The organism is Geodermatophilus sp. SYSU D00697 (assembly GCF_054050175.1).
The window spans coordinates 1-56,680 of sequence record NZ_JBJGYV010000009.1; the positions used below are offsets into that span (position 1 = coordinate 1).

At 75.2% G+C, this 56,680-nt stretch carries 53 protein-coding genes and 1 pseudogene (1 of these 54 cut by a window edge); 23 read left to right on the forward strand and 31 right to left on the reverse strand.

All coding sequences use genetic code 11. The features are described from left to right. Window positions 1-37: 37 nt before the first annotated feature. The 4 genes from ACI79C_RS09825 to ACI79C_RS09840 all read right to left on the reverse strand — a co-directional run bounded on the left by ACI79C_RS09825 (window position 38) and on the right by ACI79C_RS09840 (window position 3,971). Complete coding sequence (locus ACI79C_RS09825) at window positions 38-247, reverse strand: hypothetical protein (RefSeq protein WP_456945460.1); 210 nt, start codon at window positions 245-247, stop codon at window positions 38-40. Window positions 248-351: 104 nt separating this feature from the next. Continuing rightward, a complete protein-coding gene (locus tag ACI79C_RS09830) occupies window positions 352-1,587 on the reverse strand; it encodes a cytochrome P450 (RefSeq protein WP_456945461.1) in 1,236 nt (411 codons plus the stop codon). Between the two features lie 67 nt (window positions 1,588-1,654). Further along, window positions 1,655-3,280 (reverse strand): SIR2 family protein, encoded by a 1,626-nt coding sequence (locus ACI79C_RS09835; RefSeq protein ID WP_456945462.1) that lies wholly within the window; start codon window positions 3,278-3,280, stop codon window positions 1,655-1,657. A gap of 64 nt (window positions 3,281-3,344) precedes the next feature. Continuing rightward, window positions 3,345-3,971, reverse strand: coding sequence for a hypothetical protein (locus tag ACI79C_RS09840; RefSeq protein ID WP_456945463.1), 627 nt, complete (start codon window positions 3,969-3,971; stop codon window positions 3,345-3,347). Between the two features lie 96 nt (window positions 3,972-4,067). On the opposite strand from ACI79C_RS09840, the gene ACI79C_RS09845 reads away from it, so the two are divergent. After that, window positions 4,068-4,931 (forward strand): DUF1206 domain-containing protein, encoded by an 864-nt coding sequence (locus tag ACI79C_RS09845; RefSeq protein WP_456945464.1) that lies wholly within the window; start codon window positions 4,068-4,070, stop codon window positions 4,929-4,931. Between the two features lie 196 nt (window positions 4,932-5,127). On the opposite strand, the gene ACI79C_RS09850 is transcribed toward ACI79C_RS09845, so the two are convergent. After that, window positions 5,128-6,144, reverse strand: coding sequence for an NAD(P)/FAD-dependent oxidoreductase (locus ACI79C_RS09850; RefSeq protein WP_456945465.1), 1,017 nt, complete (start codon window positions 6,142-6,144; stop codon window positions 5,128-5,130). An 81-nt stretch (window positions 6,145-6,225) separates the two neighbouring features. On the opposite strand from ACI79C_RS09850, the gene ACI79C_RS09855 reads away from it, so the two are divergent. The 3 genes from ACI79C_RS09855 to ACI79C_RS09865 all read left to right on the forward strand — a co-directional run bounded on the left by ACI79C_RS09855 (window position 6,226) and on the right by ACI79C_RS09865 (window position 8,635). Further along, on the forward strand, window positions 6,226-6,810 hold the full coding sequence (locus ACI79C_RS09855; RefSeq protein ID WP_456945466.1) for a helix-turn-helix domain-containing protein: 585 nt from the start codon (window positions 6,226-6,228) through the stop codon (window positions 6,808-6,810). 83 nt (window positions 6,811-6,893) lie between these two features. Beyond that, window positions 6,894-7,745, forward strand: coding sequence for a DUF1206 domain-containing protein (locus ACI79C_RS09860; protein ID WP_456945467.1), 852 nt, complete (start codon window positions 6,894-6,896; stop codon window positions 7,743-7,745). 23 nt (window positions 7,746-7,768) lie between these two features. Then, entirely contained in the window at window positions 7,769-8,635 is an 867-nt protein-coding gene (locus ACI79C_RS09865; RefSeq protein WP_456945468.1) for a DUF1206 domain-containing protein, read from the forward strand. A 69-nt stretch (window positions 8,636-8,704) separates the two neighbouring features. Here the strand turns inward: ACI79C_RS09865 and fabG are convergent, their stop codons facing one another. Beyond that, window positions 8,705-9,466: a 3-oxoacyl-ACP reductase FabG gene (gene fabG, locus ACI79C_RS09870; RefSeq protein ID WP_456945469.1), complete on the reverse strand. Its 762-nt coding sequence runs from the start codon at window positions 9,464-9,466 to the stop codon at window positions 8,705-8,707. Window positions 9,467-9,551: 85 nt separating this feature from the next. Next, window positions 9,552-10,763 carry an acetyl-CoA C-acetyltransferase gene (locus ACI79C_RS09875; protein WP_456945470.1) on the reverse strand — a complete coding sequence of 404 codons (1,212 nt, stop codon included), beginning with the start codon at window positions 10,761-10,763 and terminating at the stop codon, window positions 9,552-9,554. Between the two features lie 190 nt (window positions 10,764-10,953). On the opposite strand from ACI79C_RS09875, the gene ACI79C_RS09880 reads away from it, so the two are divergent. Beyond that, on the forward strand, window positions 10,954-12,108 hold the full coding sequence (locus ACI79C_RS09880) for an MFS transporter (protein ID WP_456945471.1): 1,155 nt from the start codon (window positions 10,954-10,956) through the stop codon (window positions 12,106-12,108). Between the two features lie 79 nt (window positions 12,109-12,187). Here ACI79C_RS09880 and ACI79C_RS09885 read toward each other — a convergent pair whose 3' ends face one another. From ACI79C_RS09885 to ACI79C_RS09910, 6 genes are all read right to left on the reverse strand, one after another. Continuing rightward, window positions 12,188-13,435: an ABC transporter substrate-binding protein gene (locus ACI79C_RS09885; RefSeq protein WP_456945472.1), complete on the reverse strand. Its 1,248-nt coding sequence runs from the start codon at window positions 13,433-13,435 to the stop codon at window positions 12,188-12,190. After that, window positions 13,432-14,664, reverse strand: a complete 1,233-nt coding sequence (locus tag ACI79C_RS09890; RefSeq protein WP_456945473.1) for a branched-chain amino acid ABC transporter permease — start codon at window positions 14,662-14,664, stop codon at window positions 13,432-13,434. Before ACI79C_RS09890 ends, ACI79C_RS09885 begins: the two co-directional genes overlap by 4 nt. Next, on the reverse strand, window positions 14,657-15,547 hold the full coding sequence (locus ACI79C_RS09895; protein ID WP_456945474.1) for a branched-chain amino acid ABC transporter permease: 891 nt from the start codon (window positions 15,545-15,547) through the stop codon (window positions 14,657-14,659). The genes ACI79C_RS09890 and ACI79C_RS09895 overlap by 8 nt, the downstream gene beginning before the upstream one ends. Continuing rightward, entirely contained in the window at window positions 15,544-16,419 is an 876-nt protein-coding gene (locus tag ACI79C_RS09900; RefSeq protein WP_456945475.1) for an ABC transporter ATP-binding protein, read from the reverse strand. The genes ACI79C_RS09895 and ACI79C_RS09900 overlap by 4 nt, the downstream gene beginning before the upstream one ends. Beyond that, the gene (locus ACI79C_RS09905; RefSeq protein WP_456945476.1) at window positions 16,407-17,198 is read right to left on the reverse strand and encodes an ABC transporter ATP-binding protein; all 792 of its coding nucleotides are present in this window, start codon (window positions 17,196-17,198) and stop codon (window positions 16,407-16,409) included. The genes ACI79C_RS09900 and ACI79C_RS09905 overlap by 13 nt, the downstream gene beginning before the upstream one ends. 249 nt (window positions 17,199-17,447) lie before the next feature. Next, window positions 17,448-17,816, reverse strand: a complete 369-nt coding sequence (locus ACI79C_RS09910; RefSeq protein WP_456945477.1) for an STAS domain-containing protein — start codon at window positions 17,814-17,816, stop codon at window positions 17,448-17,450. 208 nt (window positions 17,817-18,024) lie between these two features. On the opposite strand from ACI79C_RS09910, the gene ACI79C_RS09915 reads away from it, so the two are divergent. Beyond that, window positions 18,025-18,315 (forward strand): hypothetical protein, encoded by a 291-nt coding sequence (locus ACI79C_RS09915; protein WP_456945478.1) that lies wholly within the window; start codon window positions 18,025-18,027, stop codon window positions 18,313-18,315. Window positions 18,316-18,531: 216 nt separating this feature from the next. Further along, the gene (locus ACI79C_RS09920) at window positions 18,532-18,897 is read left to right on the forward strand and encodes a hypothetical protein (RefSeq protein ID WP_456945479.1); all 366 of its coding nucleotides are present in this window, start codon (window positions 18,532-18,534) and stop codon (window positions 18,895-18,897) included. Between the two features lie 59 nt (window positions 18,898-18,956). Here the strand turns inward: ACI79C_RS09920 and ACI79C_RS09925 are convergent, their stop codons facing one another. Further along, window positions 18,957-21,947 carry a sacsin N-terminal ATP-binding-like domain-containing protein gene (locus ACI79C_RS09925; protein WP_456945480.1) on the reverse strand — a complete coding sequence of 997 codons (2,991 nt, stop codon included), beginning with the start codon at window positions 21,945-21,947 and terminating at the stop codon, window positions 18,957-18,959. Between the two features lie 58 nt (window positions 21,948-22,005). Between ACI79C_RS09925 and ppk2 the strand changes: the two genes are divergently transcribed. The 4 genes and pseudogenes from ppk2 to ACI79C_RS09945 all read left to right on the forward strand — a co-directional run bounded on the left by ppk2 (window position 22,006) and on the right by ACI79C_RS09945 (window position 25,772). Continuing rightward, window positions 22,006-22,938 carry a polyphosphate kinase 2 gene (gene ppk2 / locus ACI79C_RS09930; protein ID WP_456945481.1) on the forward strand — a complete coding sequence of 311 codons (933 nt, stop codon included), beginning with the start codon at window positions 22,006-22,008 and terminating at the stop codon, window positions 22,936-22,938. 175 nt (window positions 22,939-23,113) lie between these two features. Beyond that, window positions 23,114-24,085 carry an ABC transporter substrate-binding protein gene (locus ACI79C_RS09935; RefSeq protein WP_456945482.1) on the forward strand — a complete coding sequence of 324 codons (972 nt, stop codon included), beginning with the start codon at window positions 23,114-23,116 and terminating at the stop codon, window positions 24,083-24,085. Then, window positions 24,082-25,101, forward strand: a pseudogene (locus tag ACI79C_RS09940) (FAD-dependent monooxygenase); the annotation flags it as partial. The gene ACI79C_RS09935 and the pseudogene ACI79C_RS09940, both read left to right, overlap by 4 nt. Before the next feature lie 572 nt (window positions 25,102-25,673). Beyond that, a complete protein-coding gene (locus tag ACI79C_RS09945) occupies window positions 25,674-25,772 on the forward strand; it encodes an aromatic-ring hydroxylase C-terminal domain-containing protein (RefSeq protein ID WP_456945612.1) in 99 nt (32 codons plus the stop codon). Between the two features lie 73 nt (window positions 25,773-25,845). On the opposite strand, the gene ACI79C_RS09950 is transcribed toward ACI79C_RS09945, so the two are convergent. The 5 genes from ACI79C_RS09950 to ACI79C_RS09970 all read right to left on the reverse strand — a co-directional run bounded on the left by ACI79C_RS09950 (window position 25,846) and on the right by ACI79C_RS09970 (window position 30,859). Beyond that, the gene (locus tag ACI79C_RS09950) at window positions 25,846-26,313 is read right to left on the reverse strand and encodes a MaoC family dehydratase (protein WP_456945483.1); all 468 of its coding nucleotides are present in this window, start codon (window positions 26,311-26,313) and stop codon (window positions 25,846-25,848) included. A 59-nt stretch (window positions 26,314-26,372) separates the two neighbouring features. Further along, window positions 26,373-28,016, reverse strand: coding sequence for an AMP-binding protein (locus ACI79C_RS09955; RefSeq protein ID WP_456945484.1), 1,644 nt, complete (start codon window positions 28,014-28,016; stop codon window positions 26,373-26,375). Next, on the reverse strand, window positions 28,013-28,906 hold the full coding sequence (locus ACI79C_RS09960) for an amidohydrolase family protein (protein ID WP_456945485.1): 894 nt from the start codon (window positions 28,904-28,906) through the stop codon (window positions 28,013-28,015). The genes ACI79C_RS09955 and ACI79C_RS09960 overlap by 4 nt, the downstream gene beginning before the upstream one ends. After that, a complete protein-coding gene (locus ACI79C_RS09965; RefSeq protein WP_456945486.1) occupies window positions 28,903-29,814 on the reverse strand; it encodes an SDR family NAD(P)-dependent oxidoreductase in 912 nt (303 codons plus the stop codon). The genes ACI79C_RS09960 and ACI79C_RS09965 overlap by 4 nt, the downstream gene beginning before the upstream one ends. A 142-nt stretch (window positions 29,815-29,956) precedes the next feature. Then, entirely contained in the window at window positions 29,957-30,859 is a 903-nt protein-coding gene (locus ACI79C_RS09970; protein WP_456945487.1) for a PaaX family transcriptional regulator, read from the reverse strand. A 218-nt stretch (window positions 30,860-31,077) separates the two neighbouring features. On the opposite strand from ACI79C_RS09970, the gene ACI79C_RS09975 reads away from it, so the two are divergent. The 5 genes from ACI79C_RS09975 (at window position 31,078) to ACI79C_RS09995 (ending at window position 36,245) form a co-directional block, all read left to right on the forward strand. After that, window positions 31,078-32,595, forward strand: coding sequence for an aldehyde dehydrogenase family protein (locus ACI79C_RS09975; RefSeq protein WP_456945488.1), 1,518 nt, complete (start codon window positions 31,078-31,080; stop codon window positions 32,593-32,595). Further along, on the forward strand, window positions 32,592-34,214 hold the full coding sequence (locus ACI79C_RS09980) for a GMC family oxidoreductase (protein ID WP_456945489.1): 1,623 nt from the start codon (window positions 32,592-32,594) through the stop codon (window positions 34,212-34,214). Before ACI79C_RS09975 ends, ACI79C_RS09980 begins: the two co-directional genes overlap by 4 nt. Window positions 34,215-34,386: 172 nt before the next feature. Further along, window positions 34,387-35,028 carry a DUF1326 domain-containing protein gene (locus tag ACI79C_RS09985; RefSeq protein WP_456945490.1) on the forward strand — a complete coding sequence of 214 codons (642 nt, stop codon included), beginning with the start codon at window positions 34,387-34,389 and terminating at the stop codon, window positions 35,026-35,028. Window positions 35,029-35,037: 9 nt separating this feature from the next. After that, the gene (locus tag ACI79C_RS09990) at window positions 35,038-35,883 is read left to right on the forward strand and encodes a DUF2182 domain-containing protein (RefSeq protein WP_456945491.1); all 846 of its coding nucleotides are present in this window, start codon (window positions 35,038-35,040) and stop codon (window positions 35,881-35,883) included. Between the two features lie 17 nt (window positions 35,884-35,900). Next, complete coding sequence (locus ACI79C_RS09995) at window positions 35,901-36,245, forward strand: nuclear transport factor 2 family protein (protein ID WP_456945492.1); 345 nt, start codon at window positions 35,901-35,903, stop codon at window positions 36,243-36,245. A 124-nt stretch (window positions 36,246-36,369) separates the two neighbouring features. Here ACI79C_RS09995 and ACI79C_RS10000 read toward each other — a convergent pair whose 3' ends face one another. Then, a complete protein-coding gene (locus ACI79C_RS10000) occupies window positions 36,370-37,695 on the reverse strand; it encodes an MFS transporter (RefSeq protein ID WP_456945493.1) in 1,326 nt (441 codons plus the stop codon). A 71-nt stretch (window positions 37,696-37,766) separates the two neighbouring features. Between ACI79C_RS10000 and ACI79C_RS10005 the strand changes: the two genes are divergently transcribed. The 3 genes from ACI79C_RS10005 to ACI79C_RS10015 all read left to right on the forward strand — a co-directional run bounded on the left by ACI79C_RS10005 (window position 37,767) and on the right by ACI79C_RS10015 (window position 41,213). Beyond that, the gene (locus ACI79C_RS10005) at window positions 37,767-38,771 is read left to right on the forward strand and encodes a GlxA family transcriptional regulator (protein ID WP_456945494.1); all 1,005 of its coding nucleotides are present in this window, start codon (window positions 37,767-37,769) and stop codon (window positions 38,769-38,771) included. 328 nt (window positions 38,772-39,099) lie between these two features. After that, the gene (locus tag ACI79C_RS10010; protein ID WP_456945495.1) at window positions 39,100-40,602 is read left to right on the forward strand and encodes a DEAD/DEAH box helicase; all 1,503 of its coding nucleotides are present in this window, start codon (window positions 39,100-39,102) and stop codon (window positions 40,600-40,602) included. A 107-nt stretch (window positions 40,603-40,709) separates the two neighbouring features. Beyond that, on the forward strand, window positions 40,710-41,213 hold the full coding sequence (locus ACI79C_RS10015; protein ID WP_456945496.1) for a hypothetical protein: 504 nt from the start codon (window positions 40,710-40,712) through the stop codon (window positions 41,211-41,213). A gap of 75 nt (window positions 41,214-41,288) precedes the next feature. On the opposite strand, the gene ACI79C_RS10020 is transcribed toward ACI79C_RS10015, so the two are convergent. After that, the gene (locus ACI79C_RS10020) at window positions 41,289-41,819 is read right to left on the reverse strand and encodes a helix-turn-helix domain-containing protein (protein ID WP_456945497.1); all 531 of its coding nucleotides are present in this window, start codon (window positions 41,817-41,819) and stop codon (window positions 41,289-41,291) included. 15 nt (window positions 41,820-41,834) lie between these two features. Between ACI79C_RS10020 and ACI79C_RS10025 the strand changes: the two genes are divergently transcribed. From ACI79C_RS10025 to ACI79C_RS10035, 3 genes are all read left to right on the forward strand, one after another. Beyond that, complete coding sequence (locus ACI79C_RS10025) at window positions 41,835-42,221, forward strand: hypothetical protein (protein ID WP_456945498.1); 387 nt, start codon at window positions 41,835-41,837, stop codon at window positions 42,219-42,221. Next, the gene (locus ACI79C_RS10030; protein ID WP_456945499.1) at window positions 42,218-43,156 is read left to right on the forward strand and encodes an alpha/beta hydrolase family protein; all 939 of its coding nucleotides are present in this window, start codon (window positions 42,218-42,220) and stop codon (window positions 43,154-43,156) included. Before ACI79C_RS10025 ends, ACI79C_RS10030 begins: the two co-directional genes overlap by 4 nt. Before the next feature lie 161 nt (window positions 43,157-43,317). After that, the gene (locus ACI79C_RS10035; protein WP_456945500.1) at window positions 43,318-43,818 is read left to right on the forward strand and encodes a cupredoxin domain-containing protein; all 501 of its coding nucleotides are present in this window, start codon (window positions 43,318-43,320) and stop codon (window positions 43,816-43,818) included. Window positions 43,819-43,961: 143 nt separating this feature from the next. Here ACI79C_RS10035 and ACI79C_RS10040 read toward each other — a convergent pair whose 3' ends face one another. The 7 genes from ACI79C_RS10040 to ACI79C_RS10070 form a co-directional block, all read right to left on the reverse strand. Next, window positions 43,962-44,969 (reverse strand): sugar phosphate isomerase/epimerase family protein, encoded by a 1,008-nt coding sequence (locus ACI79C_RS10040; protein ID WP_456945501.1) that lies wholly within the window; start codon window positions 44,967-44,969, stop codon window positions 43,962-43,964. A 73-nt stretch (window positions 44,970-45,042) separates the two neighbouring features. Next, window positions 45,043-46,212, reverse strand: a complete 1,170-nt coding sequence (locus ACI79C_RS10045) for a Gfo/Idh/MocA family protein (protein WP_456945502.1) — start codon at window positions 46,210-46,212, stop codon at window positions 45,043-45,045. A 65-nt stretch (window positions 46,213-46,277) separates the two neighbouring features. Beyond that, window positions 46,278-47,330, reverse strand: coding sequence for a substrate-binding domain-containing protein (locus ACI79C_RS10050; protein ID WP_456945503.1), 1,053 nt, complete (start codon window positions 47,328-47,330; stop codon window positions 46,278-46,280). A gap of 117 nt (window positions 47,331-47,447) precedes the next feature. Continuing rightward, window positions 47,448-48,635, reverse strand: a complete 1,188-nt coding sequence (locus tag ACI79C_RS10055) for an ABC transporter permease (RefSeq protein ID WP_456945504.1) — start codon at window positions 48,633-48,635, stop codon at window positions 47,448-47,450. After that, window positions 48,632-50,188 (reverse strand): sugar ABC transporter ATP-binding protein, encoded by a 1,557-nt coding sequence (locus ACI79C_RS10060; protein WP_456945505.1) that lies wholly within the window; start codon window positions 50,186-50,188, stop codon window positions 48,632-48,634. Before ACI79C_RS10060 ends, ACI79C_RS10055 begins: the two co-directional genes overlap by 4 nt. 275 nt (window positions 50,189-50,463) lie before the next feature. After that, window positions 50,464-51,630 (reverse strand): ROK family protein, encoded by a 1,167-nt coding sequence (locus ACI79C_RS10065; RefSeq protein ID WP_456945506.1) that lies wholly within the window; start codon window positions 51,628-51,630, stop codon window positions 50,464-50,466. Window positions 51,631-51,665: 35 nt separating this feature from the next. Further along, complete coding sequence (locus tag ACI79C_RS10070; RefSeq protein ID WP_456945507.1) at window positions 51,666-52,349, reverse strand: alpha/beta fold hydrolase; 684 nt, start codon at window positions 52,347-52,349, stop codon at window positions 51,666-51,668. Between the two features lie 120 nt (window positions 52,350-52,469). On the opposite strand from ACI79C_RS10070, the gene ACI79C_RS10075 reads away from it, so the two are divergent. Beyond that, a complete protein-coding gene (locus tag ACI79C_RS10075) occupies window positions 52,470-53,894 on the forward strand; it encodes an NAD(P)/FAD-dependent oxidoreductase (RefSeq protein ID WP_456945508.1) in 1,425 nt (474 codons plus the stop codon). 86 nt (window positions 53,895-53,980) lie between these two features. Here the strand turns inward: ACI79C_RS10075 and ACI79C_RS10080 are convergent, their stop codons facing one another. The 3 genes in view from ACI79C_RS10080 to ACI79C_RS10090 are tightly spaced (at most 4 nt apart) and all read right to left on the reverse strand, a layout consistent with a single transcriptional unit that may run on beyond the window. After that, window positions 53,981-54,661 carry an alpha/beta hydrolase gene (locus ACI79C_RS10080; RefSeq protein ID WP_456945509.1) on the reverse strand — a complete coding sequence of 227 codons (681 nt, stop codon included), beginning with the start codon at window positions 54,659-54,661 and terminating at the stop codon, window positions 53,981-53,983. After that, window positions 54,661-55,944, reverse strand: coding sequence for an erythromycin esterase family protein (locus tag ACI79C_RS10085; protein WP_456945510.1), 1,284 nt, complete (start codon window positions 55,942-55,944; stop codon window positions 54,661-54,663). The genes ACI79C_RS10080 and ACI79C_RS10085 overlap by 1 nt, the downstream gene beginning before the upstream one ends. A 4-nt stretch (window positions 55,945-55,948) precedes the next feature. Continuing rightward, window positions 55,949-56,680, reverse strand: partial view of an SDR family NAD(P)-dependent oxidoreductase gene (locus ACI79C_RS10090; RefSeq protein ID WP_456945511.1) — the 3' portion only. The gene runs 60 nt beyond the window's last position; the window shows 732 of its 792 coding nt (coding positions 61-792); its start codon lies off the right edge, out of view — the gene reads right to left on this strand; its stop codon occupies window positions 55,949-55,951.

Below are 56,680 nucleotides of genomic sequence, written 5' to 3' on the forward strand. Positions count from 1 at the left end.
CAGCCGGATCGGCTGCCGGGCCCGCGGTCGGGTCAGCTCAGGGGTGGCCGGCGTGGCGGTGCCGGGAGAGCACGTCGAGGCCCTCCCGGACGCCGCACAGCGTGGCCGCGGCGACCAGCAGCAGCGCACCGATCCCGACCAGCGCCGGGCCGCCCATGGAGGCCATGTCCAGCTCGGCCCAGAGCACGCCACCGACCAGGGTCACCAGCCCGACGACGCCCACCGCTGCTGCCCACACCCTGCACATCCGCGCCTCCCCCAGCCCGACCCGGCCCTGATCTGACCACGGGCTCCTGACCCCCGGCACCGCCCGCGGCGTGCCCGCTGCGGAGCGCGACCACCCGGCTGCGGTCACGGCGTCCCCCGGACCCGGAGCACGACGCCCGAGGCGGGGATCGCCGGGATCCGGCGCAGCGAGATGGTGAGGTCCTGCTCGGGGACGTCGACCTGCAGCCGCGCCAGCCGGACCGCCAGCGCCGCCAGCACGGCGACGGTGACCTGCTCGCCGGGGCAGCGGTGGTTGGTGCGCGGGTCCCCCGCCCCCTGGGGCACCAGCTCGAAGGCGCCGATCTCCCGGCCGAGGAAGCGCTCGGGCCGGAAGACGTAGGGGTCGCCCCACAGGTCGGCGTCGTGGTCCTGCCCGTAGAGGTCGAGCAGCACCATCGCGTTGCGCGGGATCCGCTCGCCGTCCCACTCCACCTCGCGCGGGGCCCGGCCGCCGATGAACGGCGCGAAGGGGTAGAAGCGGCGGACCTCGTGCGCCCACGCCTCCGCGAACGCCGGGTCGCCGGAGGCCAGCCGCTCCCGGTACTGCGGCCACCGGACCAGGGCGTGCCCGGAGAAGGCCAGGAACCAGCTGATGGCGACGGTGGGGCGGATGACGTTGAGCAGCTCGACGGCGGCCACGTGCGCATCCAGCTGCTCGCCGTCGGCGTCCCGGTGGCTCGCGACGACGTCGACCACCGAGCCCGTGGGCACCGTCGTCCCGCCGCGGCGCACCTGCTCCACGAGCCGACCGAGCCGGGCCTCCTGCCGCCCGCGGGACCGCCGGGCGCGCCAGTGCCGCGGCCCCCCGGTGGCGAAGCCGTCGACCATGGCGGTGAGGTCGCGGGCCACGCCGGGCACCTCGTCGTCGGCCAGCGGGACGCCGGCCCAGTCGCAGACGGCGCGGGTCAGCACTCCCCGCGCCTCGTCGAAGAGCACGACGGAGTCCTGCCCGGTCCAGCGCGGCACCGCGGCGTCCCAGGCCGCGGTGGCCCGGTCGACGAGCGCGGCGACGCGGTCGCGGTTCATCAGCAGGGCGACGAACATCGCCTTGCGCACCCGGTGCTGGTGCCCGTCGAGGGTGTGTACCGCGCCCTTGCCGAACAGGGTGGCCTGCACCGGCTCCGGGATGGCGTGTGCGCGGCGGACGTGGTCCTCGTCGTAGAGGAACCGGGCCGCCTCGGGGCCCTCGATGCCGAACGCGGGCAGCCCCCCGAGCCGGCTGGGCACCGTGCGCCGGCCCAGCGCCCGCCGCTTGTCGGGCAGCCAGGCGTAGCCCTTGGCCAGGAGGAGGACGCCGTTCTCGAAGCGGGGCCGGTGCATGTCCTGCGCGTGCCCAGCCCGGCTCCGGCTCACACGGCCCGGCCGGCCCCTGCAGCGGGGCCCTCCGTCAGCCGGGGCGCTGCTCCTGGACCCGGTCGTCCCGCTGGTCGGTGGCCTCGTCGGCGGGCGGCGCGGCCTCACCGGTCGCGCCGGCCCGGGAACCCAGCCGGCGCAGCAGCGCACTCACCTCCCCGGCGGCCGAGCTGCTGGGCTCCTCGGGCATCACCCGCTCGACGTGCGCGAGGGCCTCGGCCAGCGCCTGCTCCTCCTCGTCGAGCATCCCGCGGTAGGCCGGGTCGAGCAGGTAGCCGGTGGGCGGCGTGGACAGACAGCCGAGCAGGTCGAGCACGACCTCCAGCAGGCGGGCCGCCTCGGCGGGCGGGCTGTCGGCCGGTGACATCGCGACGGTCTCGACGTCCCGCTCCCACAGCCGGGCCCGCGCCGGGTCCTCGCGGAGGGCGAGCACCGTGCCGCTGCGCTGGCGCGCGGTCGCCCCGGGGGCCTGGACCGCGCTGCGCACCTGGTGGGCGATGCGGATCAGGTCGTCGTCCTGCATCGAGGTCCCGACGAAGAGCACGTGCCGGGTCAGCAGCAGCGAGTGCAGCACCCCGGCCAGCGCGGCCCGCGAGTCGCCGAACTGCAGGTACTCCTCGCGGGTCAGCACCACGCTCTCGGGGTGGGCGGCGTCGCCGTGCAGCTTGAGCAACCAGGGCCGGCCGGGGCGGGCGTCGTCGAAGGGCAGCACCGACAGCTCCCGGCCGATGTCCCCGGCGGCGGTCTCGACCAGCGGGTCGTAGTTGGTGGTGACGAACTCCTGCACGGGCAGGTCGGCGATGAGCGCGTGGGCGAGCGCGTAGTGGCCCGGCCCGAACCGCTCCTTGACGAAGCCCTCCAGTTGCGCGCGGCCCAGCTCCCGGGCCAGCAGCGCGGCGCTGTCCTGGGCCGGCAGCTGGGCCAGCCCCGCGCGCAGCGCGTCGTCCAGCCCGGAGCGCTCGGCCAGCTCGTCGAGCAGCTGCTCCCAGGTCGGCAGGCCGGCCGCGGCGCTGACCCCGGCGCCGATGAAGGCGGCCAGCTGCCCGCGGCGGGCCCGCTCGCCCAGGCCCTCGGCCAGCTCGCGCAGGTGGTCGGGGAGGTCCCAGCCGCCGTCCTCGCCCCTCCGCACCCGCTGTGCGGCAGCGAGGTCGCTGGGCCCGCGCAGCACCAGCGCGACGTCGAAGCCGTGCTCGGTGGCCGCCTCGTGCAGCACGGGCAGCAGCTGCTGGAGCAGCTCGCCGCGGCGTCCGGCGGCACCCCCCCACCCGGTGCCCAGGGGCGGCAGCGCCACCAGCCGGCGGGCCCGGCCGTGCACCGGCTCGGCGACCTCCCGGCGGGCGACGGCGGCCAGTGCCTCCCGGGCGCCGTCGAGCAGCCACGGCAGGGTGTCGTCGTTGTCGGCCGCGCGGTCGGCGCCGTCGACGGTGTCGACCAGCCACAACCGCCGGTCCGCGGCGCCGGGCACCTCGAGCACCCGCTCGTCGCCGTCCCACCGCAGGTCCAGGCAGACGCCCTCCCCGTCCTCGGCGGTGACCAGCTCCGCGGGCAGCAGCTCACGCCACTCCGCGGTCACGCGCAGCGACCGGTCGGTCGGCACGAGGACGTCGTCGCAGACCAGACGGCGCAGGTCGGCGCCCACGACGAAGACGTGTCCGCTCACGCAACGGGGGTTCCCGTCCCGAGCGCCCGGTAACCGGAACGGGTCCGGGCTGTCGCCCCCGACGTCAGCCGAGCGCGCCGCAGCCGCCGGCGCCGCAGGCACAGCCGGCGCAGGCCGCGGGCCGGACCGGTGCCGGCGGACGGGAGGCGAGGGTGCGCAGGTTGGCCGCGCCGACGAGCAGGAACACGCCCAGCAGGCCGACCGCGAGAGCGGCCACGACGGTGGCGCCGTCGGCCGCCCGGCTCCACCCCGTGACCACCCCGGTGACCACCAGGAGGCCGGTCACCAGGACCCACCACACCAGCGCCGCCTGGCCGCTGCGCCGCACCGCGCCGCCGCGGCGCAGCAGCGCCAGCGCGCCGGCCAGCAGCCCGGTCGGGACGCCGACCAGCAGCACCCAGCCGGCAGCGGACGGCGACACCAGCGCCACTGCCGGCGCCGCGAGTCCGCCGGCGACCGCGACGGCGGCCGGTCCGCGCGACCGGCTGCGGGCGAGCAGCGCTCCGCCGCGGACGGCGGCCAGCACCCCGGCCACGGCGAGCAGCAACCGCGCCCCGGCGGCGTCCCAGAAGACCGCGACGACGGCCACGGCGAGCAGGGCCAGCCCACCGGCGAGCCACCGCGGCCAGGAGCGGCGGGCCTCCCCGGGGGTCGTTCGCTCCGCCGTCAGTACCGATGCGCCGTTCGCCACGGTGCCAGTGTCCCTCACCGGCCGCGGGCGACCGCGGCGTCCCGGCAGCAGCGCGCGAACCGTGTCACGCTGCGGAGTCGACGGGACGGGGGCGGCGTGGCGGTCGAGGCAGGGCAGGCGGACGGGGACGCCGTCCCGGTGGTGCACCGGGCGGCGCGCAGCACCGTCCTCGATCAGGTCGCCCGGGTGGGCCTGGTGGGCTACGCGGTGGTCCACCTGCTCGTCGCCTGGCTGGCGCTGCAGCTGGCCTGGCACGCCGGGCACTCGCGCGGCAGGGGGGACGCCGTCGACCAGAACGGCGCGCTGGCCCTGCTCGCCCAGACACCGGCCGGGCGGGTGCTGCTGTGGACCCTCGCCGCCGGCCTGGCGGGGCTGTGCGCGTGGCAGGCCGTGGAGGTGCTGCGGCACCACCGCACAGCGCCGCCCCCGGGCCCGGAACGCAGGGCAGTCCTGGCCCAGCTCGGCAAGACCCTGGGCACGGCGGTCGTGTACGGCTTCCTCGCCGTCTCGGCGGCCCGCACGGCGCTCGGGGACGGGCAACGACCGGCGGAGGGCGCCAGGGTGGTGCGCGGCGTCCTCTCGTGGCCCGGCGGTCAGCCCCTCGTCGTCGCCGTCGGCCTGGTCGTCATCGGGATCGGCGTCTACCAGGTCCGCAAGGGACTGCGCTCGGACTTCCTCGGCGAGATCGACCTCACCACCGTCTCCCCCGCCCTCTGCACGCTCACGCACCGGTTCAGCCAGGCCGGCTTCGTGCTCAAGGGGGTGGCGTTCGTGCTGGTCGGCGCGGTGGTCGGCTGGGCGGCGGCCACCTTCGACCCGCAGCGGGCCACCGGCCTCGACGGCGCCCTGCGCACCGTCGCCGCCGAGCCGTACGGCGCCTGGGTGCTGACGGTCCTGGCGGTCGGGCTGGCCTCGTTCGCGGTGTACTGCCTGGCCCGCGCCCGGCACCCGGTCGGCTGACAGCCCCCAGGGCATCGCAGCGAGGAACGAGCGAGGAGCGGACCGGGGGCGCGGAAGCCGGCCCATGGACACCGTCGGCTGACAGCCCCCAGGGCAACGCAGCGAGGAACGAGCGAGGGGCGGACCGGGGGCGCGGAAGCCGGCCCATGGACACCGTCGGCTGACAGCCCCGGAGCCGGGCGCGGCCGCGCCGTCCTCAGAGGCCGTGGCGCCGGTCGCCGCCCACCAGCGCGCAGAGCCGGGCCTCGGACGCGGCCGAGAACGGGTCCCGACGGGCAGCGACCGCCTCCCGGGTCTCCTCGGCGACCAGGTCGGCGTTGATCTGGGCGGCGGCCGCCGCGCCCGCCGCGGCGGCAGCGCCGACTTGGGCGGACAGGTCGGTGACGTTGCCCGCCGCCCACACCCCGGGCACCGCGGTGCGGCCGGTCGCGTCGACGGGGACGTGCTCGCCCATCCCCGACGGGTGCCCCTCCGCCCGCAGCCCCAGTTCGGCCAGGAAGCCGACGCGCGCCCGCATCCGCGGCCCGACCACCACCGCGTCCCGGCCGACCACCCGCCCGTCGACCAGCCGCACTCCGACGAGACGGTCCTCGACGACCTCGAGAGCCGCCACCTCGCCGTCCACCACGGGGATCCCGCGGGCTGCGAGCTGCTCGGCCTGCTCGTCGGTCGGGGGCAGTGCGGCGCTGAAGTAGGTGACGTCGGCGCTCCACTGCCGGAACAGCAGCGCCTGGTGCACCGACATCGGCCCCGACGCGAGGACGCCGATGGCGCGGTCCCGGACCTCCCAGCCGTGGCAGTAGGGGCAGTGCAACACGTCGCGGCCCCACCGTTCCCGCACGCCGGGCACGTCCGGCAGCTCGTCGACCAGCCCGGTGGCCAGCAGCAGCCGGCGGGCGCGGAAGGCCCGCCCGTCGGCCAGCGTCACCGCGAAGCCGCCGTCCCCGCGGGCCACGGTGGCGACCTCGCCGCTCACCACGGACCCGCCGTAGCCCCGGACCTCCGCCCGGCCCCGTTCCAGCAGCTCGGCCGGCGGGACGCCGTCCCGCGCCAGCAGCCCGTGCACGCCGTCGGCCGGCGCGTTGCGCGGCGCGCCCGCGTCGACCACCACCACCGCCCGGCGCGCCCGCGCCAGCACCAGCGCCGCGTTCAACCCCGCGGCCCCGCCGCCCACCACCACCACGTCGCAGGTCTGCTCCACCTGACCGGTCACCTCGACCACCTCCTGCGGACGACTGTGCGAGCCGATCGACCAATCTGGCAAACGTCCTTGCCGAAATGGCAAACTGATGGTGTGGACGACGACCTCGACCAGGCCCTCGACTCGGTCGGCCCCCGGCTGCGGGCGCTGCGCCGGCAGCGGGAGACGACGCTGACCGACCTGTCGGCAGCGACCGGCATCTCGGTGAGCACCCTGTCCCGGCTGGAGTCCGGCGCCCGCCGCCCGACCCTCGAGCTGCTGCTCCCCCTGGCCCGCGCGCACGGCGTCACCCTCGACGAACTCGTCGACGCCCCGCCCACCGGAGACCCGCGCGTCCACCTGCGCCCGGTCACCCGCGACGGCATGACGATGCTGCCGCTGAGCCGCCGGGCCGGTGGCATCCAGGCGTACAAGCTGGTGGTCCCACCCGGCCGCAACCAACCCGACCTCAAGACCCACGAGGGCTACGAGTGGCTCTACGTCCTCGACGGCCGGCTGCGGGTCGTCCTCGGCGAGCACGACCTGGTGCTCGCACCGGGCGAGGCCGCCGAGTTCGACACCCGCGTCCCCCACTGGTTCGGCGCCGCCGGCCCCGAGCCGGTGGAGTTCCTCAGCCTCTTCGGCCGGCAGGGTGAGCGGGCCCATCTCCGTGCCCGCCCGCGGGCTCCGGAGGCCTGACCTGCGTCCTCGACCGGCGGTACGGCTCCACCTGTGCCACGCTGGTCGTTCCCACACCGTGGGACGACGGGAGGGAGCCGACGATGAACAGCGGACGCGGGACCGTCGGCTCGGCCGCGGGTGCGGCAGACCGGGCCGGCAACAGCGAGGCACTGGAGCACCTGGCCCGGGTCGGGCTGATCGCCTACGGCGTGGTCCACCTCCTGCTCGCCTGGCTGGCGCTGCAGCTGGCCTGGGGCGGGGGCGGCCAGCAGGCCGACCAGTCCGGCGCCCTGACCACCGTCGCGGAGTCACCCGTCGGCAAGCCGCTGCTGTGGATCATCGCCCTGGGGATGATCGCGCTGGCGGTGTGGCAGGCCGCGGAGGTGCTGCGCTGGCGCAGCGGACTCTCCGGCTCCGGGGACGCCCGGAAGAAGGCGGTGCAGAAGACCGTCAAGTCGGTCGCCAAGGCGGTCGTCTACCTGGCCCTGGCGGTGCTGGCGCTGCGCTTCGCCACCGGCGGCGGGCAGTCCAGCTCCGCGCAGCAACAGCAGCAGACCGCCGGCGTCTTCGGCTGGCCCGGTGGCCGGTGGCTGGTCGGCATCGTCGGGCTGGTGGTCATCGGCGTCGGCGCCTACCACGTCTACAAGGGCGTCTCCAAGCGCTTCCTCAAGCAGATCGACCTCGGCCAGGCCCCACCGAAGACCCGGTCGCTGGTCGAGAAGCTGGGCCTGGTCGGCTTCCCGGCCAAGGGGGTGGCTCTGGGCCTGGTGGGCGCACTGCTGGTCTACGCGGCGGTCACCTTCGACCCGTCGAAGGCCAGCGGGCTCGACGGCGCCCTGCGGACCGTCCTCGACGCACCCTTCGGCCAGTGGCTGCTCACGCTGGTGGCGGTCGGCATCGCCGCCTTCGGGGCGTTCTGCCTCGTCCGCGCCCGCTATCCCGAGCGCACCTGAGCCGCGTCCCCCACGATCGAGCGGTGCCCGCCGCCCGCTCGCTCCTCGACCGCGTGCACCGGGCGGTGGAGTCCGCCCGCGGGGTCACCGACCACCCCGTGCTGGAGGCGGTGGCCCGGGCGGGGCTCGTCGCCTACGGCGCGGTGCACCTGCTCATCGGCTGGCTGGCGGTGCAGCTGGCCCGCGGCGCCGGGCGCACCGACGCCGACCAGACCGGCGCGCTGCAGACCGTCGCCGGCACCCCGGGCGGGCTGGTGCTGCTCTGGCTCATCGGCCTGGGTCTGGTCGCCCTGGCGCTGTGGCAGGCCGGCGAGGTGCTGCTGTGGTGGCGCGGACTGCTCGACGCCGGTGCCCGCCGGCGGACGGCCGTGGTGTGCGCGAAGTGCCTGGCCAAGGCCGCGGTCTACGCCGTCCTCGGGGGCACCGCGGTGCTGTTCGCGGTCGGCGCGGGCTACGAGGCCGACGAGCGGCTGCGCGAGCTCACCGACGAGGCGCTGGACGTCCCCGGCGGCGTGACCCTGGTCCACGTCGCCGCCGCCGGCGTGGTCGCCGTCGGGCTCTACACCGTCACCCGCGGCCTGACCGGCGGCTTCATGAAGGACGTCGACCTGCCCGCGGCCCCCGACCGCTGGGAACCGTGGATCGAGGCCGCCGGCCGGGTCGGCTACGTCGCCAAGGGGATCGCCTTCGGCCTGGCGGGGGTCCTGCTGTGGCGGGCGGCGACCTCGCAGGACGTCTCCTCCGCCACCGGCCTGGACGGCGCCATGACCGCGATCGTCTCGGTCCGCGGTGGCCCGTGGCTGCTCGCCGGCGTGGCGGCGGGGTTCGCCCTGTTCGGCGTCTACGCCCTCGCCCGCGCCCGCTATCCCGACCGCGACCCGTCGCAGTGACGTGCGGGTACGGCCCTCGTGCAGGGTCCCCCGCGGAGCGTGCGCGGCGCGGGGGCACGAGGCCCGCCCTCAGGCGCGCGGGCCGCCCGCGACGTAGAGGACCTGCCCGGAGACGAAACCGGCGCCCTCGCTGACGAGGAACGACACGGTGTGCGCGATGTCCTCGGGCCGGCCCGCACGGTTGACCGGGATCGCGGCGGCCCGCTCGGCCACGTAGGACTCCCACTCCGCACCGAGGCGGGCGGCGGTCGCCCGCGTCATGTCGGTGACGATGAACCCGGGCGCGACGGCGTTCGCGGTGACGCCGAACTTCCCGAGCTCGATGGCGAGGGTCTTGGTGAAGCCCTGCAGCCCGGCCTTGGCCGTCGAGTAGTTGGCCTGCCCCCGGTTGCCCAGGGCCGACGTGCTCGACAGGTTGACGATCCGACCCCAGCGGGCCTCGACCATGTACTGCTGCACCGCGCGGGTCATGAGGAACGACCCGCGCAGGTGCACGTGCACGACCACGTCCCAGTCGGCGTCGGTCATCCTGAACAGCAGGTTGTCGCGGGTCACGCCGGCGTTGTTGACCAGGACGACCGGTGGCCCCAGCTCGGCGGCGACGCGGTCGACCGCCGCCCGCACCTGCTCGGCGTCACCGACGTCGGCGCCCACCGCCAGCGCCCGGCCACCCGCGGACTCGATCTCCGCCACGGTGCCGCGCGCGTCCTCCTCGCGGAGGTCGAGGACAGCGACCGCGAAGCCGTCAGTGGCCAGCCGGCGCGCGGTGGCGGCGCCGATCCCGCGGGCGGCACCGGTGACGATCGCGACGCGGGCGGAGGACTCGGGCATGCAGCAGCTCCTGTGGAACGTGGGCGGCCCCCCCTGCAGGGTCCCGCCGCGAGCCTGCGAGCGGCGGGGGGCAGGGGGGCCTCTCTCAGACGCGCTCGAAGAGGGCGGCCAGGCCCTGCCCGCCGCCGATGCACATGGTCTCCAGGCCGTACCGGGCGTCCCGGCGGGCCATCTCGCGGGTGAGGGTGGCCAGGATCCGGCCACCGGTGGCACCCACCGGGTGGCCGAGCGAGATGCCCGAACCGTTGACGTTCATCCGCTCGAAGTCGCTGGGCGTGAAGCCCCACTCGCGGGTCACCGCGAGCACCTGGCTGGCGAAGGCCTCGTTGAGCTCGATCAGATCGACGTCCTTGAGCGCGACCCCGGCCAGGTCCAGCGCCTTGGCCGTCGCCGGCACCGGGCCGATGCCCATCGTCTTGGGCGGCACGCCGCCCACGCCCCAGGAGACCAGCCGGGCCAGCGGGCGCAGGCCGAGCTCGTCGGCCTTCTCCGGCGAGGTCACCACGCAGATCGCGGCACCGTCGTTCTGGCCGCTCGCGTTCCCGGCGGTGACGGTGGCCTCGGGGTCGTCCTTGCCGAGGATCGGCCGCAGCTTGGCGAGGGTCTCGACGGAGGAGTCCGGGCGGATGTGCTCGTCGCGGTCGACGACGGTCTCGCCCTTCCGCTGCTTCACGGTCACCGGGACGATCTCGTCGGCGAACCGGCCCTCGTCGGTGGCGGCCGCGGCGCGCTGGTGGCTGCGGACGGCGTACTCGTCCTGCTCCTCCCGGCCGATCCGGTACTCCCGGCGGAGGTTCTCCGCCGTCTCGAGCATGCCGCCGGGCACCGGGTGGTTCTGGCCGCCGGCGGTCACCCGGCCGCGGGCCAGGCCGTCCTGCAGCATCACACCAGGCCCGGCCTTGACGCCCCAGCGCATGGCGGTGGTGTAGAAGGGGGCGTTGCTCATCGACTCCGCGCCACCGGCCAGGACGACCTCGGAGGTACCGGACTGCACCTGCATGGCGGCGTAGACGACCGCCTGCAGGCCCGATCCGCAGCGGCGGTCGATCTGCAGCCCGGAGGCGGTCACCGGGAGGCCGGCGTCCAGCGCCGCCACCCGGCCGAGCGCGGGGGCGTCCATCGTCGGGTAGCAGTGGCCCAGCAGGACGTCGTCCACCGACTCCGGCGGCAGCCCGGTGCGCTCCATGACGGCGCGGATCACCGTCGCGGCCAGCTCCTGCACGGGTACGTCGCGCAGCGAGCCGCCGAAGCCGCCCACCGGGGTCCGCAGGGGCTCGCAGATGACCGCATCTCGCACGGGGGTCCTCCTCGTCAGTCCGGGTCCACGGGACCTGCTCGGCACCCCGGTCCGCAGCCCGCTGCGATCTCCGGGGTGGCCGTCAGGCCACGTCAGCGCCCCTGAGTCTGCCCCTGCCGGGCGCTGCCCGGCGCAGCGGCCTCCTCCGGAGGCCAGGCCGTGCGGCGCGTGGAGTCCCTAGGGTGCCCCCGTGCCCTGGAGGCGAGCGGTCTTCACCTTGTTCGCGGTCGCCGCGGGCACGAACGTCCCGACCCCGCTGCTGCTCGTCTACCAGGAACGGCTCGGCCTCTCGGCGGAGGTGCTGACCGCGCTGTTCGGCAGCTACGCCGCTGGTCTGGTGCCCGCGCTGTTCCTCGCCGGCCCGCTCTCCGACCGGCTGGGTCGGCGCCGGGTCGCCGTCCCCGGGGTGGCGCTCTCGGGGCTGGCGTCGCTGGCCTTCGCCGCGGCGGGCGAGTCGCTCGCGCTGCTGTTCGCCGCCCGCTTCGCGCAGGGCGTGGTCAGCGGGGCGGTGTTCAGCGTGGGCAGCGCGTGGGTCGCGGAGCTGTCCGCGGCCTCCGGTGAGGCGGCGGGTGGACGTCGGGCGGCGGTCGCGATGACGGCCGGCTTCTCCCTGGGGCCGCTCACCAGCGGGCTGCTCGGCGCGTTCGGCCCGGCGCCGACCGTGCTGCCCTACCTCGTCCACGCGGTGCTCGTGGCCGGGGGGCTGGTGCTGGCCGTGCGGCTGCCCGAGACGGTCGACGTCGGCCGGGCCGTGGACCGGGCCGCCGGGGGCCCGGCCGCGCCACTGCTGCCCCCGGGCAGCGTCCCGCTCGCCGTCACCGTGGTCGCACCGGTGGCCGTCTGCGTCTACGCCTTCCCGTCGTCGCTGATCTCGGCCGTCCCGCTGCTCGGGGAGCTGCCCGCCGGAGGCGTCGCGGTCACCGGGGTCCTCGCCGGCGTCACGCTCGGCGCAGGGACGCTGGTCGCAGGCCTGCAGCGCCGCCTCGGCCCGTGGACCGCCGTCACCGGCGCGGGCCTCGGCGCGGCAGGCTTCGGCGCGGCCGCGCTCTTCGTCGCCACGGACCGGTGGGAGTGGCTGGTCGCCGCGGCACCGCTGCTGGGGTCCGGCGGCGGCCTCTGCCTCGCGGCCGGGCTCACCGTGACCGGCCGCCTGGCCGCACCCACCCGACGGGGCGAGCTCACGTCGGTCTTCCTCGCCTGCGCCTACCTGGGGTTCGCTGCCCCCTTCCTCATGGCGACGGCCGCCCGGTCGGCACCCCCCGAGGTGCCGCTGGAGGTCGCCGCGCTGCTCACCGGGCTCCTCGCCGTCCGGCTGGTCCCCGTCGCCCGGCGCGGCGTCCTGTAGCCCCACACGCACGACGGCGCCCCCTCCCGGGGAGGAGGGGGCGCCGGGTGTGCGGGGTCAGGGCACGGTCAGGGCACGGTCAGCCGGCGAGTTCGGTGGCGAGCTCGCCCTCGAAGGCCTCCTGCACGACCTGGGCCCCGCCGGGGACGTCGGCCGGCCGGAGGATGAAGCTCTGCGTGCTCGGTGACACCCCCGTCTCGAAGCCCTGGATCGGCACGATCAGGCCCTCGGTGTCGATCGAGGTGAGGTCACCGAAGGCGGCCAGCACGCCCTCGCGGGTCAGGTCGCCGCTCTCGCACGCGGCGTCGAGCACCTGGTTCATCACGTCGCCCATGGCGTACCCGAAGATCGCGCCCAGGCTGGGCGTGGTGTTCGGGTAGGCCTGCTGGTACTGCTGCAGCAGCTCCGGCTGGGCGTCCCAGGCGGTGATCGGCGAGGCGACGTACAGGTTGTCCCGCAGCGCCTGGGCCGAGGGGCCCTGCAGGAGGCCCGGCGCGAAGACCGGGTTGCTGCCCAGGATCGGCACGTTGAGCCCCTGGGCCGAGGCCACCGCCGCCGCCGAGGCGGTCTGCGCGGGCGCGACGGTCAGCACGATCGCGTCGACACCCGCCGCGGCGAACTGGGTGATCTGCGCGGACATGTCCTGGTCGGTGGACTTGATCTGCGCGGGGATCACCGTGAGGTTGCGCGCCTCGGCCACCGCCTCGCTGCCGGCGAGACCGTTCTCCCCGTACTCGCCCTCGAAGTAGATGTGCCCGACGGTGGCGCCGTCCTGCAGCAGGCCCTGGTCGAACAGGTACTGGTAGCCGTTGGCGATCTCGACGTCGTAGGTCGCACCGAGGACCCCGGTCCCGGGGATCTCGGTGAGCGTCCTGGCCCACGCCGACGGGAAGTTGACGATCTGGTCGGCCTCGTACTCCGGCGCAAGCGCGGTGTTGATCGGCGAGCCGATCGTCTGCTGCATGGCGAGGACGTCGTCCTTCATCCCGCTGTACAGCTGCACTCCGGTCTGGGGCACGTACCCGGTGTCCTGGACGTCGAGCTCCACGCTGTAGGTGCCGCAGACCTGGTTGTCCTGCCAGTACAGGGTGTTGCCGTTGGTGATGTCCTGGCCCAGCGCGGCGAAGACGCCGGTCAGGTCGGTGAGGACGCCCAGCCGGATGGTGGTGCCCTCGATGCCGACGTCCGTGGTGACCTCGCCCCCGCCCCCGCCCCCGCCCCCGCCGCCGCTGCCGCCGCTGTCCGGGGCCTTGGTGCTGCAACCGGCGGCGACGACCACCGCGGTGGCCAGGACGGCGGCCCCGCGCAGACGCGTACCTGCTCTCATGTGCTTCTGCTCCCTGGTGGGTCGGGTGGAAGGGGGGTGGGACTCCCGGCCGAGCGCGGGGAGGGGCTCGCGGTCCGGCCGCCGGGGTCGCGACCCCGGCGGCGGAAGCGGTGGGCGAGCCCGGCCAGGCCGCCGGGCTCGAAGAGGATGACGAGGACGATCGCCGCGCCGTAGAGGAAGCGGGCGGCGACGCCGGCCGCGATCCCGCCCTGGCCCGGGGCGCTGACCAGGGGCAGGACGTCGGCGAACTGCTGGAAGACCAGGGGCAGCGCGGTCACGAAGGCCGCGCCCAGGGCCGCGCCGCCGACCGAGCCGAGCCCGCCGAGCACGATCATGGCCAGGTACTGGATGGACACCAGCAGGCCGAAGGACTCCGGGGCGATGCTGCCGATCGACAACGCGTACATCACGCCGGACAACCCGGCGTACATCGAGCTGACGAGGAAGACCCGCGCCTTGTAGGCCTGGACGTTGACACCCATCACCGACGCGGCCACCTCGCTGTCGCGCAGCGTCTGCAGCGCCCGGCCGGGCCGGCTGCGCAGCAGGTTGCGGGCGAACACGTAGGCGGCCAGTGCCAGGACCAGCCCCAGGTACCACAGCCGCTCGGCCTCCCGGAACGGGACGCCGAGCACGAACAGCTGCGGGTCGTCGTTGCCGAAGCTGAAGCCGAACAGCGAGAACTCCGGGACCGAGCGCCCGTTGAAGCCGCCGGTGACCGGCGTCCAGGTGTTGAGCACGTGGACGCCGATGAAGACCAACCCGAGCGAGGCCACCCCCAGGTAGATCCCGCGCAGCCGCGCGGCCACCGGGCTGAACAGCAGTCCGGCCAGGCCGGCGAGCAGGACCCCCACCACCATGCCCACGACCGGCGGCAGCTCCAGCCCGCGCAGGGCGGCGCGGGTGCCCAGGCCGCCGGACTCCCCGGAGACGTAGGTGTAGCTGACCGCCCCCACGGCGAGGAAGAACGCGTGCGCCAGGGACAGCTGCCCGCTGGTGCCGACCAGCAGGTTCAGCCCGATCGCCCCCACGATCGCCCCGAAGACCGCGAAGCCGGTGCGCAGCCAGAACTCCTCCACGTACAGCGGCAGCGCCAGGAGCACGACGAGCAGCGCGACCACCAGCAGCGGCCGCAGCCACGGGCGCGGGGAGCGCCCCGGACGGGTCCCGGCCGGCCCCGCCGGACCGCGGCGCGTCCCGGGCGGGGCGGAGATGGTCCGTTCAGACACGGGTCAGCTCCTTGGTCCCGAACAGCCCGGACGGGCGGACCAGCAGGACGATGATCATCACGACGTAGGGCACGACCTCGCCGAAGCCACGGCCCAGGAACGACAGCTGCTCCTGGTAGCCGGCGGCGAGGGCCTCGGCGATGCCGATGAGCAGCCCGCCGACGAGGGCGCCGCCGGTCGAGTCCAGGCCGCCGAGGATCGCGGCCGGGAAGGCGCGGAGCGCCACGGTGTAGACCGCCGCGCTGACCCCCGGGGTGGGCGCACCGACCAGGAAGAGCGCGGCCACCGCGGCCAGCACGCCGGCGACGATCCACGCCAGCGCCGAGACCCGGCCCTGCCGGATGCCCATCAGCGCGGCAGCCTCGCCGTCCTCCGCCGAGGCCCGCATCGCCACGCCCCAGCTCGAGTACTTGAAGGCGACGAAGAAGACGACGATCAGCACCCCGGCGACGACCATGGCGATCAGCCGGTTCAGGCTGATGCCGACGCCGCCGATCCGGACCGACTCGCCACCCCACGGGTGCGGGACGTTGAGGATGTCCGGGCCGATCCGGCGGATCAGCTCGGTCAGCAGGATGATGTCGACGCCGATCGTGACGATGGCGAGGCTGATCACCGGGGCACCGCGGAGCCGGTTGATGACCAGCCGCTCGATGAGGAACGCGGCCAGCGCCGTCACCAGGATCCCGGCGAGGGCGGCGAGGAGGAAGCCGAAGGGCTCGGCCAGCCGGGCGATCGTGTAGGCGCCGAGCAGCAGCAGCGACCCCTGCGTGAAGCTGACCACCTCGCTGGCCTTGAAGATGATCACGAAGCCGAGCGCGATGAGCGCGTAGATCGCGCCCAGCGAGATGCCGTTGAGCAGCAGGGACAGGAACTGGGTCACGACGGGCTCCCCGGGGCCTCGTGCGGGTGGTGGGCGACCGCCTCGGAGGGGCTGTCCTCGTCGCCGGACCCCAGGTACGCGCGGATGACCTCGCGGTCGCGCTGCACCTCGGCCGGCGTGCCGTCGGCGATGAGGCGGCCGAAGTCGAGCACGGTGACCCGGTCGGCCAGCGACATGACCATCCCCATGTCGTGCTCGACGAGGACCACCGAGATGCCCAGGGCCGACCGGATCTCCCGGATCGCCTCGGCCATCCGGGCGGTCTCCTCGGCGTTCATGCCGGCGACCGGCTCGTCGAGGAGGAGCAACCGCGGCTCGATGCAGAGGGCCCGGGCGACCTCGACCCGCTTCTGGTCGCCGTAGGACAACACCCCGACCGGGGTCTCGAGTTTGTCGCCGAGGTCGAGGAACTCCGCGATCTCCCGGATCCGCGCCCCGTGCAGCCGTCCCTCGCGGGTCGCGCGGGGCAGGCGCAGCCCCGAGGCGAGGAACCCGGCCCTCGTCAGGTGGTGCCGGCCGAGCATGAGGTTCTCGGCGACGGTCTGCGCACCGGAGAGGGCGATGTTCTGGAAGGCGCGGGCCACACCGACACCGGCGATCTGGAACGGACGCATCCGGTCCAGCCGCGCGTCGCCGAACCGGACCTCACCCTCGGCGGCCCGGTACACCCCGGACAGCACGTTGAACAACGTCGACTTGCCGGCGCCGTTGGGGCCGATGACGGCGTGGACGGCGCCGGGCACGACGGTGAAGGACACCTCGTGGAGCGCGCGGATGGCCCCGAAGCGGACGCTGACCCCCTCCACCTCCAGGGGCGGGACGTCGGACCGGGTCGCGGCCCCCTCGACGCCGGCCGCGGTCACGCCGTCCACCGCGAGAGGGTGCGCCGCGGCGCCCTGCGGGCCCGCTGCTCGGGGGCCTCCTCGCCGCCGGAGCCGAGGTAGAGCCGCTGCACCTCGTCGGTGCGGGCGAGCTCGGCGGCCGCGCCGGAGAGGGAGACCTTCCCGACGTCGAGCACGTAGGCCCGGTCGGCCACGCCGAGCGCCATCGTGGCGTTCTGCTCGACCAGGAGGACCGACGTCCCCTGCCGGTTGATCTCGGCGATCACCTCGCCGATCTGGCCGATGACGCGGGGCGCGAGCCCGAGCGACGGCTCGTCGAGGAGCAGCAGCTTCGGGCTGGCCATGAGCGCTCGGCCGATGGCCAGCATCTGCTGCTCACCGCCGGAGAGCAGGCCCGCCCGCTGGGCGCTGCGCTCCTGGAGGACGGGGAACAGGTCCCGCACGCGGGCCAGGGCCGCGGCCTTGGCCGCACGGTCCCGGTTCCCCATCCCGCCGGCCCGCAGGTTCTCCTCGACGGTGAGCCGGCCGAAGATCCGCCGCCCCTCGGGCACCTGGACCACGCCCCGGCGCACGATCTGCCCGGGGTCGCGGTTGGCCAGGTCGGCTCCCTCGAAGCGGACCGTGCCGGTGTCGACCCGGCCCCGGTGCAGGCGCAGGGTGCCGGAGATGGTCCGCAGCAGGGTGCTCTTCCCGGCCCCGTTGCTGCCGAGGACCGCGACCACGGCGCCGTCGGGCACCTCCATGGACACACCCCGCACGGCTTGCACGGCGCCGCCGTACGTGACCCGCAGCGACTCGACGGTCAGCACGCCGGCCCCGGACGCCCGGGCCTCCCCGGGACGGCTCGGCCGATCGGCGACGCCGGACGAGCGAGCCGCCGGACGACGCCCGCGAAGTGTGACCTGGACCACATGGCGGGTCACTGTAGGGGGACCACGGGTCGCGACGCCCCGTTGCGGCCGCGACCGTGATCTAGAGGTGATGTGGCGACGCCCGTCCGGGTGTCATGTCGCCGTCGGGGGGGTGCGGACGGCCGGGAGGCAACCGGCCAGAACGCCTCAGGCGGCGCTGCCCGCTCCGGGCTCGACCTGCTCGACGGCCAGCAGCTCCCACAGGCCGGTGATCTGCAGCGGGCGCATGACGGCCCGGTTCGAGGCCAGCACGCGCAGCCGGACGCCGGCCTCGTCGGCGCGGCGGTGGGCGCCGGCGAGCACGCACAGGCCGGCGGAGTCCAGGAAGGTCACGGCGTCGAGGTCGATGGTGATCTCGTGGGCGCCCGCGGCGAAGGCCTCGTCGACGGACGCGCGCAGGGACGGAGCGGAGGAGGAGTCGACCTCACCGGCGACGGTGACGCGGACGGCGGAGGTGGTGGTGGCCACCTCGATCGACACGAGCTGGTCGCCTGGCGGGAGTTGGGTAGCGGTCACGGTACGCCTCTCGAAGAGAGCGAACCCGAACGAGGCCCCCGGCGGTCCGGGGTGCGGCGCGGAGTCCGGCACTGATGCGACGGCTGACTGTTGAACCGCTTGCCTCTGACGGTAGGGACCCAGCCGCCGGGAAGCAAGGCCCCACCGACCCGGCGGCCACGTTCTGCTCGCGACCGCACACGTTCAGCGACCTGGGGATACTGGGGACGTGTCCATGCGGCTGATGGTGTGGGGCGGGGTCTGGCTGGCCGTCACGATCGCGGCCTTCCTGCTGCTGGATCCGATCCTCGCCGCCTTCATCGGGATCCTCGGCCTGTGCGTGTGGGGCGTGGCCCTGCTGGCCTCCGACTGGGACCGGCACCCCTCCTTCGAACAGCGGGAGCTGGCCCGTTCCCGCCGCCGTGCCGCCCACTGGGAGAAGACCAAGGACGCGCGGGCCCGTGACCGCGCCCGCTGGGAGGCCCACCAGCAGCGCAAGGCCGGGCGCCGGGAGAGCTGAGGTCCAGCCCCCCGGCCGGCGTCCCGGAAAACCGGTCGACGCGGCGGGACGCCGTGCCTACGGTCGTCCCCATGCGGTCCTGAGTGCGCCTGTCGAGCGATCCCTCCCGCGGGTCGAGCTCCTGCTCCCCGCCGTCCGCGCCCCGGCACCGACCGGGCGCCCCCGTGCCCTCTCTCCCGGCTGCCCGCAGCCCTGCCCTCCTCCTGGAGGTCGGCCATGTCACGCCCACACCGCCCGCTCGACGGCGCACCGGCCGCCGCCCGCGCCGCCCTGCCCGAGACCGAGGCGGGCGCCTTCGACCGCCTGGCGCACGCCGTCCTCGCCAAGCCCACCGCGGCGCTCGGCGCGGTGCTGCGCTCGCAGCTGCCCGGCACCGAGGGGGTCCGCTGGCTGCGCTCGGCGGGCCTGCCGGCCACCGCCCGTGCGGTCGACCTCACCGCCGACCAGTGGTCGTCGCTGTACCGCTGCTGGGCCGGCGCCGCCGCCGTCCGGACGACCGGCGTCCCGGGAGGCCGCACCGGGCGACCGTCGACGCACGGCCACGCCCCCGGCGCACTGGCGATCCCGCGCTGGGGCAGCTGAGCAGGACCCGCTACCGAGGGAGGCGCTGTCGGCCCAGGGGCCGACAGCGTCCTCGGCGGCTAGGGGCCGAGAGCGTCCTCGGCGGCGAGCTCGCCGGCCCGGCCGGGGCCGGCGAACGCCTCGGCCAGCGCCTGGCGCAGCGGCCAGGCCCCCGCCCGCCAGGCCAGCGCACGGCCGAGCGCCGCGGGCGTGCCGTCGACGTGGTCGACGTCGTCCCCCGGCCACCAGGGCACCGGCCGCCCGCCGGCCCTCAGCGGCTCGTGGACGGCCACCTCCCCCTCCAGCCCCGCGACGCCGAGCCGGGCCGCGGCCAGCGCCGCTCCCGGGACCTCCGCCCACCGCAGCCGGCGCACCGGGCGGGTGCCCACGCGCACCCGCACCACCTCGGTGGCCAGCGGCAGGTCGAGCAGGTCGGCCACCGGTCCCGGCGCGCCGCCGGCCGGGACGAGGGCGCGGTCGACCAGGGGCAGCAACCAGGGGGCGTCGAGGACGACGGCCTCGTCGGCGGCCACCACGCGGTCCGGCGCGACCCGCACCCGGTCCGGCGGGTCGACGTCCACCCCGTCCAGCGCCCGGGCGAGCCGGGCGTGGACGGTGCGCAGCACCGCCGGCGCGACGGTGCGCCGCGGGTCGCCGAGCCGGTCGAGGAGGTCGAGCGCGCCGTCGACGTCGGCCAGCACGTCGGCCACGGTCGCCGGGGGCCGCAGCAGGTCGACCAGGGCCGGCTCGGCCCGCGCCGCTTCGTACAGTCCCTGGAGCTCGACGCTGCCGGGGTGCCGCAACCGGTCGGGCCGGGAACCGTCGAGCACCGGGTGCGTGGCCAGCCACCAGCGCAGGTGACCCGGCACCGCCACCCCGTCGAGCAGCACGTCCGCCCACGTCGCCGCGGGCAGCGCGGCCAGCAGCCGCAGCGCTCCCGGCCAGTCGACGACCAGCTCGAGGTCGCGGACGGCGGTCAGCGGAGGCCACCGCGGGGGCGGTCCGCCCGGCGGCAGCCGGTCCAGCACCGCGTCGGCCCACTCCTCGGCGCCGTCGACGTCGAGGTCGTCGGGGTCCTCGGCGGTGGTCAGCGCGAAGCCGTCCAGGACGCCGACGGCCCGCAGGACGGCGGGGTCGTGCGCGGCGGCGGTGGCGGCGTCGAGCGTGCCCAGTGAGCCCGCGGCGAGGACGGCGGCGAAGGGCGAGCCCGGCAGCACCAGTTCCCCGGCCGGCGCCCAGCCGCCGTCGGCGTCGGGCAGGGCCAGCTCGGCCAGCCACGGCAGCTCCCCCGGCGCGGTCCCGGCGGCCGCGACGAGGGCGAGCACCGCCGCCGCCAGGTCCTCGGGGTCGGCGCCGTCGTCCCAGCCGTCCTCCACCGCGTCCATCGACCCCTCGACCGCGGCGCGCACCTCCGGGTCGGCGAGCACGCCCGCCGCCGTCGCGGGCCGGGCACCGAGGCGCTCGAGCAGCCGCCGGGCCGCGGCGGGGGCGACGGCCGCGGGCTCGGCCACCCGCAGGCCGAGCGCTCCCAGCCGCTGCACCGGGAGGCCTTCGTCGGGCAGCAGCACCCCGGCCGGGCCGTGGGCGGTCCGGCCGTCGGTCAGCGGCACGGGCAGCGCGGCGAGCTCCTCGCGGTCTGCGCCCTCCAGGGCGGCGTAGAGCCGCGCCCACCAGTACGCCGGGCGGTCGACACCGCGCACCGCCTCCACCGCCTCGGCGGTGCCCACCCGCCGCACGCCCAGGGCGGCGAGGGCCGGGGCGTCGCCGCGCCGGGACCACCCCGCCGGCAGCAGGCCGGGCACCACGTCGGTGAGCGCCGCGACCCGCTCCTCGGTCGCCTCGGCCAGCACCCCGGCCCGGGCGGGCGGCTGGCGGTCGGCCTCGTGCCCGGCGACCGGCAGCCACGCGGTCGCGCGCAGCCGGTCCAGCGCGGCGGTGCCCAGCGCGGCGTCGAGCTCGGCCCCGGCGAGCCCGACGCGGGGCACCAGCGCGAGCACCGAGGCGTCGGCCGGGAGCGCCGTCAGCAGGCCCGCGTAGGCGTCGGCGGCGACGTCGACCAGCGCGTCGGTGACCGGGCCGGGCAGCACGTGCCGGCGGTCGGGGCCCAGCGGGAACGGCGCGAGCAGCCGGGCGGGCAGGGTGAGCGGCTCGTCGCTCGGGGTGGGTGCGTGCACGCGCTGCGGCAGGGGCAGCGGCACCGGGCGGCCGTCGTCGTCCAGCGGCACCGCCCAGGTCACGGTGTAGCCGCGCCGTGAGCGCGCCTCCACCGGCCGCTCGGCGAACAGCCCGGCGGGGAGCTCCCCGCTGCGCCGCTCCAGTCGCCAGGTCGTCGTCCGCGCGCCGTCGGTGAGGTCGGCCTCCGCGTCGCGGTGCGCGACGACGAGCGACCGGACCGCGCCGTCGAGGACCACGTCGACGGCCGCCAGCCCGGGCAGCGCCAGCAGCAGCTCGGCCTCGAGCTCCTCCAGGGCGGTGCGGACGGCGGTCCGCGTCCCCGCGCGCAGCGGCAGGACGACCTCGGTCGCGTACCCCTCCGGTGGGCCGCCCTCGGCCGGCCACGGCAGCCGCAGCACCGGCACCCCGCCCTCGCGGCGGGTCAGCTCGTCGGCCAGCGCGGGGACGGCGGCGACCTCGGCGCGGGTGCGCGCCGCGCTGAACCGGACCCCGCCGGTGGTGGAGAGCAGCGCCGGCTCGTCGCTGACCGCGAGGACCGCCGCGAAGCCGACCCCGTAGCGGCCGACGGTCGCCGCGTCGTCGCGCTTGGCCGAGGCGCGCAGCGAGGCGAGCCCCTGCACACCGGCGGCGTCCAGCGGCGCGCCGGTGTTGGCCCCCCGCAGGACCTCCGCCCCGGAGCGGTCGACGTCGAGCTCGAGCCGCAGCCGTCCCGGCACGCCGGCCCGGAGCGCCGCGTCGGCGGCGTTCTGGGCCAGCTCGACCAGCAGCCGGTCGCGGTACCCGCCGCGGACGAGGTCCTCCTCGGCGTTGGCGTCCTCCCGGAACCGGGCCGGTGAGTCGGTCCAGGCGGCGAGCACCCGTCGCCGCAGCTCCGCGGTCTCGAAGGGGTCGGACACGCCGGTCAGCATGGCAGCGGGGCATGGGACCGGCCTGCCGCTGGGTACCGCACCGGCCGTGAGCGAGATCGACGTCTCCCGGTATCGGTTGCAGGCACTCCCCGACGAGGACTCCGACGAGGACTGGGACGACGACGGCGAGCTCTTCGGCCCCGACGGGGAGCGGGTGGAGACCTGGCGCGAGGGCTACCCGTACGGCGAGAAGCTCCCGCGGCGGGAGTACGAGCGGGAGAAGCGCCGCCTGCAGATCCAGCTGCTGCGACTGCAGGGCTGGGTCAAGGACACCGGGCAGAAGCTCGTCGTCGTCTTCGAGGGCCGGGACGCCGCGGGCAAGGGCGGCACCATCAAGCGGTTCACCGAGCACCTCAACCCGCGCGGCGCGTCGGTGGTCGCGCTGGACAAGCCCTCGGAGCGCGAGCAGACCCAGTGGTACTTCCAGCGCTACATCCAGTACCTGCCGGCGGCCGGCGAGATCGTGCTGTTCGACCGCTCCTGGTACAACCGCGCCGGCGTCGAGCGGGTGATGGGCTACGCCAGCCAGCAGCAGTACGAGCAGTTCATGCGCCAGTGCCCGGAGTTCGAGCGGATGCTCGTCGACAGCGGCGTCCACCTGGTCAAGTTCTGGTTCTCGGTGTCCCGGCGCGAGCAGCGCACCCGGTTCATCGTCCGCGCCATCGACCCGGTGCGGCAGTGGAAGCTCTCCCCCACCGACCTCGCCTCGCTGGACAAGTGGGACGACTACACCTCCGCCAAGGAGGCGATGTTCGCCGCCACCGACACCGACGTCGCGCCGTGGACGGTCATCAAGAGCAACGACAAGAAGCGCGCGCGACTGGAGGCCATGCGGCACGTGCTGTCCCGGTTGGACTACGAGGGCAAGGACGCGTCCGTGGTCGGCACCCCCGACCCGAACATCGTCGTGGCGGCGGCCGACGTCCTGGAGTCCGACCGGGAGGCGCTGCGCCGCGAGGACCTCGTCCCGGCGCCGTGAGCCGGCCACGGGGAGGAACGCGAGGGCGCTGACCCGACCGGGCCGCGCCACCCAACGTTCGATCCTGCGAAACTTTCCCGCGCTTCTGGTTCGCAGCACGGAACGACAGCTACCGTCTCGCTCAGTTCCGGCGGCGCCTCCTCCAACGCGCCGCCACACCGCGAGAGGAGACGTCGTGCCCGCCCGGTTCCGTTCCGTCGCCGCGCTCAGCGCAGCGGCACTGCTCCTCGCCTCCTGCGGAGGGGACGACGAGTCCCCCTCCGCCTCCGGCGGCGAGGGCGGCCTCACCACGATCACCGTCGCCGACACCGCCGGCGCGCCGCTGAACTTCCTCACCTACGGCCAGCAGCAGGGCTACTTCGAGGACGCCGGCCTGGAGCTGGAGGTCTCTGCCTCCGCCGGCGGGGCCACCGTGATCCCGCAGCTGCTCGGCGGGGACCTGGACGTCGCCGGCTCCAACATCGTCTCCGTCCTCGTGGCGGCCGAGCAGGGGCTGCCGGTGCGCATGGTCGCCGGTGGCACCAGCACCTCGGAGGACCCGGAGCAGGACTTCTCCGCGCTCATGGTCGCGCCCGACAGCCCGGTCACCGACATCTCCCAGCTGGAGGGGCAGCGGATCGCGGTCAACACGCTGCGCAACATCAACGACGTCGTGGTCGGCGCGATGCTGGAGGACGCCGGGCTCGCCTCCGACAGCGTCGAGTTCGTCGAGCTGCCCTTCCCCGACATGGCCCCGGCCGTGCTCGGTGGTGACGTCGCCGCCGCCGTGGTCATCGAGCCCTTCGTCACCGCGGCCGAGCAGCAGGGCATGAAGATCGTCGGCCACCCGTACTCCGAGCTGCGACCCGGCCTGCAGATCGGCACCTACGTGATGAGCGCCCAGGCGGTGCAGGAGGACCCCGAGGTGGCCGAGGCCTTCCTCCAGGGCGTGCAGGCCACCGCTGACGCCATCCGGGAGGACCCGGAGTCGTTCCGCGCGGCGCTGCCGGAGATCAGCGACATCTCCCCCGAGCTGGCCTCCCAGGTGCGGATCAACACCTGGCAGGGCGGCACCGACCGGGAGTCGGTGGAGCTCATCCAGGACCGCATGGTCAGCTACGGCCTGATCGAGGCGCCGGTCGACCTGGACGAGGTCGTCGTCGGATGACCGAGCAGACCGTGCAGGACGTGCAGACCGTCCGGACGCAGGTCGCCGTCGTCGGCGGCGGGCCGGTCGGTACGGGGCTGGCCATCGCCCTCGGCCAGCGCGGGATCCGGTGCGCGGTCATCGAGCGCCGCCCGGAACCGCAGCCGGTGCCCAAGGGCCAGAACCTGACCCAGCGGACGATGGAGCACATGCGGGCCTGGGGGGTCGAGGACCGCGTCCGCGCGGGCCGGCGCATCCCCACCGAGTACGGCATCGGCGGCATGACCGCCTACGGCTCGCTGCTCGGCCCGTACGCCTACGACTGGCACCGCCGGGCGGCGGTCCGCCGGTTCTACGCGGCCGACAACGAGCGCCTCCCCCAGTACGCCACCGAGCGCGCGCTGCGCGAGCGCGTGGCCGAGGTGCCGGCCGTCTCCGTGCACTACGGCTACAAGGCCGAGGAGGTCACCCAGGACGCCGGGGCCGTCCGGGTCCGCGCCCGCGACGGGTCGGGGGCGGTGCTGGAGGTCGCGGCCGACTACGCGGTCGGCTGCGACGGCGCCCGGTCGCTGGTCCGCGAGGCGGCCGGCATCCCCCAGACCCGCAGCGACCACGACCAGCTCATGGTCCTGCTCGTCTTCCGCTCCCAGCAGCTCGACGGCCTGCTGGAGCGGTACCGGGGCCGGTCGTACTTCAACGTGCTCAACCCGGAGCTCGAGGGCTACTGGCAGTTTCTCGGGCGGGTCGACGCCCAGGAGACGTGGTTCTTCCACGCACCGGTCGACCGCGACGTCGTCGACGCCTCGACCGACTTCCGGCCCCTGCTGTACCGGACGGTCGGCACGGAGTTCGACGTCGAGTTCCAGCACGTCGGGTTCTGGGACCTGCGGTTCGCGCTGGCCGACTCCTACCGCGCGGGGCGGCTGTTCATCGCCGGCGACGCCGCGCACAGCCACCCGCCCTACGGCGGCTTCGGCATCAACACCGGGTTCGAGGACGCCGCCAATCTCGCCTGGAAGCTCGGCGCCACGCTGGAGGGCTGGGCGGGAGAGCGCCTGCTGGACTCCTACGACGCCGAGCGGCGGCCGGTCTTCGCCTCGACCCGGGACGACTTCATCGCCAAGTCCATCGAGGTCGACCGGGACTTCCTGGCCGCCCACGACCCCGCCAAGGACCTCGAGGACTTCGAGGCTGCCTGGAACGAGCGGGCGTCGGGCTCCCCCGAGGAGGTCGACGCGTTCGAGCCCCACTACGAGGGCTCGCCCGTCGTCGCCGGGGACGGTGGGGGGACCCCCAGCGCCCTGGGCCGGCACGAGACCCGGGCCCGTCCGGGGCACCACCTCGCCGCCCAGCCCGAGGGTGCCGACGTCGACCTGTTCGACCACCTGACCGGGAGCGGGTTCGTGCTCCTGCGCGCCGGCACGGGCGGCGACGAGCTGGTCGCGGCCGCGGAGCGCGCGGCGGTCCCGCTGCGGGTCGTGGGGGGTGGGGGGGCGGGGGGGGGGGCGGGGGGGGGGGGGGGGGGGGGGGGGGGGGGCGGGGGGGGGGGCGCGGGGGGCGGGGGGGGGCCGGCGGCGCCCCCCCCCGGGCCGCGTACGGGGCCGACCTGGTGCTGGTCCGTCCCGACCAGTACGTCGCCTGGGCCGGGGACCGGGTCGGGGACGCGGACGGCGTCCTGGCCACGGTCACCGGGCGCACCGCCGGCTGACCGGCATCGCGTCGAGCGACGAGAGGCCCCTGACCTGCCGGTCAGGGGCCTCTCTCGTGGCGCGGACGGGCGGTCAGACGAAGTGGCGCAGGACGATCGTCGCGACGCAGGCCGGCTTGGCCGCCCCCTCGACCTCGAAGGTGGCGGTCTGCAGCGTCTGGATGACGCCCTCGGCGACGTCGGTCACCGAGTCGATGGTCGCCTTGGCCCGCAGCTTGGCGCCGACCGGCACCGGCGAGGGGAAGCGGACCTTCTCGGTGCCGTAGTTCACGGTCAGCTTGAAGCCGGTGTACTCCATCAGCTCCGGCGCGAAGCGCGGCCACAGCGACAGGGTCAGGTAGCCGTGGGCGATCGGGCCGCCGAAGGGGCTCTCGGTCTTCGCCCGCTCGACGTCGACGTGGATCCACTGGTGGTCGCCGGTGGCGTCGGCGAACTGGTTGACCATCTCCTGGGTGATCTCCACCCAGTCGGTGGGGCCGAGCTCCTTGCCGACCAGGCTCTTGACGCCCTCGACGCCGTCGACGGTGATGGGGGTGGCCATGGGGTTCTCCTCTTCTCCGGAATACTCGTGGTTCTCCGGACTACTCGTGGTTCTCCGGACTAGTGGTGGGACTCGGCCACGTGCCGGGCCCAGGACAGGTCTGCCTTGCCCGAGGGGCTGCGCTTCAACTCGTCGACGACGACCAGCTCGCGCGGCCGCTTGTGGTCGGCCAGCTGCGCGCCCACGAAGTCCCGGGCCTCCTCGTCGGTGAGGTGCGCGCCGGGCTGCAGGGCGACGACGGCGACGATCCGCGACCCCCACCGGGGATCGGGCGCGCCGACCACCATGGCGTCGCGGACGGCCGGGTGGGTGAGCAGCAACTGCTCGACCTCCTCGGCGAACACCTTCTCGCCGCCGGTGTTGATCACCCGGCTGCCGCGGCCGTGGAAGACGACGGTGCCGTCGGCCTCCAGGCTGGCCATGTCGCCGGGGACGACCCACCGCGTCCCGCCGATCTCGCGGAAGGTCCCCGCGGTGGCCGCGTCGTCCCCCTGGTAGCGGATGTGCTCGTCGACCGGTGCGGCCAGCATCCCGATCTCCCCGGATCCCGGTTCGACCGGCCGGCCCGCGTCGTCGATGACCCGCGCACCCGGGAACAGCCGGAAGCGCGCGGTCTCGGCGGGGTCGCCGCGGCGGGTCTCCTGCACGGCGTAGGGCCCGCCCTCCGAGGAGGCCACCAGGTCCCGGCACACCATGTCGGCGTGCCGCAACAGCCGCTGCTTGACGTCCGCGCTCCAGGTCACGCCGACGCTGATCATCCGCTCGAGGCTGGACAGGTCGTAGGGGCGGCCGGCCGCCTCGGCGGCGTCCAGCGCGTCGGCCAGCGGCCGGGCGAAGACGTCGCCGACGATCGACACGGTGTCCACCCGCTCCCGCTGCACCGTGGCCGCCAGCTCGTCCGGGTCGTAGGACCGCGACGGGAGGTAGACCACGCGGCCGCCGGCCAGCAGCGCGCCGAAGGTGGTGTACATGCCGGTCGCGTGCATCAGCGGCGGCGCCGGCAGGCAGACCATCGCGTCGCGGTCCAGGCCCAGGCGCTCCAGCGTGGCCCGCAGCTCGTCGAGCGTCGTCGGGAACGGCTCCCCGAGCAGCAGGAACCCGTTGGCGCTGCAGGTGGTGAACAGCCCCGAGTGCCGGGAGAGCACGCCCTTGGGCCGTCCGGTCGTGCCGCCGGTGTACATCAGCCACAGGTCGTTGCCGCGCTCGGTGCGGGGCGCGGGCTCGGCGTCGGCCACCGCCCGCTCGTAGTCGGCAGCCCACTCCGGCACGTCGTCCGGCCCGCCGACCTGCGCCCCGCCCACCTGCACCCCGCCCACCTGCACGAGGGCCCGCAGCCGCGGCAGTGCCGGTCGGGCCTCGCCGAACCGCTCGGCCAGGGAGGCGTCGAAGAGCACCGCCTCGGCCTGCGCGTCCTCCAGCAGGGCGACGATCTCGTTGCGCCGGTACCGGTAGTTCACGTTCAGCGGCACGGCACGGAGCTTGAGGATCGCGTAGACGCTCTCCAGGTACTCGATGCCGTTGTAGAGCGCGACGGCGACCCGGGACTCCGGGCCGATCCCCTGGGCGGCGAGGTGTCCGGCGAGGCGGGCGGCCCGCTCGTCGAGCTCGGCCCAGGTGCGGGTGCGCTCCCCGTGACTGACCGCCAGCCGGTCGCGGCGGAGGTCCCCGACCGCCTCCAGGACGGTCGCGAAGCTCTCGTTCACGCCCCGGACCCGCTCAGGCCGAACAGCCGCGCGGCGTTGTCCTTGAGGATCTTCGGCCGCACCTCGTCCTTGATCGCGATGCCGTCGAAGTCCTTCATCCACCGGTCGGGGGTGATGACCGGGAAGTCCGACCCGAAGAGCACCTTGTCCTTCAGCAGCGAGTTGGCGTACTGCACCAGCTGCGGCGGGAAGTACTTCGGCGACCAGCCCGACAGGTCGATGTGGACCTGGGGCTTGTGCGTGGCCACCGACAGGGCCTCGTCCTGCCAGGGGAAGGACGGGTGGGCCAGGATGATCTTCATGTCGGGGAAGTCCACGGCGACGTCGTCGACGTGCATCGGGTTGGAGTACTTGAGCCGGATGCCGCCACCGGCCCGCTGACCGGCGCCCACGCCGGTCTGGCCGGTGTGGAACAGCGCGACCAGGCCGTGCTCGGCGATGACCTCGTAGAGCGGGTAGGCCAGCCGGTCGTTCGGGAAGAACGCCTGGGTGTTCGGGTGGAACTTGAAGCCCTGCACCCCGTACTCGGTCACCAGCTTCCGGGCCGCCCGGACGCCGGCCGCGCCGCGGGCCGGGTCGATGCTGGCGAACGGGATGACCACGTCGCTGTGCTCGGCGGCGAGCTCGGCGACCTCCTCGTTGGTGGGTACCGGGTCCTCGCCGGTCTGCGAGACGCTGTCGACGCCGAAGACGACCGCGGCCATCCTGCGCTCGCGGTAGTACTCGGCCACCTCCGGCAGCGAGTACTGCGGCATCGTGCCGATGCCGAAGTACTGCCCCATGTCCTCGGCGTCGGAGGTGTACGCGGCGCCGTGGACCGACTTGTGCACGTGGGTGTGCACGTCGATGGCGACGACCTCGTCGAAGTTGATGGCCACGCCGGCGGTCACTTCCCCTCGGGGACGCCGGGGATCGTGTCCGGCTTGAACGCCTGCAGGTGCGGCTGGAACTGGGTCGGGAACGCCGCGGCGATCGCGTCGGCGTCCCAGCCGCCCTCGCGCACCTCGACGGCGACCTCGGTGGGGTGCGACCAGATCGCGATGCGGTCGCCGCCGATGCCGATGGCCTGGCCGGTGATGCCGGCGGCCTCGTCGGAGGCGAGGAAGACCACCAGGCCGGCGACGTCGTCGGGGGTGCCCAGGCCGCTGGCGCGGACCTCGGCGGGGATCGGCTCGCCGCGGTCGACCTTCTCGACCAGCTCGGCCATGGCGGGGATGGTGGCAACCATCCGGGTCAGCGCGACCGGGATGACGGCGTTGACCGTGCTGCCGCTGCGCTCGAGCTCGGCGGCCCAGGTGCGGACCAGGCCGACGATGCCGGCCTTGGAGGCGGTGTAGCCGGTCTGCCCGAAGCTGGCCCGCTGGCCGGCCGGGGAGCCGATGAGGATGAGCCGGCCGTTCCCGCCCTGCTCCTTGAACTGCCGCGCGGCGGCACGGCCGCAGGTGAACGTGCCGCGCAGGTGGGTCTCGACGACGACGTCGAAGTCGGCGTCCTCCATCTTGAGCAGCGAACGGTCCCGCAGCACGCCGGCGTTGGTCACCATGACGTCGAGCCGGCCGAACTCCCCGACCGCCTTGGCGACGATCGCGTCGGCCGCCTCGGTGGAGCCGATGGCCGAGCCCTCGGCGACCGCGGTGCCACCAGCGGCCTGGATGGCCCGCACGGTCTCCTCGGCGAGCTCCACGTCGAGGTCGTTGACCACGACGGCGGCGCCGGCCGCGGCGAGGGCCTTGGCGTAGGCCTGGCCGAGGCCACGACCGGCCCCGGTGACGACGGCGACCTTGCCGTTCAGCTGCATGGGAGTCCTCTCGACGCGTTCGGGGGCGGGGTGGAGGTGGCGCGCACCACGTCGGCCCGCTGCCTGCGAAGTTATTCACTTTCGTGTCGGACGTCAACGCACGTGCGTCAACGACCGCGGAGTTCCCAGCCGCCGCCCCGGGTCAGCGCGGCGGGTCGCCGGCCGGGTCGAGCCGCTCGACGAGCTCCACGGCCAGCGCTGCGGCGCCGGCCTCGTACCGGGCGCGCAGCCGCAGGGCCACGTGCTCGGCGCGGACGGCCGGCCAGTCGGCCGGCAGGTACTCGATGGGCAGCCCCGGGTCAGAGCGGGCCAGCAGGGTCCACTCCCCGTGCAGCCACAGCTGGCGGGCGAGGTCGTCGGTCGCCCCGGGCAGCGGGTCGGGCCGGTCCCACCGCTCGAGGAAGTGCTGGTAGCCGCGGGCGATGCCGGCGACGTCCCAGGCGTCGTCGATGAGGTCGGCCACCTGGCTCGGCGCGGCCACCTGCGCCCGGAACACCTTGAGGGAGTCCAGGACGTCGACCTTCTTCAGCAGGCCCTCGACGTCGACCTGCCGGGGAGCGACCCACAGCCCGTTCTGCAGCGGGCCGAACCCGGCCCACTGCAGCCGGGAGCGCAGCAGGTGCCGGTCGGCCCGCCGGCTCTCCGGCAGCGAGAAGCCCAGCAGCGTCCACTGACCGTCCCACGTGCGGTTGACCGGCGACCGCCAGGCCCGCTCGCCGCCCTCGGCGAGCTCCGCCCGCGCGGCCGGGGACGGCGACAGGAGCAGGCGCTTGCCCCGCCGGTGCCCCTCCAGGGTCCCGCGGCGGAGCATCCGGCTGACCGTCGACCGTGCGGCGTGCTCCCCCACGCCCATCCGCACCAGCACGTCGACCAGCCCGGCCGTCGGGACCGCGGCACCCGGGGCGGTCAGCTGGACGCCGCAGAACACGAGCACGTGGGTCTGCGGGCGCACGTGCGGCGGACCGGCCGTGTCGCCCCCGCTCGCGAGGTCGTCGGCCGCCTCCGCCAGCAGGCCGCCGTCCGGAGCCGGGACCGTGGCCGTCACGGCCGCGCACTCCCCGCCGGCGGCGCGGTCGAACCCGTCATGGCCACGTCCTCCCGTCCGGTCGACGCGGGGAGTCGTCCCCTCCCCGGTGCACCTGGCCCGGAGCGGCGCCCGCCACCCTCCCGGCCCGGAGATCACGATACGCAGATCAGTGACGAGCGCCAGGGACCTGCCTCTGTGGAGGCGGGTGGCACTACCGGTCGGTAACCTGCGGTGCCATGACGCTCGCGGAGCACGAGGACGCCGTCCCGGCCGGGGGCGGTCCGGCCCCCACCTTCGAGTCCACCGACCCCGCGTCCGGCGCGGTCGTCGGCGTGTTCCCCGTGCAGGACGCCGGCGACGTCCGGGCCGCGGTCGAGCGGGCCCGCACCGCCGCCGACGGGTGGGCGGCCCTCGGCTTCGACGGCCGCCGGCAGCGGCTGGCCGCCTACCGCGGCCACCTCGCCCGGCGCCTGCACGAGCTGGCCGACCTGGTGCACCGGGAGAACGGCAAGCCGCACGCCGACGCGATCCTCGAGATCAGCCTCGCGATCGACCACCTGGCCTGGGCCGGCGCACACGCCCGCAAGGTCCTCGGCCCGCGGCGGGTGAACCCCGGCCTGCTGGCCGCCAACCACGCCGCGTACCTGGAGTACCAGCCGCTCGGGGTCGTCGGCGTCATCGGCCCGTGGAACTACCCGGTGTTCACGCCGATGGGCTCTATCGCCTACGCGCTCGCGGCCGGCAACGCCGTCGTCTTCAAGCCCTCGGAGCACACCCCCGCGGTGGGCACGTGGCTGACCGACGCGTGGCGGGCGGCCGTGCCCGACGCCCCCGACGCCCTGCAGGTCGTCACCGGGTACGGGGAGACCGGCGCGGCGCTGTGCCGGGCGGGCGTGGGCAAGCTGGCCTTCACCGGGTCGGCCCCCACCGGGCGCAGGGTGATGGGCGCCTGCGCCGAGACCCTCACCCCGGTGCTCATGGAGCTCGGCGGCAAGGACGCCATGATCGTCGACGACGACGCCGACGTGGCCGCCGCCGCCGACGCCGCGGTCTGGGGGGCGATGAGCAACGCCGGGCAGACCTGCATCGGCATCGAGCGGGTCTACGCCACCGAGCGGGTCTACGACGCCTTCGTCGCGGAGGTGACCGAGAAGGTGCGCGGCCTGCGCCCGGGCTCGGACGACGACGCCGCCTACGGGCCCATGACCATGCCCGCGCAGACCGACGTGGTGCGCCGGCACCTCGACGACGCCGTCGCCGCCGGTGGGCGGGTGCTGGCCGGCGGCACCGTCGAGGGCCGGTACGTGGCGCCGACGGTGCTGCTCGACGTCCCCGAGAGCTCGGCCGCGGTGCGCGAGGAGACGTTCGGCCCGACGCTCACCGTCACGCGGGTGCGCGACGCCGAGGAGGCCCTGGCGCGCACCAACGCCAACCCGCACGGCCTGGCCGGCGCGGTGTTCTCCCGCTCGAAGGCGCGGGCGATGGACCTGGCCCGCCGCATGCGCAGCGGGATGACGTCGGTGAACTCGGTGCTCACCTTCGCCTCGGTGCCCGCGCTGCCCTTCGGCGGTGTCGGCGAGAGCGGCTTCGGCCGCATCCACGGCGAGGACGGGCTCAAGGAGTTCACCCGGGCCAAGGCGATCACCCGGCAGCGGGTGCCGCTCCCCGTCAACCTGATGAGCTTCGGCCGCCCCGCCGCGGCCGCCGACGCGCTCGCCCGGGTCATGGGCCTGGTCCACGGGCGCCACCGGTGAGCCCGCTTGACGCGGCCGAGGAGTACGACGTCGTCGTCGTCGGCGCGGGCTCGGCCGGCTGCGCGCTGGCCGGGCGGCTGACGGAGGACCCGTCGCGGCGGGTGCTGCTGCTGGAGGCCGGGGGCTGCGACGACGCGCTGGAGGTGCGGATCCCGGCGGCGCTGTACAAGAACTGGCGCACCCGGCGGGACTGGAACTACACCACCGAGCCACAGCCGGGCCTGGGCGGGCGGCGGCTGTTCTGGCCGCGCGGCAGGCTGGTCGGCGGGTCCTCGTCGATCAACGCGATGATCTACATGCGGGGCGCGGCTGCCGACTACGACGAGTGGGCGGAGCTGACCGGCGACCCGTCGTGGTCCTTCGAGCACGTGCTGCCGCTGTTCCGCCGGATGGAGGACAACGCGCGCGGCGCCGACCGCTTCCACGGCGCCGGCGGGCCGCTGCGGGTCGAGGACCCCCGCTCGCCGCACCCCTGGTCGCGGGCCGCCGTCCAGGCCGCGGTCGCCGCCGGGTACCCCCGCAACGACGACTTCAACGGCGCCACCCAGGAGGGCGCGGGCCTCTACCAGCTCACCCAGCGGCGCGGCCGGCGCTGGTCGGCGGCCGACGCCTACCTGCACCCGGCGGCCGGCCGGCCCAACCTCACGGTGCGGACCGGAGCGCTCACCACGCGGGTGCTCGTCTCCCGCGGGCGAGCCACCGGCGTCGAGTACCGCTCCGGCGGGCGGACGCACACCGCGTACGCCGCCGCGGAGGTCATGCTCGCCGGCGGGGCGGTCAACTCCCCGCAGCTGCTGATGCTCTCGGGCATCGGCCCCGGTGCACACCTGCGCGAGGTCGGCGTCGACGTCGTCCAGGACCTGCCCGGCGTGGGTACCGGGCTGCAGGACCACCCGCTGGTGCCGACGGTGTGGCACACCCGCTCGGGCAGGTCGCTGGTCCACGCCGAGTCGCCGTCGGGGTACGCGCGGTGGTTCGGCGCCCGGCGGGGCCCCCTGACGTCGAACCTGGCCGAGGCGGGGCTGTTCACCGGCTCCCGGCCGGGGCTGCCCGCGCCGGACCTGCAGTTCCACTTCCTCCCGGTCAAGTACTGGCGGCAGGCGGAGGTCGACCCCGACGTCGACGCCTTCACCGCCGCGGCCGTGCTGGTCCGGGTGCACTCGCGGGGCTCGGTGCGGCTGCGGTCGGCCGACCCGACGTGGGCGCCGGCGATCGACCCCGGCTACCTGACCGACGAGCGGGACCTGGACGCGCTCGTCTGCGGGGTCGAGAAGACCCGCGAGATCGCCGCGACCGCCCCGTTGTCCGCCGTCCTCGGGGCGGAGTGGTCCCCGGGCGGCACCGTGCAGACCCCCGGCGCGCTGCGCCGGGCGGTCCGCGACACGCTGGAGTCGCTCTACCACCCGGCCTCCTCCTGCCGCATGGGCACCGACGAGGGCGCGGTCGTGGACCCTCAGCTGCGGGTGCACGGCCTCGACGGGCTCCGGGTGGCCGACGCCTCGGTGCTCCCGACGCTCGTGCGGGGGAACACCAACGGCCCGACGATCATGGTCGCCGAGCGTGCCGCCGACCTGGTCACGGGCCGCAGCGTGGACCCCGCCCTCGTCGGCACCGCCTGACCCGTCGGGGAGGGCGGTCCCTACCGCGGCAGGGACCGCCGACCCTGCCCCGGGCGGCCCCGCGGTGCTGCGATGACCGTGCCCGGAGAACGGCGCGCCCGGTGGAGGCGCTCACCTCGGCGGCCTCCCCCGCACGCTGCCGGGCGACGGCTCGCGACGAGGGAGGACTGCCATGACCGCCACCGCGACCACCCCGACCGCCGAGGGCACGACCTACACCCTCGAGGGGCGCCTCCTGGAGGTGTGCACGTGTGACGCCATCTGTCCCTGCTGGGTCGGTGAGGACCCCGACGGGGGCGTCTGCGACTCCGCGCTGGCCTGGTACATCGACTCGGGCACGGTGCGCGGGGTCGACGTCTCCGACCGGGCGCTGGCCTCGGTCACCCACATCCCCGGCAACGTGCTGGCCGGGAACTGGCGCGTCGCGCTCTACGTGGACGACCGCTGCACCGAGGAGCAGGAGAAGGCGCTGCTCGACGTGTTCACCGGGCAGCTCGGCGGCCCGATCGCCGACCTCGCCGCACTGATCGGCGAGGTGGTCTCCGTGCAGCGGGCACCCCTGACGTTCACCGTCGAGGAGGGCGCCGGGACGCTCCGGGTCGGGGACGTCGTGGAGGCCCAGCTGTCCCCCTTCCAGGGCGCCACCGGCCGGACGACCACGTTGACCGAGACGGTGTTCAGCACGATCCCCGGCTCCCCCGCCTGGCCCGGCAAGGCCACGGTCTACCGGCAGGCAGGGCGGATGCTGGGCCGCCCCGACATCGACATCTCCGGCAAGAACGCCCTCCAGGGCCACTTCCGCTTCTCCGGCTGAGCGGCCGGCGTGACGACGGCGTCCCGGGCGGCGCCCGCGGCGCGCCTCCCGCGCGACCCCGCGCCCCTCCTGTGGGGCGTCGCCGGCGGGTGCTGGGCGGGCACCTTCGCGCTGGTGCTCACCGGGGCGGCCGGGCACGGCCACGCGCCGGCCGCCGACGGCTCGCCGTGGGCGGTGCAGGCGGCCGTGTTCCTGGCCGCCTGGACGGTGATGATCGGCGCGATGATGCTGCCCACGCTGGTGCCGCTCGCCCGCCTGTTCGCGGCGGTCAGCGCGCGCGGGCCGCGTCCCCGCACCGCCCGGGCCGGCCTCTACGCCGGCTACCTGGCCACCTGGACCGCCGTCGCACCGGTGGCGCTGGCCGCCGCCTGGGGGCTGGACCGGCTGGTCGGGGCCTGGCCGGCGCTCGCCGCCCGCGACGGGCTGGTCCTCGGCGGGGCGCTCCTCCTGGCCGGGGCCTACCAGTACAGCCGGTTCAAGGACGCCTGCCTGACCACCTGCCGGTCACCGGCGTCCTTCCTGTGGCAGTCCTACCGCCGCGGGTTCGGCGGCGCCGCCCGCCTCGGCGTCCGGGCCGGCCTGTGGTGCCTGGGCTGCTGCTGGGCGCTGATGCTCGTGCTGTTCGCCACCGGCGCCGGCAGCCTCGCGTGGATGCTCGCCCTCACCGCGGTGATGGTGGCGGAGAAGACCGCGCGGTGGGGAGCGCGGCTGGTCCGGCCGGTCGGGTTCGCCCTCCTGCTCTGCGGCGTCGCGGTCTGCTCCTCGGCGCTGTTCTCGCCCGCCGCGCCGCCGTGCCACCACGGGGTCTGTGCAGCGCCGCCGGTCGGGAGCATGCTCGGCAGCCCCGCCCGCTGACGCGATCAGGAGGAGCCATGGCCCGGACGCCGCAGGAGGTCTTCGAGCACCACGTGGAGGCGATCGGCGCCGGCGACGTCGACGCGATCGTCGCCGACTACGCCGAGGACGCCGTCCTCATCACCCCCGACGGCGTGACCCGTGGCCGGGACGGCATCCGGCAGGTCTTCACGTCGCTGCTCGGCGACCTGCCCGACGCGCACTGGGAGGTGCCCACCCGGATCTACGAGCGCGACGTGCTGTTCATCGAGTGGACGGCGGTCGCCGAGAAGGCCCGTGCCGAGGGCGTGGACACCTTCGTCTTCCAGGGCGACCTCATCCGGGTCCAGACCGTGCGGCTGACCCTCGAGCGCACCGGGTGAGATCCCGCCGGGATCAGGGGACCTGATCGTCGCGCGTCCTCCCCCACGGTCTGCGGGGAGGGAGGACGCGACACGATCAGGGACCCTGATCGTGGCCCGGCTGCCCGCGCCGTCCCGCGGCCCGTCAGCCGTGCGCCTGGCCGGCCGCGGCCTGGGTGGGCGAGGGCGGCAGCCCGACGTCGGACGCGGCCGGGCCGGCGCGGCGGATCGCGATCGACATCGCCGCGGCGGCCAGGCACAGCGCACCGGCCGCGAACCAGGCCAGGTCGTAGGAGCCGGTCACGTCGCGGACCACACCACCGCCGAACGCGGCGAACGCGGACCCCACCTGGTGCGAGGCGAACACCCAGCCGAACACCACCGGGGCCCGCGCGCCGAAGTGCTCGCGGCACAGCGCCAGGGTCGGCGGCACCGTGGCCACCCAGTCCAGGCCGTAGAAGACGATGAACGCGATCATGCTGACGTGCAGGTCCGGCCCGAAGAGGGTCGGCAGCAGGAACAGCGACATGCCGCGCAGGCCGTAGTAGGCCAGCAGCAGCACCCGCGGGTCGACCCGGTCGGTGAGCCAGCCCGAGAACACCGTGCCGGCGATGTCGAAGACGCCGACGACGGCCAGCAGGCCCGCCGCGGTCGTCACCGGCATCCCGTGGTCGTGCGCGGCCGGGATGAAGTGCGGCTGCACCAGCCCGTTGGTGGACAGCCCGCAGATGAAGAAGCCGCCCGCGAGCAGCCAGAACGGCCGGCTGCGCGCGCCCTCCACCAGGCCGCGCACGGCCGAGCGGGCCGCGCCGGTCCGCACCGGGGCCACGTCGTCGTCCGGCGTCCCGCCGTAGGGCGCCACACCGAGGTCCCGCGGCCGATCGCGCAGCAGCCACAGCACCAGCGGGACGACGGCCAGCGCCGCCGCCGTCGTCCCGAGCGACGCCGACCGCCAGCCCCAGGTCGCGTCGGCCCAGGCCACCAGCGGCAGGAACACCAGCTGGCCGGTCGCGCCGCCCGCGGTGAGGATCCCCGAGACCAGTCCGCGGCGGGCCACGAACCACCGGCCGGTCACCGTGGCCACCAGCGACAGCGCCATGGACCCGGTGCCGAGACCGACCAGGAACCCCCACAGCAGGACCAGCTGCCAGCTGGCGGTCATGAACACCGTCAGGCCGCTGCCGGTCGCGGTCAGCAGCAGGGCACCGACGACGACCCGGCGCACGCCGAAGCGCTCCATCAGCGCGGCGGCGAACGGCGCGGTGAGCCCGTAGAGCGCCATGTTGACCGCGACGGCGGCCGAGATGGTGGTCACCGACCAGCCGAACTCCGCCCGCAGCGGGTCGATGAGCACCCCCGGCACGGCCCGGAACGCCGCGGCGCCGACCAGCGCCAGGAACGTCACCGCCGCCACCCACCAGGCCGGGTGGATGCGGGTGGCGGTGGCCGGGCGGTGGTCGGTCGTCGTCACGGCGTCGAGCATGCCGACCGGCGCGGCGGACCGACAGTGGCCCGGAGGCCAACATGTGCAACGATCCGGCCATGTCGCCAGGCCCGAGTCCGGACCGCCACGAGGTCGCCGTCCTCGCGCTGCCGAACACGATCGCCTTCGAGCTGGGCCTCCCCCACCGGCTGCTGGAGTCCGCCGTGGACGGCGAGGACCGGCGGCTCTACCGGGTGCGGGTCGCCACGCTCGACGGCGGCCCGGTGCGCACCTCCGCCGGCTTCACCGTGCTGCCCGAGCACGACGCCTCGCTCCTGGCCACCGCGCAGACCGTCGTCGTCCCCGGGGTCCACGGCGGGACGGCGATGACCGACGGCACCCTTCCCGCCGACCTGGCCGAGGTGCTGCGCGCGGCGTCCGGCTCCGCCCGGATGCTGTCGATCTGCACCGGCGCCTTCGTCCTGGCCGCGGCGGGCCTGCTCGACGGCCGCCCGGCCACCACGCACTGGATGCACACGCAGGCCTTCCACCGGCTGTTCCCGTCGGTGCGCCTGGACCCGGGGGTGCTCTTCGTCGACGACGGCGACGTGCTGACCTCCGCGGGCAACGCGGCCGGGATCGACCTGCTGCTGCACCTGGTGCGCCGGGACCACGGCAGCGAGGTCGCCAACCGGGTCGCCCGGCGCAACGTCGTCGCCCCGTGGCGGGAGGGCGGCCAGTCGCAGTTCGTCGAGCGCCCGCTGCCCGAGGCCGGCGACGCGGGCACGGCCGCCACCCGCGCCTGGGCCACCGAACGCCTCGGCGATCCGCTGACGCTGGCCGACCTGGCCGCGCACGCCGGCATGAGCGTGCGCACGTTCACCCGCCGGTTCCGCGAGGAGACCGGGCTCTCGCCGCTGCGCTGGCTGGCCGGCCAGCGGCTGGCCCTCGCCCGGCAGCTGCTGGAGGCCACCGACGCGCCCATCGACCGGGTCGCCGCGGACGCCGGCTTCGGCACGCCCGCCTCGCTGCGCCAGCACCTGCGGGCCAGCATCGGCGTGGCCCCGGGGACCTACCGCCGCACCTACCGCGGCGCGGGTGTGACCGGAGACTCCCCCGCCTGACGGAACCGCGGCCCTCGGCGTCTGGTTGAGTACGACGTACCGGCGCCGCCCTCCGCTCATCCGGAGCTGCAGGACTCGACGTCGGCCCGAGGCTGCGCCACCGAGGCGCGCCCGGTTGCCCGACGTCCCGCGGACGACGCGAGCTCGCCCTGCCCTGCGCAGGTGCGCCGCGCCCGGGATCGACGGCGGCCACCCCGACCGTCAGGAAGACCGAATGACCTCGCACGACCCGTCCACGCCCGCCTCCGACGCCGCGCCGCGCTCCCGCCGCCGCGGCAGCCGGGGCCGCGGCCGATCGTCGGCCGCCCGACAGGACCACCCCGCGGCCATGCCGCAGCCCCACCCCTCCACGCCGCGGCAGGACCCGGTCCCGGCCGCCGTCGTCCCCGGCGGGGCCCCGGCCACCGTGCTGCCCACCGACACCACCTTCGCCGCGCTCGGCGTGCCCGCACCGCTGGTCGAGGTGCTCGCCGCCAGCGGCATCACCGCGCCCTTCCCGATCCAGGTGGCGACGCTGCCGGACTCCCTGTCCGGGCGCGATGTCCTCGGCCGCGGGCGCACCGGATCGGGCAAGACGCTCGCCTTCAGCCTGCCGCTGGTGGCCCGGCTGGCCGCGTCGGACAGCCGCCGGCAGCCGCGGCGGCCCCGCGCGCTGGTGCTGGTGCCGACCCGTGAGCTGGCCAACCAGGTGCTCGCCGTCGTCGACCCGCTGGCCCGGGCGCTGGGCATGAAGGCCACCACCGTGTTCGGCGGGGTCGGCCAGAACCCGCAGGTGCAGGCGCTGGCCGCCGGCGTCGACGTCGTCATCGCCTGCCCGGGCCGGCTGGAGGACCTCATCGGCCAGGGCCACGCCGACCTCTCCGCCGTGGAGATCACGATCCTCGACGAGGCCGACCACATGGCCGACCTGGGCTTCCTCCCCGGCGTCAAGCGGATCATGGACCGGACACCGAAGACGGGCCAGCGGCTGCTGTTCTCCGCCACCCTCGACAACGGCGTCGACGTCCTCGTGAAGCGCTACCTGTCCGACCCGGTCACCCACTCGGTCGACCCGGCAGTGGCCCCGGTGGCCACGATGACCCACCACGTCCTGCGGGTGGAGGCCGCGGACAAGGCCGCCGTGGTGCGCGAGCTCGCCTCGGGCCTGGGCCGCAGCGTGCTGTTCACCCGCACCAAGCACCAGGCCAAGAAGCTGGCCAAGCAGCTGACCGCGGCCGGCGTGCCGGCGGTCGACCTGCACGGCAACCTGAGCCAGAACGCCCGCGAGCGCAACCTCGAGGCCTTCAGCAGCGGGGCGACCCGGGTGCTGTGCGCGACCGACATCGCCGCGCGCGGCATCCACGTGGACGACGTCGCGCTCGTGGTCCACGTCGACCCGCCGGCCGAGCACAAGGCCTATCTGCACCGCTCCGGGCGGACGGCGCGGGCCGGCGCCGGCGGCACGGTCGTGACCGTCGCGACGCCCGACCAGGCCGGTGAGGTGCGCACCCTCGCCCGGCAGGCCGGCATCAGCCCGACGGTGAGCGTGGTGCGGCCCGGCGCGCCGGAGATCAGCGCGCTGACCGGGCCGCCCGCGCCGCACGTCGAGCCCGCCCCCGCGCCGGCTCCCCAGCCGCAGGGCCAGGGCGGCGGCCGGCGCCGCCGGTCCGGTGGCGGGTCCGCGGGCACCCCGGCGAAGGCCGCCCCGACGGCGGGCACCGCAGCGTCCGGCGGGCGGGGCGGCTCCGGTCGCGCGGCCGGCCCGGCGCGCACCCGGGCGGAGCTGGCCGCGCGCGCCGGCACCCACTCGGCCGCGACGTTCAGCGGCCGGTCCCGGCGCGGGGGGCGCTGACCGCCCTGCCGGCCCGATCGACCGCCGGGGTGGTGGGCACGGCAGGAGGCGGGCAGGGTGGGTCGAGCTCTCGACCCACCCGCCCCCGACCAGCGAGGTACACCACCATGGCCCTGCCCATCACCCTGTCCGAGATCGGCCCCCGCATCTCGGCCGGCGCGTTCATCCTCAACAGCGGCCTGGGCAAGCGCGGCGCCGACGAGGCCACCGCCGCCGGCCTGCACGGGTTCGCGACGGGGACCTACCCGTTCCTGAAGGACATCCCCCCGCAGCAGTTCGTGAAGGGGCTGGCCTACGCCGAGATCGCCGTCGGGGCCGCGCTGCTCACCCCGTTCGTCCCGACGGCGCTGGCCGGCGCCATCCTCACCGGGTTCTCGGGCGGCCTGCTCGGGCTGTACCTGAACACCCCGGGGATGCGCAAGCCCGGCAGCCTGGCCCCGACCCAGGAGGGCCTGACCGTCGCCAAGGACGTCTGGCTGCTGGGCATCGGCGTCGGCCTGCTCACCCGCGGCACCATCGACCGGAAGCCGCGGCAGGTCCGCAAGGCCGCGAAGACCCTCGCCAAGGCCAACCGGAAGGCCACTCGCGCCGCCCGGCGCGAAGCCGCCTGAGGGAGGACCGCGCCCTCGCACGCTCGGGCCGGTGCCCTGACCGCGGGGTGACGCGACGCGGGTCCGCGCGCCGCGTCACCCCGGCAGGAAGACCTGGCTGACCAGCCGCCGGCGCCGGGTGCCGTCGGGCTCGTACGCCGCGGCGGCCGCGAGGACGGCGCGCAGCCGGCCCACCAGCTCGGTGAACTCCTCGTCGGTCAGCCAGAGCGCGACCTGCCGGTAGCCGACCCCGTCGGCGGCGAGGTCCAGCCGGTCGCCGTCGGCCCGGTCCGCGTACCGGTCGAAGTCGGCGAGCAGAGCCGCGACGAAGGTCGCGAAGGCCCGCCGGTGCTCGTCGGCCGACATCGTCGCCGCGGTCGCGCCGTCCACCGAGGCCGCCTCGGTCACCAGCCGGTAGCTGCGCTCGGTCGCCCCGCGCACCCGCCGCTCCCCCGCCACCGCGAGGATCCCCGCCTCGGCCAGCACGCCGACGTGCCGGTAGAGCGTCGCCGGCGGGACGTCGGCCAGTTCCGTGCGCAGGTCGGCGGTGGTCAGCACCCGGTCGCCGAGGAAGGCCTGCACGATCCGCAGGCGCACGGGGTGCAGCAGCAGGTCCGCGGTCGCCATGGCCTCACCGTTCTCATGATTGACATCGGTATCAACTTCGAGAATGATAGGCCCATGGCCACGTTGACGACCACTCCGCAGACCCTCCGCATCACCCTCACCGCGACCGAGAAGGCCCTCGGGTTGCTGCGCGACCTGGAGGTCCCGCGGTCGTCGGTGCGATCGGTCGAGGTCGTCCCCGACGGGCTGACCGCTCCGCGCGGGTTGCGCGCTCCCGGCCTCGGCCTGCCCGGCGTCCGCAAGATCGGCACCTGGCGCGGGCACGGGGAGAAGACGCTGGTCTCGGTGCGCCGGGGCCAGCCCGCCGTCCGCGTCCGGCTGTCCGGCCAGCGGTTCGACACGCTGCTGGTGGGCTCGGACGACGCCGCCGCGCTGGCCGCCGGCCTCACCGCGGGCCGGTGACGGTGCGCGAGCTGCCGCTGCGGGTCCCCGGGGAGCACCCGCTCGCCGGCACCCTCACCCTCCCCGACACCCCCCTGCCGGTGCCGGCGGTGGTGCTGGCCGCCGGGTCGGGCCCGCTCGACCGGGACGCCAACCACCGCCGCGCCCGCTTCGACGTGAGCCGGCAGCTGGCCGCGGCCCTCGCCGAGGGCGGCCTGGCCTCCCTGCGCTACGACAAGCGGGGTGTCGGCGAGAGCCCCGGGGACTGGCGGGCCGCCGGCCTGTACGACAACGTCGACGACCTCGCCCGGGCGCGCGACGCGCTGGCCGCCCGGCCCGAGGTCGACCCCGGCCGGGTGCTGCTCGCCGGGCACAGCGAGGGCGCGATCCTGGCCGCCGCGCTGGCCGCCCGCGACGCCGGCCGACCGGACGCCGGGAGCGGCACCGCCGGCGTCGTCCTGCTGTCGATGAGCGCCACCCCCGGCGAGGAGCTGCTGCGCTGGCAGGCCCGCCGGATCGCCCCCACCCTCCCCGCGCCGGTGCGCGCGCTGCTGCGGTTGTCCCGCACCGACCTCGAGGCCAAGGTCGCCGCCAACCACGAGAAGATCAAGGCGACGACGACCGACGTCGCCCGCGTCGGCGGCGCTCGGCTCAATGCCCGGTGGACGCGGGAGTTCCTGGCGCACGACCCGCGCACCGACCTCGCCCGCCTGGCCGTCCCGGTGCTGGCGATCACCGGCGACCTGGACCTCCAGGTGCCCGCGGACGACCTCGACGGGATCGCCGCGACCGTGCCCGGCCCGGTGGAGGTCCACCGGGTGCCCGGCCTGACCCACACGCTGCGCCGCCAGCCGGGCCCCGCCTCGCTGCGGGCCTACCGGGAGGAGCTGCGCCGCCCGGTGGACGCCGAGGTGCTCGCCACGGTCGTCGCCTGGTGTCGGCGCGTCACCGGCTGATCCTCCGGAGTGAGGCCGCGCGGCTCCCCTGGCGACGCGCTGTCGGCCACCTGTGAGCCCCCTGTGAAGGGGTTCCGCGAATTACTGCAAAGTTGCAGTATCGCGAGCCTCAGCGGTGCCCGCCGACGGGGCGGGGCCACCGCCGGCACCGAGGAGGTCCCGTGCTCCGACTGACCGGCTCCACCCGCTCCTCCCGCCGCGCCGCGGCCCTCGTGCTCGCCCTCGGCCTCGGGCTGAGTGCCTGCGGCGGGGACGACGCCGACACCGACACCGCGTCCGGCGGCTCGACCAGCAGTGCCGCTGAGACCGATTCGAGCGCGGCCGCGGCGCCGCCGTCCTCGGACGCCCCGGAGTCCCAGGCGGCGGCGCCGGCCGCGGAGTCCGAGACGGTGACGGTGAACGCGGTCGAGATGGACTTCGAGCTGTCGGAGGACTCCTACTCCGCCGGCACGTACACCTTCGAGGTCACCAACACCGGCAACATGCCGCACGACTTCGTCGTCGAGCGGGACGGCGAGGACGTCGCCGCCACCGAGGTCCTGCAGCCGGGCGCCTCGGCGACCCTCGAGGTGACCCTCGAGGAGGGCGACTACGTCTTCTACTGCAGCGTCGGCCAGCACCGGGCCAACGGCATGGAGGTGCCGGTCACCGTCAGCGCGTGACCCGTGCGCCCCACCCCCGCCGATGACGGCGGGGGGCGGACACCGGTGGAGCGGCCGGCGGACCCCCGACCGCCGGCCGCTCCACCGGCCCCCCTGCCGGGTCCCGCCGCGAGCCGGCGAGCGGCGGGGGCAGGGGGCCTCCTTCAGTTCCCGCTGGCGAAGGCCGCGTCGAACGCGGCCGACGGCGGGTCGAACGCCAGCCGGCGGACGAACTGCAGCGCCTCCGGGGCGCCGACGAGGCGGTCCATGCCGGCATCCTCCCACTCGACCGAGATCGGCCCGTCGTAGCCGATCGTGTTCAGCATCCGGAAGCAGGCCTCCCACGGGACGTCGCCGTGTCCGGTGGAGACGAAGTCCCAGCCCCGCCGCGGGTCGGCCCAGGGCAGGTGCGACCCCATCCGGCCGTTGCGGCCGTTGCCCACCTGCTTCTTCGCGTCCTTGCAGTCGACGTGGTAGATCCGGTCCTTGAAGTCCCAGATGAACGACACCGGGTCGAGGTCCTGCCAGACGAAGTGGCTCGGGTCCCAGTTGAGCCCGAAGGCCTCCCGGTGGCCGATCGCCTCCATGGTGCGGACCGTCGTCCAGTAGTCGTAGGCGATCTCCGACGGGTGCACCTCGTGGGCGAAGCGCACCCCCACCTCGTCGAAGACGTCGAGGATCGGGTTCCACCGGGCGGCGAAGTCGGCGTAGCCGTCCTCGATCATGGACTCGGGCACCGGCGGGAACATCGCCACGGTCTTCCAGATCTTCGACCCGGTGAACCCCACGACGACGTCGACACCGAGCTTGCGGGCCGCGCGCGCGGTCAGCTTCATCTCCTCGGCCGCCCGCTGCCGGACACCCTCCGGGTCGCCGTCGCCCCACACCCGCGGGTGCACCATGCCGCGGTGCCGCTCGTCGATCGGGTCGTCGCAGACGGCCTGGCCGTTGAGGTGGTTGGAGATGGCCCAGACCTTCAGGCCGTACTTGTCCAGGAGGGCGAGCCGCTCCTGCACGTAGGCGTCGTCGTTCGCGGCGCGCTCGACGTCGAGGTGGTCGCCCCAGCAGGCGATCTCGAGGCCGTCGTAGCCCCAGTCGGAGGCCAGCCGGCACATCTCCTCGAAGGGCAGGTCGGCCCACTGGCCGGTGAACAGGGTGACGGGACGGGGCATCGCAGGTCCTCTCTCGATGGATCCGTGGGAGTCGGGGGTCAGCCGACGGCGGGCACGTGCTCCGGCCGGGCGCTCAGGCCGGGACCTCGGTCCAGCGGGACTCGGCTGCCGCGCTGCGCTCGACGGCGTCGAGCACCCGCTGGACCTGCAGCCCGTCGGCGAAGGAGGGGGTGGGGTCCTCGCCCTTGGCGATCGCGGTGACCAGGTCGACCACCTGGTGGGTGAAGCCGTGCTCGTAGCCGAGCCCGTGCCCGGCCGGCCACCACGCGCTGACGTAGGGGTGCTCGGGCTCGGTCACGATGATCCGGCGGAAGCCGGCGGTCGCGGCGGGCTCGGAGCCGTCGAAGAACTCCAGGACGTTCATGTCCTCGAAGTCGAAGGCCAGGCTGCCGGCCGAGCCGTTCACCTCGATGCGGATCGCGTTCTTGCGGCCCAGCGCGAAGCGGGTGGCCTCGAACGTCGCCAGCGCGCCGCCGGTGAACCGGCCGAGGAACGCCGCGGCGTCGTCCACGGTCACCTCCCCGAGCTCCTCGCCGCCGACCCCGGTGAGGCTGCCGCTGGCGACCGGCAGCGGGCGCTGCTTGACGAAGGTCTCCAGCAGGGCACTGACCCCGGTCACCCGCTCGCCGGTGATGTACTGGGTGAGGTCGACGATGTGCGCGCCGATGTCGCCGAGCGCGCCGGAGCCGGCCTTGTCCTTCTCCAGCCGCCACGACATCGGCGCGGCCGGGTCGGCGATCCAGTCCTGCAGGTACTGCGCGCGCACGTGCCGGATCTCACCGAGCCGGCCCTCGGCGACCAGCTGCCGGGCCAGGCCGATGGCGGGGACGCGGCGGTAGGTGAAGCCGACCATCGACCGCACGCCGCGGGCGGCGGCCCGTGCGGCGGCCTCGGCCATCGCCTCGGCCTCGGCCACCGTGTTGGCCAGCGGCTTCTCGCACAGGACGTGCTTGCCGGCCTCGAGGGCGGCGATGGCGATCTCGGCGTGGGTGTCGCCGGGCGTGCAGACGTCGACCAGGTCCACGTCGGGACGCTCGACCACCCGGTGCCAGTCGGTCTCGGTGCTCGACCAGCCCAGCCGCTCGGCGGCGTCGGCGACCCGGGCGGGGTCCCGGCCGGCGAGCACGGTCAGCTCCGGTCGCAGGGGCAGCTCGAAGAAGTGGGGGGCTGTGCGCCAGGCCTGGGAGTGGGCGGCGCCCATGAAGGCGTAGCCGATCAGGCCGACGCCGAGGGTGGAGGTCATGCGGTCGCTCCGGAGGTGGAGCGGGGCCGCCGGAGCACCGGGCTCCGGCGACCCCGCGGCAGCGGTCAGGACTCGAAGGCGGCGTCGATGTACTGGTCGACGTTCTCGGCGGTGACGACCGGGGCGTCGAGCACGATCCGCTGCGGCACGCCCTGGGACGTGAGGTCGGACATGCTCTTGCCCTGCGCGACGAGCCGGGCGAGCGCGATCCCGTCCGCAGCCTGGGTGTGCGGGTAGATGACCGTCGCCTGGAGCACCGAGTCGCCGGACTGGATCTCCCGCATCGCGTTGGCCGAGCCGGCCCCGCCGACCATGACGAACTCGCTGCGGCCGGCGTTGGTGATGGCGGCCAGGACGCCGACGCCCTGGTCGTCGTCGTGGTTCCAGATCGCGTCGATCTGCGGCGCGGCCTGCAGCAGGTTGGCCGCGGCCTCCTCGCCGCCCTCGACGGTGAAGTCCGCGGCCACCCGGTTGTCGACGTTGAGGCCGCACTCGGCCAGTGCGTCGGCGAAGCCGCGGCTGCGGTCCTGGGTCAGCGGCAGCGAGTCGATGCCGGCGATCTCGGCGACGACGGCGTCGGGCTGGTCACCCAGCTGCTCGCAGACGTACTGGCCGGCCGAGACACCCATGCCGTAGTTGTCGCCGAGGACGGTGGCCCGGGCGGCGAACGGGCTGTTGAACTCGCGGTCGACGTTGATGACCGGGATGCCCGCCCCCATGGCCCGCAGCGCCACGGGGGTCAGCGCCGCGCCGTCGAAGGGCAGCAGCACGATGGCGTCGACGCCCTCGTTGATGAAGGTCTCGACCTGGCTGATCTGGGTGCTGACGTCGTTGGTGCCCTCGGCGATGCTGAGCTCCACGTCCTCGAAGCGGTCGGCCTCGGCCTGGGCGGCCTGGCTGATGCCGGCCATCCAGCCGTGGTCGGCGGCCGGCGCGGAGAAGCCGATGCGGACGGTCTCGCCGGCCTCGTCGTTGTCGCTGGCGGCGTTGTTGCCGCCCTCCGCCCCGGAGCTCTCCGGTGTGTTGCTGGTGCAGCCGGCCACGAGGGCGCCGGCGCTCATGAGTGCGACCGCGGTGTAGGTCAGGCGGCGGAACGGACGCTGCCTCGCTGCAGACATGTTCTCTCCTCGATGTGCCTCCCTGGCTCGGAGTGCCAGGTCGTCTGTCACGTGGTGGTGCGCCCAGCGGGCCGGGGCCCGGCGGGGTGGTGCTGACCGGTGTGCGCGGCGCGCCGGTCAGGTCTGGGAGCGCTCCGCGCCACCGGGGCGCGCGCCACCGGGTCCGCCGTCCCCGCTGGTGCCGCCGGACACCGCCCCCGCGGGCGAGCCCTGGACGGCCGGGCCGCCGGACGGCGGTGGCCCCGCGGAGGGCCGGCGGAAGCTGAACCCGCCGGTGGCCAGCCGCTGCTGGAGCAGGACGGCGGCGACGATGATCACGCCGCGCGCCACGGCCTGCGCCGAGCTGGACAGGTTGTTCAGCGTGAAGACGTTGCCGAGCGTGGTGAAGATCAGCACGCCGAGGACGGTGCCGACGATCGTGCCGCGCCCCCCGATGAGCAGGGTGCCGCCGATGACCACCGCGGCGATCGCGTCCAGCTCGTAGAGCGTGCCGTGGGTGGAGCTGCCGGTCGTCGTCCGCGCCATGATCATCACCGCTGCGATGCCGCAGGTGATGCCGGACAGCACGTAGAGCTTGACGGTGTGCCGCTGCACCCGGATGCCGGCCAGCCGCGCGGCCTCCGCGTTGCCGCCCACGGCGAAGGTGCGCCGGCCGAACGTGGTGCGGTTGAGCAGCACCCATCCGGCGACCGCGACCAGCGCGAAGATGATCACCAGGGTCGGGATGCCGAGGACGCTGCCGGAGAAGAACGCGAGGAAGTCGCGGTCCTGGATGATCTGCGTCCGCCGGTTGGCGATGATCTCCGCCAGCCCGCGGGCCGCCGCGAGCATCGCGAGGGTGGCGATGAAGGCGGCCAGCTTGCCGTAGGCGATGACCAGGCCGTTGACCAGCCCGGCGACCGCCCCCACCACGACCGCCGTGAAGACCATGACGATCCAGTGGAAGTCCTCGGCCATCTGCTGGGTGGCCAGCGTGGTGGCCCACACCGAGGCCAGGGCGACGAGGGCACCCACGGACAGGTCGATGCCGCCGCCGATGATCACGAAGGTCATCCCGATGCTGACCACGCCGATGACCGCGGCCAGCCGCAGGATCGTCAGCACGTTGTCGACGTCGGCGAACCGCTCACCGGCGGTGACGACGCCGACGACGCAGAGGATCGCCAGCGCCACGACCAGGCCGAGGTTCCGGCCGACCGGGCCGGACATGAAGCTCGCCCCTCCCCCGCCGTTCCGGCCGCGCGCCGCCGGGTCCGCGGCCGCGCCGGCCGCTCCCCCCGTCGTGGCGGTGGTGCTCCCGCTCATGCCACGTCCCCTTCGTGCTGCATCGTTCCGGGAAGGGGGGCACCTCGGTGGCCGATCCCCTCCATGACCAGGTCGAGCACGCGGTGCTCGTCGAGCTCTGCGGCCGGCTGCTCGGCCACGACCGCCCCCTCGGCGACGACCAGGACCCGGTCGGCCAGCCCGAGGACCTCCGGGATCTCGCTGGAGACGACGACCACCGCGACACCGCGGTCGGCCAGCTCCCGGACCAGCGCGTAGATCTCCGACCGGGCGCCGACGTCGACGCCGCGGGTCGGCTCGTCGAGCAGCAGCACGCGGCAGTCGCGCAGCAGCCAGCGGGCCAGGACGACCTTCTGCTGGTTGCCGCCGGAGAGGGTGCGGACCTCGCGGTCGACGTCGGCCGGCCGCACCTCCAGGGACTCCACCTGGCGGCGCGCGGCGTCCTTCTCCGCCGCGCCCGAGAGGAATCCCGCGCGGGCGAACCGGGCCAGGCTGGAGATGCTGATGTTGCGGTAGACCGACTCGCCGAGCAGCAGCGCCTGGCTCTTGCGCTCCTCGGGTGCGAGCCCGACGCCGGCCGCGACCGCTCCCCCGACGTCGCCGGGACGCAGCCGCCGGCCGGCGACCCGCACGGTGCCGCTGGTGGCGGTACGGGCACCGAAGACCGTCTCGAGGATCTCCGAGCGCCCGGAGCCGACCAGCCCGGCCAGGCCGACGATCTCGCCGGGGCGGACCCGGAAGGAGACGTCGTGAAAGGAGCCGCGCAGGCCCAGCCCCTCGACCTCGAGCAGCGGCGCCTCGTCGGTGTGCGGCTGCTGCTCCCGGGTGGGGAAGACGTACTCGATGGTGCGGCCGGTCATCAGCGTGATGACCTCGCGGGTCGGCGTCTCGCGGGCGGGCAGCCCGGTCGCGACCGTCCGGCCGTCCTTGAGCACGGTGATCCGGTCACCGATCTCGCGGATCTCCTCGAGCCGGTGGGAGATGTAGACGACGGCGACGTCGGCGGCCTGCAGGTCGCGGATCACCCGGAACAGCCGCTCGACCTCCTCGTTGTCGAGGACCGCCGACGGCTCGTCCATGATGATCAACCGGGCGTCCTGCGACAGGGCCCGGGCGATGCTCACCATCTGCTGCGCCGCGGCGGGGAGGGAGCCGACCTCGGCGGTGGGCCGGATCTCCGGGTGGCCGAGCCGGGTGAGCAGTGCGCTGGCGGCGCGGTTGCCCTCGGCGGGACGGGTGAGACCGAACCGGGAGAACTCCCGGCCCAGGAAGATGTTGTCCGCGACGGTCAGCCCGGCCACCAGGTCGAGCTCCTGGTAGATCGTCGCGATGCCCAGCGACATCGCGGCCTGCGGGGTGGCCAGCGAGACCGGCTCGCCCCGCCAGGAGATGCTCCCGGCGTCGGGCTGGTGCGCACCGGCGAGCACCTTGATCAGCGTGGACTTGCCGGCGCCGTTCTGGCCGAGCAGGCAGTGCACCTCACCCGCCCGGACGTCGAGGTCGACACCGTCGAGCGCCCGGACCCCCGGGAAGCTCTTGACGATGCCGCGCATCTCCAGCAGCGGCGCGGTCACGCGCGCCCTCCGGCGCGGAGGGCCGCGACCGGCTCGGGACGACTCCCGAGCTCCGGCAGGGACAGAGAGGACACCGCGACACCACCCGGACTTTTGCTCATCGTTGACCATTAGTCGGTTCAGGCGACAACTTATGTGCGGCGCCGATGTGTGGTCAAGGCCACGTGCGGGAGTTACCGAACCGCAACGTCCGCAGTGTCGGCGCACGGGCGGGTCGCCCGGATCCGCGCCCTCCGGGCCACCGAGCGTCGCCGGGGACCCGCCCCGCGGTGGGGTCAGCGGGTGACGGCCTGGTGGACGGAGTCCTCGTCGAGGAAGCCCTCGATCGCCATGAGTGCCGCGCCCACCCGGCCGGAGAGGTCGGGTGCCTCGCTGACGGTGATCTCCAGCGCCCGGGCGGCCAGAGGCATGGACCGGCGGTACACCGCCTCGCGGATGCCGGCCAGCAGCGGGACGCCGGCCCGGGCCACGCCCCCGGTCATGACGATGCGGTGGGGGTTGAAGAAGTTGACGAGAGCGGCGAGCACCGTGCCGATCGTCCGGCCTGCGTCGCGGACCAGCTCCAGGGCCACCCCGTCGCCCTGGGCCGCCCGCTCGACGACCTCGCGGATCGTGGTGACCGGCAGCCCGGCGGCCACGGCGTCGCGGAGCAGCGCACCGCCCCCGGCGATCGCCTCGAGGCAGTTCTCCTGGCCGCACCGGCAGATGACCGTGCGCCCGTCGGGCTGGGCGACGTGGATGTGCCCGATGTCGCCGGCGCTGCCCTGCGCCCCGCGGTACACGCGGCCGTCGACGATGACACCACAGCCGATCCCGGTGCCGACCTTGACGACGAGCACGTCCTGGACCGACCCGGCGACCCCCATCTCGCCGAGGGCCATGACGTTCACGTCGTTGTCGACGTAGACCGGGCAGTCGTAGCGGCCGAACGCGCTGGGGATCGGGTAGTCGTGCCAGCCGGGCATGATCGGTGGGTGGGACGGCCGCCCGCTGGAGTGCTCCACCGGCCCGGGGACGCCGACGCCCACGGCGCACACCTCGGCGGGGGTGAGCCCGGCCTCGGCGAGCACCTTCTGCGCGAGCCGGTCCACCTCGGCCAGCACCCGGCCGGGGCCCTCGGCGATGTCGATGGCGTGGCCCGCGGTCGCGAGGACCTGCGCGGAGAGGTCGGTGACGGCGACGTCGACGCTGGTGACGCCCAGGTCCACGGCCAGCACCCACCCGGCCCGGCTGTTGAACTGCAACAGCGTCGGCGGGCGCCCACCGGTGCTCCACCCGCGCCCGCCCTCCTCCAGGAGGTTCGCGGCGATGAGCTGGTCGACCCGCGCGCTGACGGTGTTGCGCGACGCCCCGGTGAGCGCCACCAGCTCGGCCCGGCTCCGCGCGCGGCCCGTGCGCACGTGGTTGAGCAGCGCGCCGGCCGAGGCAGATGTGTGCGCCACGGCGCCATCGTGACACGGCCGTGCCACCAGCCCGCTCATCCCCGATGCCGCCCGGGCCCCTCCCCGGGGCCACCGCACTCCCGGAGGGCGCCCGCCACGACGTCGGCGACCGCGTGGGGGTGGGTCTGCACGGTCATGTGCGCCGCACCGGGCACCTCGACCAGGCGGCCGCGCGGCGCGGCGGCGGCCACGGCGGTGGCCCAGTCGTCGGGGCACAGCCGGTCGCGGGTGCCTCGGACGACGGTCACCGGCACCCCGACCCCGCGCAGGCGGACGTCGATCCGGTCGGGTGCGGCGACCCGCCACAGCCGGGCCATCGCCCGCGGGCCGGTGGACCACCACTGGGCGAGGACCAGCGGCACCTGGGCCCACGGCTCGCGCAGTGCCGTCCGGAGCCACCGCCGGACCAGCACCGGGCCCGACCGCAGCCGCGGGTCGGTCGTGGGCCCGAGCAGCACGAGCCCGGCCACCCGCGGGTCGGCCGCGGCGGCGGCCACCACCTGGCAGCTCTGCGAGTGCCCGACCAGCAGGACCGGCCCGGGCCCGAGCCGGTCGCACAGCTGGCGGGCCAGCTCGTCGAGGGTCGGGACCGGCGCGGCGCGGCCCATGCCGGGCAGGGCGACGACGTCGCCGGGGAGCAGCCGGCGCAGCCGGGCGGAGGACCGGGCGTCCAGGCCCAGCCCGGGGACCAGCACCGGCCGGACTGCGGGGAGGGTCACCCCGAACGGTCTACCGGCCCGCTGCGTGAGGCGCCGCTCCACGGGTAGGGCCAGACTGTGGCCTGCATCCCTCGAGGCCGCGCACGGTCTCGAGACGTCGGGATGGGAGACTCATTCGTCATGACGACATCACCTGCGACCGCACCCGTCGGCACTCCCCCGTCCGGCCGTCCCAGGGTCGTCATCATCGGGTCGGGGTTCGGCGGGCTGTTCGCCGCCAAGCGGCTGCGCAAGGCCCCGGTCGACATCACGGTGATCGGCAAGACCAGCCACCACCTGTTCCAGCCGCTGCTCTACCAGGTGGCCACCGGGATCCTCAGCGAGGGCGAGATCGCCCCGCCCACCCGCGAGATCCTGCGCGGTCAGAGGAACGCCCGGGTGGTGCTCGGCGAGGTCACCGACATCGACCTGACCAACCGCACCGTCACCTCGACCATCCTCGGCCGGCGGACGGTGCACTCCTACGACGAGCTGATCGTCGCCGCCGGCGCCGGGCAGTCCTACTTCGGCAACGACCGGTTCGCCGAGTTCGCCCCCGGCATGAAGAGCATCGACGACGCCCTGGAGCTGCGCGGCCGGATCTTCGGCGCCTTCGAGCTGGCCGAGCTGGCCACCGACCCGGCCGAGGTCGACCGGCTGCTCACCTTCGTCGTCGTCGGCGCGGGCCCCACCGGCGTGGAGATGGCCGGACAGATCGCCGAGCTGGCCCACCGCACCCTGCGCCGCGACTTCCGCTCCATCGACCCGACCAACGCGCGGGTCATCCTGCTCGACGCCGCACCCGCCGTCCTGCCCTCGTTCGGGGAGAAGCTCGGCGACCGCGCCCGCCGCCAGCTCAACCGGATCGGTGTGGAGGTGCAGCTGGGCGCGATGGTCACCAACGTCGACGCCAACGGCATCGAGGTGAAGGACGCCGACGGGCAGACCCGGCGCATCCAGGCCGCCACCAAGATCTGGGCCGCGGGCGTCCAGGCCTCCGCGCTCGGCCGCCAGCTCGGCGAGCAGTCCGGCGCCGAGGTCGACCGGGCCGGCCGGGTCGCGGTCCAGCCCGACCTCACCCTGCCCGGCCACCCCGAGGTGCACGTGGTCGGCGACATGATGAGCCTCGACCGGCTGCCCGGCGTCGCGCAGGTCGCCATCCAGGGTGGCCGGTACGCCGCCGACGCGATCGTGCGACGCCTCGAGGGCCGTCAGCCCGCCGGCCCGTTCCGCTACAAGGACAAGGGCTCCATGGCGACCATCTCCCGGTTCTCCGCGGTCGCCGACATCTCGAAGTTCAAGTTCCAGGGCTTCATCGCCTGGGTGCTCTGGCTGGTCGTGCACCTGATGTACATCGTCGGGTTCAAGAACCGGCTCACCACGATGCTGCACTGGGTGGTCAGCTTCCTCGGCCGCGGCCGCGCCGAGCGGGTCGCCACCCAGCAGCAGGTCTACGGCCGGCTGGCGCTGGAGCACCTGGGCCCGGGCTTCTCGGTGTCCAAGACCGGCGGCCCCAAGGACGACGTCGCGCCCGCCGAGGACGTCACCGAGCGCAAGTCCGCCTAGGTGCTGCCGGTGTGCACTCATCGTGGTCCCCGGTCCGGGTGAGGCCACGGTGGGTGCCACCACGCGCCGCGGGTCGGGCGTGGCGGTCAGCCGTCCAGCCAGTGGTCGAGGGCGGCGGTCACCAGGTCGGGGGTCACCACGTGGCCGCCGGCGAACTCCGCGTACGTGACGTCGTAGCCGGCCGCGGCGAGCTGCCGGGACACCCGCCGGCCACACCGGTCGACCGGCAGCACGCGGTCGGTGGTGCCGTGGGAGATCCAGATGCGCGGCCGCCCCTCGACCCCGGGAGCCGCGACGAAGCCGGGCGAGAAGGCCAGGACGGCGTCGAGGAGGTCGCCGTTGGCCAGCCCGAGGGACAGCGCGTAGGACGCACCGTCGGAGAACCCGCCGACGGCGACCCGGCTCACCGGGTGCGCGGCGAAGGCCCGTTCGAGGGCGGCGTCGAGCACGGCGACGTCCCGGCCCAGGCCCCCGGTGACGAGGTCCCACGTCCGGTCCACCGACGTGGTCGCCAGGACGAGCACGCCCCGGGCCGCGGCGAGGTCCCCGACCGCCGCCAGGCTCTGCGCCGCGGTGCCGCCCGCGCCGTGGCAGAAGACGAGCAGCGGCCGCGCGACCGGCGGGCCGTCGGGCACCACCAGCAGCGCGTCGTCCCGCCCGCCCAGGTCCAGCGCGACCACCCCGGACGTCGACGCCGAGCCGGGCAGCGAGGCCGACGGCCGGCTCTGCAGCCGCCCGTCCGCGGCCGGTCGCAGGGCTCCCGACATCAGACGACGTGCGCCGGCGGTGGCACGTGCTCGTCGGCGCGCTCGAGGTGCAGCGGCTGCAGCGGCCCGGTGGTGTCCAGGTACAGGAAGGCGTCGTAGCGCTCCCCCAGCACCGTGGGCACGTAGTTGCCCCAGCGCTCCCGATCGGGCCGGTAGACCACCCCGATCGCCCGGTGGTCGAGCCGGCGGTCCAGCCAGGCCGGCCGCGGACCCGGGGGGACGACGAACAGCGCATCCTGTCCGACCTCCGCGTGCAGCAGCGCCTCCAGGCTCCCGGGCCGCGCCTCGGGGACGGGCATCCGCTGCATCTGCGCACCCCACTCCGACCCGGCGACCACCCCGCCCGCGTAGCCGCCGAGACCCACGAGGACGACGTCGTCGGCACCGTGCCGCTCGCGCAGCAACTGCCCCACGTTGACCATCCCGGCACCGGCCATGTCGGTGGCCCGCGCGTCCCCGACGTGCGTGTTGTGCTCCCAGACGACGGCCCTGTCCCCGGCACGGGTCAGCAGCCGGTCGAGGGTGTCGGCCATGTGCACGTCGCGGACGTTCCACGACTGCGCCGAGCCGCCCACCATCGCGCGGTAGTAGCGCTCGGCGCCGACGACCACGGCGGCGTTCTGCTCGGCGGAGAAGCGGGCGTCCGGGTCGTCGGCGGACCCCGCTTCGCCGCGCTCCTGGCACAGGTGGTGCAGCAGGTCGACGACGGCCTGCTCGCACGTGGTCGGCGCGAAGCGGCTGGCGAAGGCGTACTCGGCGCCGTCCTCCCCGAAGGGCTCGAAGCAGCGCAGCGCGCGCACGGCGGTGTCCACGTGCCCGGGCTCGTGCTCGCGCAGCCAGGCGACCAGTTCGTGCATCGAGTCCCAGAGGCTGTAGACGTCCAGGCCGTGGAAGCCCACCCGAGCCTCGGCCGGCCGCCCGGCGTTGACCTCGCGCAGCCAGCGGCAGAAGTCGACGACGTCGTCGTTGGCCCACATCCACGTCGGCCAGCGGGAGAAGGCGTCCAGCGCGTCGTACGGGTCGGCGTCGGCGCCCGGGCGCAGCGTCACGCTGCGGTGGACCCGGTGGCAGTCGGGCCAGTCGCCCTCGACGGCCACGAAGCCGAACCCCCGTTCGGTGACCAGCCGGCGGGTCAGCGCCGCACGCCAGGCGTAGTACTCGTGCGTGCCGTGGCTGGCCTCGCCGATCGCCACGATGCGGGCGTCCCCGACCCGCTCCAGCAGCGGGTCGAGGTCGCCCTCGTCCCGCAGCGGGAGGGCGAGGTCGCGGACGCCCGCGGTCACGGCGCTACTCCGCGCTGCCGGGCTCGGCCATCTGCCGGTGCGCCTTGCTCTTGAGCCGGTCGGGGATGACGGCGCTCGCGGCGCCCTGCACCTTGGTCATCAGCGACCCGGCGACGACCTCGTCCTCGCCCTTCATCAACGCCTCGAACCCCTGCTCGGCGACCTGCGCCGGGTCGTCCTTCTCCCCGGCGCCGATCCTGGTGTCCTGCATCTGCGCGCGGTCGAAGAACCCGGTGTCGGTCGGACCGGGCATCAGCGAGGTGACGGTGACCCCGGTGTCCGCCAGTTCTTCCACCAGCGCCTCGGCGAAGGACTGCACGAACGACTTCGACGCGTTGTAGACCGCCTGGAACGACCCGGGCATCGTCGACGCGATCGACGAGGTGAACAGCACCCGGCCCTCGTCGCGGGCCACCATGTCCCGCAGCACCAGCTTGGCCAGCCGCACCGTCGAGGTGACGTTCAGGTCGATGATCTCGAGCTCGTCCTCCAGCTCGTTCTCGACGAACGGGCCGCCCTGCCCGACGCCGGCGTTGAGCGCGGCGGCGGTCAGCGGGCGCCCGGTGGCCTGGACGGCGGCCCAGAGCGCCTCGACCCCGGCGGCGGTGCGCAGGTCGGCCTGGACGGCCTGCACGGTGGTGCCGGCGGCGCGCAGCTGCTCGGCGGCGGGGGTCAGCTCGGCGTCCTCGGCGTTGACGACGAGGTCGAAGCCGGCGCCGGCGAACTGGCGGGCGAG

Bases quoted from the DNA above. Each gene is read 5' to 3' on its own strand.
- ACI79C_RS10050 (WP_456945503.1), bottom strand. From the start codon at position 47,330: ATGTCTGCAGCGAGGCAGCGTCCGTTCCGCCGCCTGACCTACACCGCG.
- ACI79C_RS10025 (WP_456945498.1), top strand. From the start codon at position 41,835: ATGATTGACATCGGTATCAACTTCGAGAATGATAGGCCCATGGCCACG.
- ACI79C_RS09950 (WP_456945483.1), bottom strand. From the start codon at position 26,313: ATGGCCACCCCCATCACCGTCGACGGCGTCGAGGGCGTCAAGAGCCTG.
- ACI79C_RS10015 (WP_456945496.1), top strand. From the start codon at position 40,710: ATGGCCCTGCCCATCACCCTGTCCGAGATCGGCCCCCGCATCTCGGCC.
- fabG (WP_456945469.1), bottom strand. From the start codon at position 9,466: ATGCCCGAGTCCTCCGCCCGCGTCGCGATCGTCACCGGTGCCGCCCGC.
- ACI79C_RS10020 (WP_456945497.1), bottom strand. From the start codon at position 41,819: ATGGCGACCGCGGACCTGCTGCTGCACCCCGTGCGCCTGCGGATCGTG.
- ACI79C_RS10080 (WP_456945509.1), bottom strand. From the start codon at position 54,661: ATGTCGGGAGCCCTGCGACCGGCCGCGGACGGGCGGCTGCAGAGCCGG.
- ACI79C_RS09860 (WP_456945467.1), top strand. From the start codon at position 6,894: ATGAACAGCGGACGCGGGACCGTCGGCTCGGCCGCGGGTGCGGCAGAC.
- ACI79C_RS09825 (WP_456945460.1), bottom strand. From the start codon at position 247: ATGTGCAGGGTGTGGGCAGCAGCGGTGGGCGTCGTCGGGCTGGTGACC.
- ACI79C_RS09985 (WP_456945490.1), top strand. From the start codon at position 34,387: ATGACCGCCACCGCGACCACCCCGACCGCCGAGGGCACGACCTACACC.
- ACI79C_RS09975 (WP_456945488.1), top strand. From the start codon at position 31,078: ATGACGCTCGCGGAGCACGAGGACGCCGTCCCGGCCGGGGGCGGTCCG.
- ACI79C_RS10005 (WP_456945494.1), top strand. From the start codon at position 37,767: ATGTCGCCAGGCCCGAGTCCGGACCGCCACGAGGTCGCCGTCCTCGCG.
- ACI79C_RS10045 (WP_456945502.1), bottom strand. From the start codon at position 46,212: ATGACCTCCACCCTCGGCGTCGGCCTGATCGGCTACGCCTTCATGGGC.
- ACI79C_RS10040 (WP_456945501.1), bottom strand. From the start codon at position 44,969: ATGCCCCGTCCCGTCACCCTGTTCACCGGCCAGTGGGCCGACCTGCCC.
- ACI79C_RS09965 (WP_456945486.1), bottom strand. From the start codon at position 29,814: ATGCAGCTGAACGGCAAGGTCGCCGTCGTCACCGGGGCCGGTCGTGGC.
- ACI79C_RS09995 (WP_456945492.1), top strand. From the start codon at position 35,901: ATGGCCCGGACGCCGCAGGAGGTCTTCGAGCACCACGTGGAGGCGATC.
- ACI79C_RS09885 (WP_456945472.1), bottom strand. From the start codon at position 13,435: ATGAGAGCAGGTACGCGTCTGCGCGGGGCCGCCGTCCTGGCCACCGCG.
- ACI79C_RS09920 (WP_456945479.1), top strand. From the start codon at position 18,532: ATGTCACGCCCACACCGCCCGCTCGACGGCGCACCGGCCGCCGCCCGC.
- ACI79C_RS10010 (WP_456945495.1), top strand. From the start codon at position 39,100: ATGCCGCAGCCCCACCCCTCCACGCCGCGGCAGGACCCGGTCCCGGCC.
- ACI79C_RS10075 (WP_456945508.1), top strand. From the start codon at position 52,470: ATGACGACATCACCTGCGACCGCACCCGTCGGCACTCCCCCGTCCGGC.
- ACI79C_RS09830 (WP_456945461.1), bottom strand. From the start codon at position 1,587: ATGCACCGGCCCCGCTTCGAGAACGGCGTCCTCCTCCTGGCCAAGGGC.
- ACI79C_RS10055 (WP_456945504.1), bottom strand. From the start codon at position 48,635: ATGAGCGGGAGCACCACCGCCACGACGGGGGGAGCGGCCGGCGCGGCC.